At 72.1% G+C, this 54,204-nt stretch carries 49 protein-coding genes and 1 pseudogene (1 of these 50 cut by a window edge); 25 read left to right on the forward strand and 25 right to left on the reverse strand.

The features are described from left to right. Window positions 1–183, forward strand: partial view of a DUF3516 domain-containing protein gene (locus ACIHAR_RS26360; protein ID WP_365467020.1) — the final stretch only. Its footprint begins 2,331 nt before the window's first position; only the last 183 of its 2,514 coding nucleotides appear in the window; its start codon lies off the left edge, out of view; the stop codon is at window positions 181–183. Window positions 184–226: 43 nt separating this feature from the next. After that, on the forward strand, window positions 227–1,096 hold the full coding sequence (locus ACIHAR_RS26365; protein ID WP_400022251.1) for an acyl-CoA thioesterase: 870 nt from the start codon (window positions 227–229) through the stop codon (window positions 1,094–1,096). 10 nt (window positions 1,097–1,106) lie between these two features. Here ACIHAR_RS26365 and ACIHAR_RS26370 read toward each other — a convergent pair whose 3' ends face one another. Together ACIHAR_RS26370 and ACIHAR_RS26375 are read right to left on the reverse strand one after the other, a co-directional pair. Beyond that, the gene (locus ACIHAR_RS26370; RefSeq protein ID WP_400022252.1) at window positions 1,107–2,120 is read right to left on the reverse strand and encodes a DUF6397 family protein; all 1,014 of its coding nucleotides are present in this window, start codon (window positions 2,118–2,120) and stop codon (window positions 1,107–1,109) included. Window positions 2,121–2,246: 126 nt separating this feature from the next. Then, complete coding sequence (locus ACIHAR_RS26375; RefSeq protein WP_365467024.1) at window positions 2,247–2,660, reverse strand: roadblock/LC7 domain-containing protein; 414 nt, start codon at window positions 2,658–2,660, stop codon at window positions 2,247–2,249. Between the two features lie 108 nt (window positions 2,661–2,768). On the opposite strand from ACIHAR_RS26375, the gene ACIHAR_RS26380 reads away from it, so the two are divergent. Further along, entirely contained in the window at window positions 2,769–3,197 is a 429-nt protein-coding gene (locus ACIHAR_RS26380) for a PPOX class F420-dependent oxidoreductase (protein WP_365467026.1), read from the forward strand. Between the two features lie 14 nt (window positions 3,198–3,211). Here ACIHAR_RS26380 and ACIHAR_RS26385 read toward each other — a convergent pair whose 3' ends face one another. The 3 genes from ACIHAR_RS26385 to ACIHAR_RS26395 form a co-directional block, all read right to left on the reverse strand. Next, window positions 3,212–3,817, reverse strand: coding sequence for an ATP/GTP-binding protein (locus ACIHAR_RS26385; protein ID WP_365467028.1), 606 nt, complete (start codon window positions 3,815–3,817; stop codon window positions 3,212–3,214). An 83-nt stretch (window positions 3,818–3,900) separates the two neighbouring features. After that, window positions 3,901–4,311 carry a DUF742 domain-containing protein gene (locus ACIHAR_RS26390; RefSeq protein WP_365467030.1) on the reverse strand — a complete coding sequence of 137 codons (411 nt, stop codon included), beginning with the start codon at window positions 4,309–4,311 and terminating at the stop codon, window positions 3,901–3,903. A 22-nt stretch (window positions 4,312–4,333) separates the two neighbouring features. Beyond that, window positions 4,334–4,771 carry a roadblock/LC7 domain-containing protein gene (locus ACIHAR_RS26395; RefSeq protein WP_400022253.1) on the reverse strand — a complete coding sequence of 146 codons (438 nt, stop codon included), beginning with the start codon at window positions 4,769–4,771 and terminating at the stop codon, window positions 4,334–4,336. A 209-nt stretch (window positions 4,772–4,980) separates the two neighbouring features. Here ACIHAR_RS26395 and ACIHAR_RS26400 point away from each other — a divergent pair, with 209 nt between their 5' ends. Continuing rightward, window positions 4,981–6,183 (forward strand): IS110 family transposase, encoded by a 1,203-nt coding sequence (locus tag ACIHAR_RS26400; protein ID WP_400022254.1) that lies wholly within the window; start codon window positions 4,981–4,983, stop codon window positions 6,181–6,183. Between the two features lie 5 nt (window positions 6,184–6,188). Here ACIHAR_RS26400 and ACIHAR_RS26405 read toward each other — a convergent pair whose 3' ends face one another. Together ACIHAR_RS26405 and ACIHAR_RS26410 are read right to left on the reverse strand one after the other, a co-directional pair. Further along, the gene (locus tag ACIHAR_RS26405) at window positions 6,189–8,708 is read right to left on the reverse strand and encodes a nitrate- and nitrite sensing domain-containing protein (RefSeq protein ID WP_400022255.1); all 2,520 of its coding nucleotides are present in this window, start codon (window positions 8,706–8,708) and stop codon (window positions 6,189–6,191) included. A 47-nt stretch (window positions 8,709–8,755) separates the two neighbouring features. Continuing rightward, window positions 8,756–9,553 carry an MHYT domain-containing protein gene (locus ACIHAR_RS26410; protein WP_365467038.1) on the reverse strand — a complete coding sequence of 266 codons (798 nt, stop codon included), beginning with the start codon at window positions 9,551–9,553 and terminating at the stop codon, window positions 8,756–8,758. Window positions 9,554–9,705: 152 nt separating this feature from the next. Here ACIHAR_RS26410 and ACIHAR_RS26415 point away from each other — a divergent pair, with 152 nt between their 5' ends. Further along, complete coding sequence (locus ACIHAR_RS26415; protein WP_365467040.1) at window positions 9,706–10,305, forward strand: class I SAM-dependent methyltransferase; 600 nt, start codon at window positions 9,706–9,708, stop codon at window positions 10,303–10,305. 3 nt (window positions 10,306–10,308) lie between these two features. Here the strand turns inward: ACIHAR_RS26415 and ACIHAR_RS26420 are convergent, their stop codons facing one another. After that, complete coding sequence (locus ACIHAR_RS26420; RefSeq protein ID WP_400022256.1) at window positions 10,309–11,067, reverse strand: alpha/beta fold hydrolase; 759 nt, start codon at window positions 11,065–11,067, stop codon at window positions 10,309–10,311. Between the two features lie 121 nt (window positions 11,068–11,188). On the opposite strand from ACIHAR_RS26420, the gene ACIHAR_RS26425 reads away from it, so the two are divergent. Further along, on the forward strand, window positions 11,189–11,713 hold the full coding sequence (locus ACIHAR_RS26425; protein WP_400022257.1) for a PadR family transcriptional regulator: 525 nt from the start codon (window positions 11,189–11,191) through the stop codon (window positions 11,711–11,713). Here ACIHAR_RS26425 and ACIHAR_RS26430 read toward each other — a convergent pair. Beyond that, on the reverse strand, window positions 11,699–12,595 hold the full coding sequence (locus ACIHAR_RS26430) for an oxygenase MpaB family protein (protein ID WP_400022258.1): 897 nt from the start codon (window positions 12,593–12,595) through the stop codon (window positions 11,699–11,701). The two genes, ACIHAR_RS26425 and ACIHAR_RS26430, sit on opposite strands and share 15 nt — an antisense overlap. A 105-nt stretch (window positions 12,596–12,700) precedes the next feature. On the opposite strand from ACIHAR_RS26430, the gene ACIHAR_RS26435 reads away from it, so the two are divergent. Together ACIHAR_RS26435 and ACIHAR_RS26440 are read left to right on the forward strand one after the other, a co-directional pair. Next, window positions 12,701–13,066 carry a hypothetical protein gene (locus ACIHAR_RS26435; protein WP_400022259.1) on the forward strand — a complete coding sequence of 122 codons (366 nt, stop codon included), beginning with the start codon at window positions 12,701–12,703 and terminating at the stop codon, window positions 13,064–13,066. Between the two features lie 114 nt (window positions 13,067–13,180). Continuing rightward, window positions 13,181–14,017: a hypothetical protein gene (locus ACIHAR_RS26440; RefSeq protein ID WP_400022260.1), complete on the forward strand. Its 837-nt coding sequence runs from the start codon at window positions 13,181–13,183 to the stop codon at window positions 14,015–14,017. 66 nt (window positions 14,018–14,083) lie between these two features. Here the strand turns inward: ACIHAR_RS26440 and ACIHAR_RS26445 are convergent, their stop codons facing one another. After that, window positions 14,084–14,266: a hypothetical protein gene (locus ACIHAR_RS26445; RefSeq protein WP_365448708.1), complete on the reverse strand. Its 183-nt coding sequence runs from the start codon at window positions 14,264–14,266 to the stop codon at window positions 14,084–14,086. A gap of 425 nt (window positions 14,267–14,691) precedes the next feature. Between ACIHAR_RS26445 and ACIHAR_RS26450 the strand changes: the two genes are divergently transcribed. The 3 genes from ACIHAR_RS26450 to ACIHAR_RS26460 all read left to right on the forward strand — a co-directional run bounded on the left by ACIHAR_RS26450 (window position 14,692) and on the right by ACIHAR_RS26460 (window position 19,864). Continuing rightward, the gene (locus tag ACIHAR_RS26450) at window positions 14,692–17,556 is read left to right on the forward strand and encodes a DEAD/DEAH box helicase (RefSeq protein ID WP_400022289.1); all 2,865 of its coding nucleotides are present in this window, start codon (window positions 14,692–14,694) and stop codon (window positions 17,554–17,556) included. Further along, window positions 17,553–18,860: an SWF or SNF family helicase gene (locus tag ACIHAR_RS26455; protein WP_400022261.1), complete on the forward strand. Its 1,308-nt coding sequence runs from the start codon at window positions 17,553–17,555 to the stop codon at window positions 18,858–18,860. The genes ACIHAR_RS26450 and ACIHAR_RS26455 overlap by 4 nt, the downstream gene beginning before the upstream one ends. Window positions 18,861–18,979: 119 nt before the next feature. Continuing rightward, on the forward strand, window positions 18,980–19,864 hold the full coding sequence (locus ACIHAR_RS26460) for an aldo/keto reductase (RefSeq protein WP_400022262.1): 885 nt from the start codon (window positions 18,980–18,982) through the stop codon (window positions 19,862–19,864). An 86-nt stretch (window positions 19,865–19,950) separates the two neighbouring features. Here the strand turns inward: ACIHAR_RS26460 and ACIHAR_RS26465 are convergent, their stop codons facing one another. Both ACIHAR_RS26465 and xylA read right to left on the reverse strand, forming a co-directional pair. Beyond that, window positions 19,951–20,178, reverse strand: coding sequence for a hypothetical protein (locus ACIHAR_RS26465; protein ID WP_400022263.1), 228 nt, complete (start codon window positions 20,176–20,178; stop codon window positions 19,951–19,953). Window positions 20,179–20,801: 623 nt separating this feature from the next. Beyond that, complete coding sequence (gene xylA / locus ACIHAR_RS26470; protein WP_365467058.1) at window positions 20,802–21,968, reverse strand: xylose isomerase; 1,167 nt, start codon at window positions 21,966–21,968, stop codon at window positions 20,802–20,804. A 115-nt stretch (window positions 21,969–22,083) separates the two neighbouring features. On the opposite strand from xylA, the gene xylB reads away from it, so the two are divergent. The 6 genes and pseudogenes from xylB (at window position 22,084) to ACIHAR_RS26500 (ending at window position 30,023) form a co-directional block, all read left to right on the forward strand. After that, entirely contained in the window at window positions 22,084–23,529 is a 1,446-nt protein-coding gene (gene xylB, locus ACIHAR_RS26475) for a xylulokinase (RefSeq protein ID WP_400022264.1), read from the forward strand. A gap of 14 nt (window positions 23,530–23,543) precedes the next feature. Continuing rightward, on the forward strand, window positions 23,544–24,752 hold the full coding sequence (locus ACIHAR_RS26480; RefSeq protein WP_400022265.1) for an ROK family protein: 1,209 nt from the start codon (window positions 23,544–23,546) through the stop codon (window positions 24,750–24,752). 464 nt (window positions 24,753–25,216) lie between these two features. Then, window positions 25,217–26,229: pseudogene (locus ACIHAR_RS26485) on the forward strand (acetamidase/formamidase family protein). Window positions 26,230–26,341: 112 nt separating this feature from the next. After that, window positions 26,342–26,941 (forward strand): N-acetylmuramoyl-L-alanine amidase, encoded by a 600-nt coding sequence (locus ACIHAR_RS26490; RefSeq protein ID WP_400022266.1) that lies wholly within the window; start codon window positions 26,342–26,344, stop codon window positions 26,939–26,941. 164 nt (window positions 26,942–27,105) lie between these two features. Then, window positions 27,106–28,374, forward strand: coding sequence for a GAF domain-containing protein (locus tag ACIHAR_RS26495; RefSeq protein ID WP_400022267.1), 1,269 nt, complete (start codon window positions 27,106–27,108; stop codon window positions 28,372–28,374). Between the two features lie 125 nt (window positions 28,375–28,499). Beyond that, a complete protein-coding gene (locus ACIHAR_RS26500) occupies window positions 28,500–30,023 on the forward strand; it encodes an aldehyde dehydrogenase family protein (protein WP_388754021.1) in 1,524 nt (507 codons plus the stop codon). A gap of 420 nt (window positions 30,024–30,443) precedes the next feature. Here the strand turns inward: ACIHAR_RS26500 and ACIHAR_RS26505 are convergent, their stop codons facing one another. Further along, window positions 30,444–30,713, reverse strand: coding sequence for a hypothetical protein (locus tag ACIHAR_RS26505; protein WP_400022268.1), 270 nt, complete (start codon window positions 30,711–30,713; stop codon window positions 30,444–30,446). A 160-nt stretch (window positions 30,714–30,873) separates the two neighbouring features. On the opposite strand from ACIHAR_RS26505, the gene ACIHAR_RS26510 reads away from it, so the two are divergent. Next, the gene (locus ACIHAR_RS26510) at window positions 30,874–31,221 is read left to right on the forward strand and encodes a hypothetical protein (protein ID WP_400022269.1); all 348 of its coding nucleotides are present in this window, start codon (window positions 30,874–30,876) and stop codon (window positions 31,219–31,221) included. 58 nt (window positions 31,222–31,279) lie between these two features. Here the strand turns inward: ACIHAR_RS26510 and ACIHAR_RS26515 are convergent, their stop codons facing one another. The 4 genes from ACIHAR_RS26515 to ACIHAR_RS26530 all read right to left on the reverse strand — a co-directional run bounded on the left by ACIHAR_RS26515 (window position 31,280) and on the right by ACIHAR_RS26530 (window position 36,480). Further along, window positions 31,280–33,700, reverse strand: a complete 2,421-nt coding sequence (locus ACIHAR_RS26515) for a SpoIIE family protein phosphatase (protein WP_400022270.1) — start codon at window positions 33,698–33,700, stop codon at window positions 31,280–31,282. A gap of 421 nt (window positions 33,701–34,121) precedes the next feature. Next, window positions 34,122–35,111 (reverse strand): acyl-CoA dehydrogenase family protein, encoded by a 990-nt coding sequence (locus ACIHAR_RS26520; RefSeq protein WP_400022271.1) that lies wholly within the window; start codon window positions 35,109–35,111, stop codon window positions 34,122–34,124. Further along, window positions 35,111–36,280, reverse strand: a complete 1,170-nt coding sequence (locus ACIHAR_RS26525) for an acyl-CoA dehydrogenase family protein (RefSeq protein WP_400022272.1) — start codon at window positions 36,278–36,280, stop codon at window positions 35,111–35,113. Before ACIHAR_RS26525 ends, ACIHAR_RS26520 begins: the two co-directional genes overlap by 1 nt. Then, window positions 36,280–36,480 (reverse strand): hypothetical protein, encoded by a 201-nt coding sequence (locus ACIHAR_RS26530; protein WP_400022273.1) that lies wholly within the window; start codon window positions 36,478–36,480, stop codon window positions 36,280–36,282. Before ACIHAR_RS26530 ends, ACIHAR_RS26525 begins: the two co-directional genes overlap by 1 nt. A 144-nt stretch (window positions 36,481–36,624) precedes the next feature. Here ACIHAR_RS26530 and ACIHAR_RS26535 point away from each other — a divergent pair, with 144 nt between their 5' ends. Together ACIHAR_RS26535 and ACIHAR_RS26540 are read left to right on the forward strand one after the other, a co-directional pair. Continuing rightward, window positions 36,625–37,407 carry an SDR family oxidoreductase gene (locus ACIHAR_RS26535; RefSeq protein WP_400022290.1) on the forward strand — a complete coding sequence of 261 codons (783 nt, stop codon included), beginning with the start codon at window positions 36,625–36,627 and terminating at the stop codon, window positions 37,405–37,407. Window positions 37,408–37,614: 207 nt separating this feature from the next. Then, a complete protein-coding gene (locus ACIHAR_RS26540) occupies window positions 37,615–38,772 on the forward strand; it encodes an acetyl-CoA C-acetyltransferase (protein ID WP_400022274.1) in 1,158 nt (385 codons plus the stop codon). A 67-nt stretch (window positions 38,773–38,839) separates the two neighbouring features. Here ACIHAR_RS26540 and ACIHAR_RS26545 read toward each other — a convergent pair whose 3' ends face one another. Genes ACIHAR_RS26545 through ACIHAR_RS26560 form a run of 4 tightly spaced genes read right to left on the reverse strand, consistent with a single transcriptional unit; the run spans window position 38,840 to window position 42,304 of the window. Further along, complete coding sequence (locus ACIHAR_RS26545; RefSeq protein ID WP_400022291.1) at window positions 38,840–39,889, reverse strand: NAD(P)H-dependent flavin oxidoreductase; 1,050 nt, start codon at window positions 39,887–39,889, stop codon at window positions 38,840–38,842. Window positions 39,890–39,900: 11 nt separating this feature from the next. Next, a complete protein-coding gene (locus ACIHAR_RS26550) occupies window positions 39,901–40,656 on the reverse strand; it encodes a CoA-transferase subunit beta (RefSeq protein WP_400022275.1) in 756 nt (251 codons plus the stop codon). Continuing rightward, complete coding sequence (locus ACIHAR_RS26555) at window positions 40,653–41,504, reverse strand: CoA-transferase (protein ID WP_365467117.1); 852 nt, start codon at window positions 41,502–41,504, stop codon at window positions 40,653–40,655. The genes ACIHAR_RS26550 and ACIHAR_RS26555 overlap by 4 nt, the downstream gene beginning before the upstream one ends. A gap of 14 nt (window positions 41,505–41,518) precedes the next feature. Further along, on the reverse strand, window positions 41,519–42,304 hold the full coding sequence (locus ACIHAR_RS26560) for an enoyl-CoA hydratase family protein (protein WP_365467094.1): 786 nt from the start codon (window positions 42,302–42,304) through the stop codon (window positions 41,519–41,521). A 77-nt stretch (window positions 42,305–42,381) separates the two neighbouring features. On the opposite strand from ACIHAR_RS26560, the gene ACIHAR_RS26565 reads away from it, so the two are divergent. Further along, window positions 42,382–43,188 carry an SDR family oxidoreductase gene (locus tag ACIHAR_RS26565; protein WP_400022276.1) on the forward strand — a complete coding sequence of 269 codons (807 nt, stop codon included), beginning with the start codon at window positions 42,382–42,384 and terminating at the stop codon, window positions 43,186–43,188. Beyond that, window positions 43,185–44,096 (forward strand): SDR family oxidoreductase, encoded by a 912-nt coding sequence (locus ACIHAR_RS26570; RefSeq protein ID WP_400022277.1) that lies wholly within the window; start codon window positions 43,185–43,187, stop codon window positions 44,094–44,096. Before ACIHAR_RS26565 ends, ACIHAR_RS26570 begins: the two co-directional genes overlap by 4 nt. A 175-nt stretch (window positions 44,097–44,271) precedes the next feature. Here ACIHAR_RS26570 and ACIHAR_RS26575 read toward each other — a convergent pair whose 3' ends face one another. Further along, window positions 44,272–45,225: a GNAT family N-acetyltransferase gene (locus ACIHAR_RS26575; RefSeq protein WP_400022278.1), complete on the reverse strand. Its 954-nt coding sequence runs from the start codon at window positions 45,223–45,225 to the stop codon at window positions 44,272–44,274. Window positions 45,226–45,582: 357 nt separating this feature from the next. After that, the gene (locus ACIHAR_RS26580; RefSeq protein ID WP_400022279.1) at window positions 45,583–46,902 is read right to left on the reverse strand and encodes an AMP-binding protein; all 1,320 of its coding nucleotides are present in this window, start codon (window positions 46,900–46,902) and stop codon (window positions 45,583–45,585) included. A gap of 498 nt (window positions 46,903–47,400) precedes the next feature. Between ACIHAR_RS26580 and ACIHAR_RS26585 the strand changes: the two genes are divergently transcribed. Together ACIHAR_RS26585 and ACIHAR_RS26590 are read left to right on the forward strand one after the other, a co-directional pair. Then, on the forward strand, window positions 47,401–48,438 hold the full coding sequence (locus tag ACIHAR_RS26585) for a glycoside hydrolase family 5 protein (RefSeq protein ID WP_400022280.1): 1,038 nt from the start codon (window positions 47,401–47,403) through the stop codon (window positions 48,436–48,438). Between the two features lie 59 nt (window positions 48,439–48,497). Next, window positions 48,498–49,577 carry a PQQ-dependent sugar dehydrogenase gene (locus tag ACIHAR_RS26590; protein WP_400022281.1) on the forward strand — a complete coding sequence of 360 codons (1,080 nt, stop codon included), beginning with the start codon at window positions 48,498–48,500 and terminating at the stop codon, window positions 49,575–49,577. Window positions 49,578–49,658: 81 nt separating this feature from the next. Here the strand turns inward: ACIHAR_RS26590 and ACIHAR_RS26595 are convergent, their stop codons facing one another. Next, window positions 49,659–51,326, reverse strand: a complete 1,668-nt coding sequence (locus ACIHAR_RS26595; protein ID WP_400022282.1) for a glycosyltransferase family 2 protein — start codon at window positions 51,324–51,326, stop codon at window positions 49,659–49,661. A 341-nt stretch (window positions 51,327–51,667) separates the two neighbouring features. Here ACIHAR_RS26595 and ACIHAR_RS26600 point away from each other — a divergent pair, with 341 nt between their 5' ends. Then, entirely contained in the window at window positions 51,668–53,887 is a 2,220-nt protein-coding gene (locus tag ACIHAR_RS26600; RefSeq protein WP_400022283.1) for an endonuclease, read from the forward strand. 26 nt (window positions 53,888–53,913) lie between these two features. Here ACIHAR_RS26600 and ACIHAR_RS26605 read toward each other — a convergent pair. Beyond that, window positions 53,914–54,204, reverse strand: a 291-nt coding sequence (locus tag ACIHAR_RS26605) for a methylmalonyl-CoA mutase family protein (protein ID WP_400022284.1), incomplete at its 5' end; no start/stop codon positions are given.

The following is a 54,204-nucleotide window of genomic DNA, read 5'->3' on the forward strand; positions in this document are numbered from 1 at the left end:
GCCCGCGGTCCCAAGCTGCTCGTCATCCAGGAGGAGCCGCAGAACGGGCTGTGGCGCGTCCGGCAGATCTTCGACGACCCCAACGACGATCACGACTGGGGCATCAGTGCGGAGGTCGACCTGGCGGCCTCGGACGCGGAGGGCCGCGCGGTCGTCCGTGTGACCGACGTGGGGCAGCTGTGAGCGCAGGACAAGGCACCGAAGCAGGCACAGGAGAAGCACACCGATGACGACGAATCCGGCGGAGAGGCTCGTCGATCTGCTCGACCTCGAGCAGATCGAGGTCAACATCTTCCGTGGCCGCAGCCCGCACGAGTCACTCCAGCGGGTCTTCGGCGGCCAGGTGGCGGGCCAGGCGCTCGTCGCGGCCGGCCGGACCACGGACGGCGACCGGCCCGTGCACTCTCTGCACGCGTACTTCCTGCGCCCGGGCCGCCCCGGCGTGCCGATCGTGTACCAGGTCGAGCGGGTGCGGGACGGCCGGTCGTTCACCACGCGCCGGGTCACCGCGGTGCAGCAGGGCCGCACGATCTTCAATCTCACCGCCTCCTTTCACAAGCCTGAGGAAGGTCCCTTCGAGCACCAGCTGCCGTCGGCCCGCGAGATCCCGGACCCGGAGTCTCTGCCGACCGTGACGGACGAGGTCCGGGCGCATCTGGGCGGGTTGCCGGAGCAGTTGGAGCGGATGGCGCGCCGTCAGCCCTTCGACATCCGTTACGCGGACGGGCTGCGCTGGAGCCCCGAGGAGATCGAGGACGCCGAGCCGCGCAGCGCGGTGTGGATGCGCGCGGTGGGTCCGCTCGGCGACGATCCGCTCGTGCACACCTGCGCGCTGACGTACGCCAGCGACATGACCCTCCTGGACGCCGTCCGTCTCCCCGTCGAGCCCTTGTGGGGTCCGCGGAACTTCGACATGGCGTCGCTGGATCACGCCATGTGGTTCCACCGGCCGTTCCGTGCGGACGAGTGGTTCCTGTACGACCAGGAGTCGCCCATCGCGACGGGCGGTCGGGGTCTGGCCCGCGGGCGGATCTACGACCTGCAGGGCCGCCTGCTGGTGTCTGTCGTCCAGGAGGGCCTGTTCCGGAAGCTGTAGGCCCGGCGTGTCATGCGCTTCTGCGGCGCAGCCATCCCAGCAGGCCGCTCCTGGCCCGCTGGGGTCGGTCGGCGGGCTGCCCTGCCACCGCCGAGCGCGGCGTGACCGGATCCGGCTTCGACTTCGACTTCGGCCTCGTCTTCGGGTTCGGCCTCGGTGAGGGACGGGGCGCCGGCTCATGAGCGTGCGCCACGACCGGGGCTGGACGGGGCGCCGGCTCATGGGCGCGGGCCTCGACCGGGGCTGGACGGGGCACCGGCTCATGGGCGCGGGCCTCGTCCAGGGTTTGTGTCAGGTCGCAGCGCAGCCAGTCGATCTCGTCGGAACCGTCCGCCGTCATGATCTTCTCGATGACATGCGCTGCGGGTGAGCCGGGGGCTGCGTGGGCCGGCGGTGCGGGGCGGAACCGGTTCAGGTGGGACCGTTCATGGGGATCCCTGACGATTTCCGCCACCTGGGCGGGAGCGAGGAGTGAGGCCAGGGCTGCCGCGCGCTGCCAGGGGCCGTCGGCCTGGCGCAACAGGAAACCAAGATGGCGGCCCCGCCAGTTGCGGGGACGCAGGTCCAGGCCCGCGGCCACCTGCTCCCGCATCGCCTCGGGTGCCCGGCCCGTCAGCACGGGCGCGTTGTCCTTGTCGTCGGCGAACCGGCGGAGTTCGTCGGTGAGATAGAGCCACACCACAGCCCTGTAGCGGTTGAGGTAGAACGTCACCGGCACGACGAGTCCGAGGCGCGCCAGGCGTGTGAACCGCGAGGGGGCAACGCCCATGACGGCCGCGGCCTCGCCGGTGCCGACGGCCTCGACGCTCGCGCGCAGTGTTCGGGGGTAGCCGGGTGCCGCGCGCAACCGGTCGAGCTCGGTGCGGGACACCCGGCGTCCCCCGCCTCCCTCGTCGGGCACGGTCTTGATCTGCCCGAGGTGCACGGCGAGGTCGAACTCGCTCCGCCGTAGGCCCAGTTCCTTCGCGGCACTGCTGAAGGTGCAGGAGCGGGCGTGCGGTTGAGTGGCGGTGTTGCCTGACATGATCGGTCTCCCCCGTGGAGTGACATGGCCCCCGTCGTCCGCGGTGGCCTCGGAAAAACCGTAGCCGGATCCGCGCATCTCATGGCGAGCCTGTGGATAACTCCACGGGGAGGAGGAAAGCCCAGGTCAGAGGTCTGACAGGAAGGTGCGTTCGGGGTGGCGGGGGTCGACCGCGAGGTGCTCGCCGACCCGGTTGACGAGCAGCGCCATCTCGTAGGCGATCTGGCCCATGTCGGCCTCCGCGCCGCTGAGCACGCACAGACAGCTGCCGGTGCCGGCCGCGGTGACGAACAGCACCGCGTCGTCGAACTCGACCATCGTCTGGCGCACCTGCCCCGCGCCGAAGTGGCGTCCGGATCCCTTGGCCAGGCTGTGCAGTCCGGACGAGACGGCGGCCAGGTGCTCGGCGTCCTCCCTGCGCAGTCCCGTGCTCGCGCCCGCGACCAGCCCGTCGTTGGACAGGACCAGGGCGTGCCGCACGTGGTCGACGCGCTCGGTCAGGTCGTCCAGCAGCCACCCCAGTCCCCGCTTCTGCGCCATGTCGCTTCTCTCCCCGTGTGTTGTTCCCCGTTGGTGTCCCCGCTTGGCGGGCGGGTCTGCACGCCAGCCTTCCCCACCACCGGTCGCCGGGCAAGGAGAATGGGGGGCATGGCGCAGAAGATGACCGACGAGGAGTGGCGGGCGTTCGTCTCGAACGGCACCCGCACCGGCAAGCTGTCGACGGTGCGTGCGGACGGACGTCCGCACGTGGCACCGGTCTGGTTCCTGCTCGACGGGGACGAGGTGGTCTTCAACACGGGCAAGAACACCGTGAAGGGGCGCAATATCGCCCGGGACGGCCGGGTCGCGCTCTGCGTGGACGACGACCGGCCGCCGTTCGACTACGTGGTGCTGCAGGGTGTCGCCCGCATCTCGGAGGACCTCGACGAGGTACGGCACTGGGCGGCCCGGATCGGCGCTCGGTACATGGGCGAGGAGCGCGCCGAGGAGTTCGGCGCGCGTAACGGCGTTCCGGGCGAACTTCTGGTCCGCGTCAAGATCGAGAAGGTTCTCGCGGAGAAGGCCGTCGCGGACTGACGCGGGCGGTGCCCTCAGCTCACGGAGTCGAGCAGCCGGGCGGTGTGCATCCGCCCGGCGTACTCGACGAGCCGGATCAGCACCTCCTTCCCCGAATCGCGGTCGCGGGCGTCGCACAGGACGACCGGTGTGCCCTGGTCGAGGTCGAGGGCGCGCGAGACCTCGGGAGCTGCGTAGGTGCGTGCGCCCGTGAAGCAGTTGACGGCCACCACGAACGGGATGTGCCGGTGCTCGAAGTAGTCGACGGCCGGGAAGCAGTCCTCCAGGCGCCGGGTGTCGGCCAGAACGACGGCGCCCAGGGCTCCTTGGGACAACTCGTCCCAGAGGAACCAGAAGCGGTCCTGGCCCGGGGTGCCGAACAGGTACAGGGAGAGACCGGAGCGGATGGTGATCCGGCCGAAGTCCATGGCGACGGTCGTGGTGACCTTCTGGTCCACGCCGTCGGTGTCGTCCACCAACTGACCTGCCTCGCTGAGCAGTTCCTCGGTGCGCAGCGGTTTGATCTCGCTGACCGCACCCACCAGGGTCGTCTTGCCCACGCCGAAACCGCCGGCGACCAGTATCTTCAACGCCAGGGGGGCCGTGTCGCCGTCCGTGGCGTCGGAGTGCTCGGAGACCATGGATCACCTATCTCGGGAGTGCGGGCTTCGGTCGACGGGGTCGGGGTGGGTTCGTGTGCTTCCGGTGGGGACCGAGGGTTCGGCTAAAGTGCCCGCAGCCCTTCGATGACCTCTCGCAAAATCCGTTCGTCGGGCAGCTGCGCGGGCGGGACCGGGCGGCTGACGGTGACGCAGCCGAGTTCCAGCAGATCGCCGAGGAGGACCCGGATCACGCCCACGGGCAGGTCGGAGCCCGCGGCGAGTTCCGCCACGGACTGGGTCTCCGTGCGGCACAGATCGATGAGGGTGCGGTGTTCCGGACCGAGTCCCACACCGTCGGCGCCCGGCGCGCCGGGGTCCAGGGTGACCAGGGCGATCAGATCGAAGCGCACCCCGGTCGGGCCGGGTCTCGTACGTCCGCCCGTCATGGCGTAGGGGCGGACGAGAGGTCCGGCCTCGTTGTCGTACCACTGGCTCCCCTGTTCGTGTGGGGCGCCGATCATGTCCTCGGACATCTGTACGCGTCACCCTTTCGCCTCAGCCGGCGGCGGGCGGCCGCGCGGAGACGCGCGGCGGCGTGTAGAGGTGTTCTCCGACACGCTTCACCAGCCGTGCCATCTCGTAGGCTACGAGGCCGATGTCGGCGGTCACGACGGTGAGGACGGCGAGGCAGGAGCCGTCGCCCGCGGCGGCCACGAACAGGAAGCCGTCGTCCATCTCCACCATGGTCTGGCGTACACCGCCGGCGCCGAAGTGCCGGCCCGCGCCCTTGGCGAGGCTGTGGAAGCCGGAGGCGACGGCGGCGAGGTGTTCGGCGTCCTCTCGGCTGAGGCCGCTGGAGGCGCCGACGGCGAGGCCGTCGTTGGACAGCACGACGGCGTGCCGAACCTCGCTCACACGCATCACCAAGTCGTCCAGCAGCCAGTCGAGCTCGCCGGAGCGCTGGGCCGACCTCGGGCTCGGGTCGTGGATCATGCGGAGTCCCTAAGAATGTCGGCGGTCCGGGAGGACCGGGTGTGGCTGATGCGGAGTTGCCGTTGATGGCTCAAGGAGAGTGGCCGCCCGGTCCTCCGGGACGCTCCGGCTGCTGATTGAGAGCTGCGGTCATCGCTGGTTAGGGACTTGTCGGCGGAGTGTTCCTCGGGCTGCGAAGTGCTGGTCACGAGGGATACGGAGGGACGGGATTGAGCACGGCTCACGCGCGAATATGGGTCGGTGTCGATGCCGGCAAGGGACATCACTGGGCAGTTGCGGTCGACGCCGACGGCAAGACGTTGTTCTCGACGAAGGTGATCAACGACGAGGCGCAGATCCTGACGCTGATCGAGGCTGCTCGGGAGCGCGCCGAAGAGGTGCGGTGGGCGGTGGACATCTCCGGCCGTTCCTCGACCTTGTTGCTGGCCCTGCTCGTCGCGCACGGCCAGAACGTGGTCTACGTGCCCGGTCGCCCGGTCAACCGCATGTCCGGCGCCTACCGCGGCGAGGCCAGAACGGATGCCAAGGACGCCCTGGTCATCGCCGACACCGCCCGCATGCGCCGGGACTTCACGCCACTCACCGTGCCGGACGAGACCGTGGCCACCCTGCAACTCCTGACCGCCTACCGAGCCGACCTGATCGCCGACCGGGTGAGGCTGATCAACCGGCTGCGGGATGCCCTGGTGGGCATCTGCCCCGCCCTGGAGCGGGCCTTCGACTACTCCGCCGCCAAGGGCCCGCTGGTCATGCTCACCGAGTACCAGACCCCGGCCGCGCTGCGCCGGATCGGCGTCAAACGGCTCACCGCCTTGCTGGAACGCCGCAAGGTCCGCGGCGCCGACACCATCGCGGCCAAAGCCGTCGAGGCAGCCCGGAGCCAGATCACCGCGCTGCCCGCAGAAAAACGGGCCGCCCAGTTGGTGCGCGATCTGGCCCACCAGCTTCTGGGCCTCGACGAGCGGATCAAGGACACCGACCGCGAGATCCGCGACACCTTCCGCCTCGGCGAGCGCGCCGAAATCATCGAATCCGTGCCCGGCATGGGCCCGGTCCTCGGGGCCGAGTTCGTCGCGATCGTCGGCGACCTGTCCGCGTACGAGAACGCCGGCCGCCTCGCCTCGCACGCGGGCCTGGCCCCCGTACCCCGCGACTCCGGCCGTCGGACAGGCAACTACCACCGGCCCAAGCGCTACAACCGGCGCCTGCGGCACGTCCTCTACCTGTCCGCCCAAACCGCCATGATGCGGCCGGGACCATCGCGCGACTACTACCTCAAGAAGCGCGCCGAAGGCCTGATCCACACCCAGGCCCTGCTGGCACTCGCCCGGCGCCGGACCGACGTGCTGTGGGCGATGCTGCGCGACAAACGGCTCTTCACCCCCGTCCCGCCGGTCACGCAAGCGGCTTGACACGATCATTGAGACTCTCCTTCGCTGCTGTCGCTGCCCGGCGTTCGTTCCGGGGTGGCACCGCGGCCGGGTTGCCTGCCGCCACCGCGCGCCCAGCCGTCCCGGTAGGCGGCCATCCGGTCCCGGACGAGTTCGGGGGTGCGGGTGTCGTCGCCGCGCGGCCCGGGTGCCTGGGCCGGCTCATCGGCAAGCGGCCGGCGCAGTTGGGGTGCGAGGTGCGCCTGCCGTACCCGGCGCGGCAGGTCGTCCGATCCGTCGGCGTCGTCGGGTGGGCGGTGCAGGCGCAAGGCGGTGACTCCGGGGGGTGGGGTGTCGGCTGCCGTCGGCTCGGCGGCGGCCCGGACGGGAGCGACCAGTGCCGGCCGGTCCGCGGTCGCGGGGACGGCCTCCTGGAGGCGGTCGGCGGCGGGTACGCGCGCGTGATCCCGTTCGGCCGGCTGTTGCGCCTCTGCCGCCTCTCGGGCGGATCGTTCCGGGGTGCCGCTGTGCAGCAGGGCGGTGGGCAGCAGGACGACTGCCGTGGTGCCGCCGTAGGGCGAGGTGCGCAGATGGACTTTGACCCCGTGACGTGCGGCGAGCCTGCTGACGACGAACAGGCCGAGCCGGTCGCTGTCGAACAGGTCGAGTGCCTCGGACTGGGCGATGCGGCGGTTGGCCTCGGCGAGTGTCTCCTTGCCCATGCCGAGGCCCCGGTCCTCGACCTCGACGGCGTAGCCGTTCCCGACGGGTTCGCCGGTGATGCGCACGCGCGTGTGCGGGGGCGAGAACTGAGCGGCGTTTTCGACGAGTTCGGCGAGCAGGTGGGTGAGGTCGGCGACGGCGGAGCCGATGACGGAGGCCTCCGGGAGCTGCCTGACCTCCACGCGCGCGTAGTCCTCGACTTCGGACACGGCGGCGCGGACGACGTCGGTGAGCGGGACCGGCATGCGCCAGGCCCGGCCGGGGGCGGCTCCGGAGAGGATGATCAAACTCTCCGCGTGGCGCCGCATGCGGGTGGTGAGGTGGTCGAGCCGGAACAGGTCGCTCAGCTCGTTCGGGTCGTCCGAACGGCGCTCCATGCTGTCCAGGAGGCTGAGCTGGCGGTGGACGAGGACCTGGCTGCGGCGGGCGAGGTTGACGAACACCCCGGAGATGCCGCTGGCGAGCTCGGCTCGCTCCACCGCGGCCCGCAGGGCGGCGCGGTGCACGGTGCCCAGGGCCTCGGCGACTTGGCCGGTCTCGTCCTCGGCGGGAGGCCCGGGCGGCGCCTCGGCGCGGATGTCGATCTCCTCGCCGGCGCGCAGTTTCCGCATGGCGTCCGGCAGTTTGCGGCGGGCGATCTCCAGGGCGCTGTTGCGCAGGCTGACGAGTTCCACGACGAGTCCGCGGCCGATGCGCACGGAGATGACGAGGGAGGCGGCGACCGCCGCGAGGCCGAGCAGGACGGCTGCTCCCGCCGGGGTCAGCAGTCCGCGGGTGAACGGGTCGGCGCGGTCGGCGACGTCGCGCGCCGCGTCAGCCTCGATGGTCCGCATACCGTTCCGCACGCGCGCGTGGGCCGCGCTCCAGGCCGCTTCCGGTGCGACGGCGATGGCCTTCGTTCCCGGGCCACGGGCGAGCACCTTGTCCTCCACGGCGTCCAGGGCGGCGTAGGCGCTGCTCGCGGCCAGGTCGCGCCAGGCGGTGTGTCCGGGGCCGCGCAGGTCCGCCACGGCCGACTCGGTGAGGGCGTGTCGCGTGTGGACGGCACCGGTGAACAGCCGCATGCGCTCTGCGTCGAGGCGCCCGGCCAGACGCGCGCTGCCGAGGACGACGTCCTCCTGGGCCATCGCCTCGCCGGCGCGGGAGAACTCGAGCAGGACGCGCGCGTCGGAGCCGAGTTCGGCGTCCTGGATGCCGGAGAGTGCCCCGCCCACGGAGAAGGCGGACGCGATCGTCCTCGTGTACCGGCCGTAGGTCTCCTCCCAGCCCGCTGTGCCGTCCAGCACCGCGGTCCGCAGCGAGCGCAGTTCCTCGGCCCCGGAGACGAAGGCCTGGAGGCGCTGGGCGACTCCGGCGGGCAGTTCCTGGCCGTCGGCGACGGTGCGGTCGTCTCCCAGCCGCAGCTCGGCCACGGCGCGGTCGGTGCGTTCGCCGAGCTTCGTCAGGTCGTCGCCCTGTCCGGCGGCCGGGTCGGTGGCATGGCGCACGGCGGCTGCCCGCTCGGTCTGGAGCGCGGTCACCGCGGTGGCGACGGGGGTGCGTATCTCCGCGTCGACGCGCTGCAACTGGCGCAGCCGGGAGACGTCCTGTGCGGTGCTGACGGTGGCGTACGCCCACAGGGCCAGCAGGGAGACGACCGGCACCATCAGCAGACAGACGATCTTTGCACGCACGGTGCGCGGCCGGATCCGCCAGCGTCCCGCGCGCGTGGGCGGCCTGTCCGCCGGCGCGCCCGGGAACTCGTCCGGTCCCTCGTCGGCGGGTGGTCCGGCGTGGGCGCGACGCCCGCGCACGGGGGGCGTCGTCCCTGCTCCGTCCGTCGGGGTCCTCCGGGGTGTACGCATGGCCTCCTCGCTCGGATGTGTTTCGGGGGGCGTGCCGTCCGGTTCCGTCACGTGGTGCGGGCCTGTTGCCGGCCGGCGAGGCTCTCCACCGGCTGCCGCTGCGCGGAGGCGGAGGCCTCGCGTTCCCCCGTGGTGGGCGACAGCGCGACGAAGGCCGAGGTCAGGAAGAGATAGGACCCGAGGCCGACGGCGAGGGGGAAGATGAACTGCATCGCCGTGGCCCCGGGCAGGGCCTCACCCGAGGGCGTGACGCGCACGTCCACCGCGAACATCGCGGTGTAGTGCATGCTGCTCACCGCAGCGCCCATGACGAGCGAGGCGAGGGTGACCGCGACCGGCGACTTGATGTTGAGTGCCGCCCAGAGGGCCGCGGTCGCCGCGACGACGGCGATCAGGACGGAGACTCCGACCAGCATCGGGTCGTAGCTCACGTCGCCGTGCAGCCGGACGGCGGCCATGCCGAGGTAGTGCATGCTCGCCACGCCCACGCCGGTGGTGAGACCGCCGATCAGCAACGCGCGCGTGCGGTCGCGGCTGTAGCCGACGGCGAAGACGCCGGCGCAGACGACGACCATGGCGACGAGGAGGCTGAGCACGGTCAGGGGGACGTCGTAGCGGACGTCGGTGCCGCTGACGCCGAAACCGAGCATGGCCACGAAGTGCATGGTCCAGATGCCGGTGCCGATGGCGGAGGCCGCAGTGAACAGCCAGTTGCGGCGCGAGCGCCCGGTGGCGCCCAGCGCCCGGACGGTACAGCGCAGTCCGAGGGCGGCGCCGATGCAGGCCATCACGTATGACAGCAGAGGGGTCAGCCAGCCGAAGGTGGCGTGGTCCAGGTGTCCCATGGCCCCGGGACGCTAGTGGGGGCACGGGAGCACAAAGGGGGCGCATTTCGAAAGGTGCCGCAATATGACGCGGAAATGCGCTGGACCGATCGCCTCAGGTTCGAACGTGTGCGCCGCGGCGTCCTCCGTACCAGTGAGGGATCATGCGGCACATGAGCGACCATCAGACACACGTCCAGGAGTTCTTCACCGCGCGTGCGGCCGACTGGGACAGCCGGTTCCCCGACGACGGCCCCGCCTACGCGGCCGCGGTCGCCGAACTCCGACTGCGCGAGGGGCACCGCGTGCTGGACGCCGGCTGCGGCACCGGTCGGGCCCTGACGCCGCTGCGTGCGGCCGTGGGGCCGTCGGGAGTGGTTCTCGGGGCCGACCTGACCCCGGCCATGCTGGCGGCGGCCGTACGGGCGGGGCGGGACCGCCACGGGCGGCTGGTGCTCGCCGACGTCGCCGCGCTGCCCCTGCGCCCCGGATCCCTCGACGCGGTGTTCGGGGCGGGGCTCATCTCCCACCTGCCCCGCCCGGCGGAAAACCTGCGGGAGTTGGCCCGCGTCGTGCGCCCGGGCGGCACCCTGGCGCTGTTCCATCCGATCGGCAGGGCGGCGCTCGCGGCGCGCCAGGGCCGGCAGATCACACCGGAGGACCTGCGTGCGGAGCCCAACCTCCGTCCGCTGCTGGCCGCTTCCGGGTGGCGCCTGACGTCGTACGTCGACGAGGACGTCCGGTTCCTCGCGCTGGCCGTCCGGGACAGCTGACCCTCATGGCGCTGCGGCGACCGCCGTCACGAAGGCGTCGGGGTTGTCGAACATGACGTTGTGGCCGGCGGCGGGCACCGTCACCACGCGTACGCCCGCCGCCTCCAGGGTGTCCGCTCCAGCGAGCTCACCGCTGAGCTCGCCCTGGAGGTAGACACGCTCGACCGTGTCGAGCCCCGTCAGGATCTCGCGCATGAGCGGAACTGAGCCGCGCCGCAGCCCGACGGCACTGCGGTGCAGGGCCCGCGGGTCGGCCAGCCTCATGGTCGCCGCCCACAGGGGACCGACCCGGTCCAGTACGCGCGCGTGGCCGCCGTGGACGAAGTCGTCCTCCGTGTACGAGGCGATGCCGCTGCTGCCCGCGGTCTGCGGCGGGAAGGCGTCGAGGTTGGCCTCGGTGAGAACGAGCCGGGACACCAGGTCGGGCCGGCGATGGCCGAGAACGATGGCCACGGAGCCGCCCATGCTGTGGGCGATCAGCTCGGCACCGCTTACGCCCGCCGTGTCCAACGCTGCCGCCAGCGCGTCCGCGTGCTCCTCCAGCGTGTAGCCGAAGTCCTCGGGCCGGTCGCTGATGCCGTGCCCGGGCAGGTCGACGAAGAGACTGCGCCGGCCGGAGAGTTCGGGACGGGCCGCCACGTGCGCGTGGTAGGCGGCCGAAGTGGCTCCCAGTCCGTGCACGTACACGCGCGCGGGTTCCGCGCCCGGCGTCTCCGTCCAGCGGATCCGGCTTCCCCCACCGCCGAACTCGGCCTGTCGCATCGCTGCCTCCTCGGAACATCACGGTCGACCGGAGCGCCCCGAGCATACCTCGGCACCGAGGTACAGCGGGATCGAAATATGATGAGCACGCTGTACAGCGCATGTGCGGCAGAATGCATACATGCTGGAACTCGCCATCCTCGGCTTCCTGTACGACACCCCGCTGCACGGCTACGAGCTGCGCAAACGCATCGCGGCGCTGACGGGGCACGTACGGCCCGTGGCCGAGAGCACGCTGTACCCGGCGATCAAGCGCCTGGAGAAAGCGGGTCTCCTGGTACGCACGACCGAGCCCGGCGCCGCCGCCGCGCCGCGACACGTCCTCAGCCTCACCGATGAAGGCCGGAGCGAGCTGCGGCGCCGCCTCGCCGCACCCGGGGAAAGGGACATCACCGACGAGAACCGCTGGTTCACGGTGCTCGCCTTCCTGCGGCACCTGGACGACGCCGCGGCCCAGGCAGCCGTGCTGCGCCGTCGTCTTGCCTTCCTGGAGGAGCCGGCGAGCTTCTTCTACGACGGCGACCGGCCGTTGCACGCCGAGGAGGTGGACGACCCGTTCCGGCGCGGCGTGCTCACCATCGCCCGGGCGACATCGCGGGCCGAACTCGGCTGGCTCCGCGACACGCTGGACTCACTGGGTGGGTGACCCGCCGGTGTGCCGCACGGGGCAGCCCCGGACGCCGGGCACCGGACGGGTGCCCAGGTCCTGGAGCCGATAGCCGTCCGGGTAGCTCTTGATCTCCCAGTTCTGCCGAGCGAAGTGCGGTGCGCGGCGCGGTGGCAGCAGCCGGACGGCGCGTCCACGCGCGCGTACCGCTCGGCGGACGAGTGCCCGGGTGACGGGGTCCGGCGGGGTGTAACGGAAGGCCTTCAGAAGCGGCTCGTCGAGCAGGGCGAGGGTGGCGGTGCGCAGCAGGGGGGCGAGCGGCCTCGGGTACCAGGAGGCCATCAGGGCGAGCGTGGCGTCCGATACCCGCCGCGCGCCTTCGTCCCACGCGAAGTGGGCTTTCTCGTAGGCGTCGAGGCAGGCTTCGAACTCCTCGTAGGACTCGGGGATGTCCTTGATGCCCATGCGCTGCCCGAGGGTGCGGTAGTGGACGGTGGAGGCGACGATCTCGTGGCGGGAGAGCCTGCGCCATCCGTAGGAGTCGATCCAGCGCCTGGGCATGACCACGAACGTGCAGAGGACGTACCTCATGTCGTCGTCGCTGATGTCGTAACCGCGGTGCATCTGGTTGATGCGGCGGACGGCCGTCCGGCCCTGTTCGCTGTCGAAGCCGTGCTCGACGACGGCGTCGAGGAGCAGCGAGGTGTCGTCGTAGCGCTTCTGCGTGCGGTCCGTCAGCTCCGCCGTGCGGGACAGCAGCCTGCCGATGCTCGGCACCGCGTAGGTGCGATACAGGGCCAGCTCCAGGGCGCGGGTGAAGTCCCAGGGGAACTCGTACGCCACGCTGAGGCGGTAGATCTCGGAAGCATCCTCATACGGGTCCATTCGCCTGATCTGTTCGAGCCGCTCGAAGCGCTTCACCGCGCCGTCCCCCTTCTGCCGCCGAAATTCCAACTCTACGTGGAGCAGAAGGAGATGAACGCTCGGCACGGGGGGAATCACGCAGGGGAAAGGGTGGTGGTCGCCATGGTCGACGGGATCCGCAAGGTTTGGGGAAGACTGCTCGACGCCATACGCGCGCGTCCGGGCGGGGAGCAGTCCGCGGACGGCAGGCAGCGCGCCCGCGGGAAACAGCACACGGGCGCCAAGCGCACGCACAACCTGTTCGAGGCGGCCGCCGCGTATGTCTCGGCCTGCGCGGAGGACGACCAGGACGGCGTCGAGGAGGCGGCGGGCTGGGTGTCGCCGGAGGCGCTGTCCTTCGGGGTCAACGAGCTGGCCTGCCGCGCGGTCATCGCGCTCGCGCGCGAGCGCGACGAGTCGCCGCGCACGGTGGCCCGGGCCCTGCTCGGCCGGCCCGCCGCGGGAGCTCAGCCGGCGAACCCGGGGTGATTCGCCCCCGTCCGGTCGGAAAACTGCAGCTCCGGGTGTGTCGGGGAGTCGTGACAAGCGCCTTCCCGCCGCACTAGGGTGCGCGCCGATGGACGAACCGATGGGGAGGCTGGGATGGCCGGGACGGACGAGGACGCCGTCGCCGCCGCGGACGATGCGCTCTATGTGCTCACGGCGGTGCTGCTGACGCCGGCGAAGTTCCCGAGTGTGCTGGGCGACGACTACCCGGAGGCCTGCGCGGCGCTCGGCCTCGCGCCGCTCGCCGACGGATACGGCCTGGTACTCGGCCAGGACGGCGAGGGCGCGCGGTGGACGGTGGTGATCGACGACGTGTCGCTGGTGGCTGTCGCCATCGCGTCGTGGGACTGCGGCATGGAGTACGACCTATCACCGGACGAGCGCACCGTGGTCGCAGCGCTGCCCGGCTGGCCCCTGGAGGTGGCCGTCGCAGCTCCCGGCGTGCCGGCCCCGCACGATCCCGGCCCCGACGTCGCGGACGGCCCCGCCCTGTGCCCGCCGGACACGAGCACCTGGGGTCCCGCCCAGCGGCGTCTGGGGGCCGACGAGATCGCGCTGCAGTGGGCCCTGTGGCGCGAGCAGATCGACGACACCGAGTTCACGTCGCCGCGGGAGGGCTCGGGGGCCGACGGCACGAATGGGGCCGCACAGGACGCCCCGAAGGGACATCACGGCATCCGGCGCGTCCTCGCGGAGGCGCGCGCCTATGTGGACTCACCGCCTCCCCTGGGCCGCGTGCGCTCGTCGTTCGCGTCGGGCGACGCGCGCACGCTGCGGGCGGACGGCCCCGGCTGGTCGCTGGTGGCCAGGACCGACGACATCGCGTTCGTCCTGCTCGACGACGAACCCGGCGAGGTGCTGCCGGTCGGCCGGGGACCCGAACTGCCGGGGCTTCTGGAAGCACTCGACAAGATGGCGGTCCGGCCGAGCTGACCACCGGGCGGGTGCGGATCGGGGTGCGTCCCGGAAGGCGGGGGCCGGGTGGCGGCCCCCGCCCCCTCAGCGACCGAGCTCCTTGCGGGTGACGCGGCGCAGCCTGCGCCGCTGCGAGGGGTCCAGCGTGAGGTACGCGGCCGCCGGAACCCCCAGCACGATCAGCAGAGCCGCCCACCAGGGCAGCCAGATCAGCAGAAGGAGTCCGACCGCGACTCCTCCTACGGCGATCTTCGCGTTCTTCGACATGTGCGTCGCCTCCTTCGCGGCCACTGCCGCTCTCTGCTCTGAGAACGGGTCCACGCGGCGCGCGGTTCCACCCGCGCCCCTGAGAGGTCCCCGACATACACCCCCTAGGTGCCCCTGAGACGCCCGCACCCCACACCCCGGGGGGCCTCCACTCAGGGCGGCCCCGCCCCTCTGGGTGGTCCCCTCCGTTCGGGGTAGCCGCCTCCGTTCGGGGTGGCCACCTCCGTTCGGGTGGTCCCCTCCGTTCCGGGTGGCCGCCTCCGTTCGGGGTGGTCCCCTCCGTTCCGGGTGGGCCCCGCTTCTCTGGGTGACCCCGCCCCTCGGCGCCCGTCATTCCGGCGGCCCGCCGAAATGGGTGCGCGTTCGACTCGGAAGTGCTGTACGCTCTGCGGCCGACGTCAGTAGTCAAATTTGAGGAGCAGCTCATCTCTGCGCAGAGCGTTTCCGCGGAACGGCAGCACGAGATCTCCGAACTGGCCCGCCACCCCGCCGTGTTCGTACCCGGCACGCCCGCGCGTACCGGCCGTTTCGCCTTCTGGCGACTCGACGGTGACGCCCCTCCCGGCCTCCCCGTCGAGGATGTGTCGTTCGTCCGGCCGGCCGGGACCGGCGTGGAGGTCGTGCGCCTGCCCGCCGTGCTGATCCCGGTGGGCGAGGCCCTGCCGGTGCTCACGCGCGCGCGTGCCGTCCCCGACGGACACCGGGCAGCCGCGTTCTGGGGCGCGGCGGCCCTGACCGCGTGGCAGTTCGTCGCGCGGGGCCTGCTGCTGCCGGGTCTGTCCCCGGACTACCACGACGCCTGGCGCGTGGGCCCGCTGGGCCCGGACGACGCCGACCAGGTGCGCCGACTGGCCGCGGCGATGCCTCCGGAAGCGCACGCCGTACCCCTGGACGACAGTCCGCCGCTGCGGCTGCCCGATCCGGAGCGGCTGCTGCGTGCCTTCCTGGACGCGGTGGCGGACGCGCTGCCCCGCTCCCCCGCCGCGCCGCTCCTGACGGGTGGCTCCGCATACGCGGCCCGGCAGCCTCAGCACGTACCGGAGCTGCGCGGATGGGCCGCCGACGTCGCCGCCGGGCACGACGCGGGCGTACGGATCTCGCTGCGTATCGAGGTCTCGGGGCTCTCCGACTCGGGGCCCGAGGAGGCGGTGGCGACCTTCCGGGCCGTGCCACAGGTGCACGCTGTGAGCGATCCCGCGCTGGTCGTGGACGCCGCCGACGTCTGGCAGGAGGCGGGGCCGGCGACGCAGGCGTTCGGGCCGCGCGCGCGGATGGACGCGTTGCTCGCGCTGCGCCGTGCGGCCCGCGCCTGGCCCCCGCTCGCGCCCTTGCTGTCGGCGGCCGTCCCCGACGCCGTCGACCTGCTCGCCGAGGAGGTCACGGAGCTCCTCGGCGAGGGTGGGCGGGCGCTGACGGGCGCGGGCGTCGAGGTGCACTGGCCGAGAGAGCTGGCCCGTACGCTGACCGCCCGGGCGGTGGTGGGACCGCCGGACGACGGAACGGGACGAGACCGGTCCGGCTCGGACACACCCTCTTTCCTGTCCGCGGACGCGCTGCTGACCTTCACGTGGCGGTTCGCGCTGGGAGACGCGCAGCTCACACGCGAGGAGCTGGACCGCCTCGCCGAGGCCAACCGTCCCCTGGTGCGGTTGCGCGACCAGTGGGTCCTGATCGACCCGCGGGAGCTACGCCGCGCCCGTGCGCAGCAGGACCGCAAGGTGACGCCGATCGACGCCCTGAGCGCGGCCCTGACGGGCTCGACCGAAGTCGACGGCCGGCGGGTCGAGGTGAGGCCCGCCGGGTGGCTGGCGCATCTGCGGGATCGTCTGACGTGCCCCGAGGAGGAGCGGGAGCCGGTGGCGCAGCCCGCCGCTCTCCGGGCGACACTGCGCGACTACCAACGGCGCGGCCTGGACTGGCTGGCCCGCACCACGGCGGTGGGGCTCGGTTGCTGCCTGGCGGACGACATGGGGCTCGGCAAGACCGTCACGCTGATCGCCCTGCACCTGCACCGCCAGACGGATCCCTCGGCCGCCGGCCCGACCCTCGTGGTCTGTCCGACGTCGCTGATGGGCAACTGGCAGCGTGAGATCGAGAAGTTCGCGCCGGGCACGCCCGTGCGCCGCTTCCACGGACCGCGCCGCGACCTGGGCGCGTTGGCCGACGGTGAGTTCGTGCTCACCACCTACGGCACCCTGAGGCTGGACGCGAGCCGCCTCGGCGAGGTGCCATGGGGTCTGGTCGTGGCGGACGAGGCGCAACACGTGAAGAACCCCTACTCGGAGACCGCGCGGGCCCTGCGCACGATCGGCGCACGCGCGCGCGTGGCGCTCACCGGCACCCCGGTGGAGAACAACCTGTCGGAGCTCTGGGCGATCCTGGACTGGACGACACCCGGTCTGCTGGGCCGGCTGGGGACCTTCCGCACGCGGTACGCCCGAGCCGTCGAGGGCGCCGGTGACCCCGCCGCCGCGGAGCGCCTCGCCCGGCTCGTGGGACCGTTCCTGCTGCGCCGGCGCAAGTCGGACCCCGGAATCGCCCCCGAGCTGCCGCCCAAGACCGAGACCGACCGCCCGGTGTCCCTCACCAAGGAGCAGGCAGGTCTGTACGAGGCCGTGGTGCGGGAGACGCTCGCCGCGATCGCCGACGCCGACGACATGGCCAGGCGCGGGCTGGTGGTGAAGCTCCTCACCGGGCTCAAGCAGATCTGCAACCATCCGGCCCAGTACCTCAAGGAGGATCGGCCGAGGACCGCCGGGCGCTCCGGGAAGCTGGAGCTGCTGGACGAGCTGCTCGACACACTGCTGGCCGAAGGAGCGAGCGTCCTGGTGTTCACGCAGTACGTGCGGATGGCGCGGGTCCTCGAACGGCACCTTGCCGCACGAGGCGTGCCGACCCTCTTACTGCACGGCGGGACGTCCGTTCCCGAGCGGGAGTCCATGGTCCGGCGGTTCCAGGACGGCGAGGTTCCCGTCTTCCTGCTGTCGTTGAAGGCGGCCGGCACCGGACTCAACCTCACGCGCGCGGAGCACGTCGTGCACTACGACCGCTGGTGGAACCCCGCCGTCGAGGCGCAGGCCACCGACCGGGCGTACCGCATCGGCCAGACCCGGCCGGTGCAGGTGCACCGGTTGATCGCCGAGGGCACGATCGAGGACCGTATCGCCGACCTGCTGCGCCGCAAGCGCGACCTCGCGGACGCCGTCCTCGGATCCGGCGAGGCAGGGTTCACCGAACTGACGGACGCCGAACTGGCCGAACTGGTCGAGCTGCGAGGGGGCACGCGATGAACCGGTACGACAGCGACCAGGAACGCACCTTCGCCGCGTTGCCTCCCGCGCGCGGAAGAGGGTTCGCGCAGACCTGGTGGGGCAGGGCGTGGCTGACGGCCCTGGAGGGCGGGGCGCTGGACGGCGAGCAGGTGCGGACGGGCCGCAGGCTCGCGCGCGCGGGAGGGGTGGGGGCGGTCTCGGTGCGTCCGGGGCGGCTCACAGCCGTCGTCCATGACCGCGACCGCACCCCGCACCGGGCCGACGTGCTCGTCGACGTCCTGACGGACGCGCAGTGGGACCGGTTCCTCGATATGACCGTGGAACGGGCCGGGCATGTCGCCGCGTTGCTCGACCGCGAGATGCCGCCGCACCTGGTCGAGGACGCGGAGACGGCCGGGATCGACCTGCTGCCGGGACTGGGCGACCTGGAGGCGCAGTGCGACTGCGGCGCCTGGGATCACTGCGGGCACACGGCGGCGTTGTGCTACCAGGTGGCGCGGCTGCTCGACCAGGACCCGTTCGTGCTGCTCCTCCTGCGGGGACGCGCCGAGCAGTCCCTGCTCGACGACCTCCAGGCGCGCAGCGGAGCCGAACCGGCCGGAACGGAGCCGCCGCCGGAGGGCGTGGACGCGGTGGAGGCGTACCTGACCGGGCACGTCCTGCCTGCGCTGCCTCCCGCACCGGAACTCCCGGAGGCACCGGGCGTGCCGCCGTCGTGGGACACGGACGCCCCGCCTCCCGCGGGCGTGGACCTGGCAGCCCTGCGGTGCCTGGCCGCCCGGACGGCCGCCGAGGCCCACACCCTGCTCGCGGAGGCGCTGCGCCCCGGGACGGAACGCGGGGCGCGCCCTGAGCCGTTGACGGTCGCCCAGGACGCGGTGCGGCTGGCCGCGGGCCTGCCGGAGGACTCCGACGTGGCACGGCCCCTGGCCGATCGGCTGGCCGTCGGATCGGGGCGCAGCAAGGAACAACTGGCGCTGGCCGCAGTGGCCTGGCGGTTCGGAGGCGCGGCCGCAGTGTCCGTGCTCGAGGAGGAGTGGACCGTCGAAGGAGAGGCCCTCGCACGCGCGCGTGCCGCCCTGCAGTCGTCCTGGGAGGAGGACGAGCGGCCGGCGCTGCGGGCCAGGGGCAACCGGTGGACGGTCGTCGGGGCGCCCGGTCAACTACGGCTGGGACGGGACGGGCGCTGGTGGCCGTACCGCAAGGAACGCGGCCGTTGGGTGCCGGCAGGGGGCGCGGCGCAGGACCCGGCGACGGCCCTGGCCTCGGTCCGCACCGATGACGAGACAGCGCCTGCCCCTGGCGGGACGGGTCTTCGCTAGGGCCGGTCCCGTCGACACGCAGTCGTCGTCCTGGTCGCCGGCCGATCCTCACGGTGGACCACTCTCCGTCCAACTCGGCTGTTAGCGTGGCACATTGAGCGACGACGGGGAGACAGCACGTGACATCGACTGCGTTTTCCGACGACGGAGGCCTGAGGGTACGGCGGCTCGGCTTCGGGGCCATGCACCTGCCGACCGAGCCGGGGCCGGCCCGTGAGGCCTCCGTCGCTGTCGTCCGGCGGGCCGTCGAGCTGGGCGTCACGCTGATCGACACCGCGTACATGTACGGCTGGGGAGCCAACGAGGAACTCCTGGCCGAAGCCCTGTACCCCTATCCGGACGAGCTGCTCGTCACCACCAAGGTCGGCGTCGCCGGCTCGGGTGCCCTGGACGAGGCGAAGCTCGACGGGCGGCCGGCTGTACTGCGCGCTCAGGTCGAGCAGGCACTGCGCAGGCTGCGGGTCGAGCGGATCGAGCTGCTGCAGTTGCACCGTATCGATCCGCTGACGCCGCTCGCCGACCAGCTCGGCGCGCTGGGAGAGTTGCAGGCCGAGGGCAAGATCGGGCGGATCGGGCTGTCCGAGGTCGATGTCGACGAACTCGACGAGGCGCGGGGCATGGTCGACGTCGCCAGCGTGCAGAACCGCTACAACCTGCTCGACCGCGAGCACGAGCCCGTACTCGCGGCCTGCGAAGCGGCGGGGATCGCCTTCCTGCCGTGGCGCCCGGTGGCCTGGGGTGAGTCGGGAGCAAGAGCCGAGGTCGCCGCCGTGGCAGCGGAACTCGACGCCACCCCCACCCAGGTGGCGCTCGCCTGGCTCCTCGGTCACTCGCCGGTCATCCACCCCATCCCCGGCACCGCCCGGATCGACCACCTCGAGGAGAACCTGGCCGCGGAAGGTCTTCACCTGACCGGGGCCCACCGGGATCGCCTCGACCGCCTGTCCGAGGTGGCCGGGAGCGCTGTCTCGCCGGTCGTGACCGGGGAGCCGGACGGGGAGTGAGGCGGCGGAGGCACGATCGTCGCCCCCACCCGGCGGAGTTACGGCAGTAGTCCCCCGGATCGGTGGGCAGCAGTCCGGTTGACCGGTTACGGCAGCAGTTCGTCCAAGGACGGCAGGAGTGACTCGAGGTCGCTCGGCACCTCGGTCGGAAGCGTGGTCGGAAGCGCCGTCGGGAACTCGGAGGGGAACTGTGAGGGCAGCTCGCTCGGCAGGCCGCTGGGCAGCTCGATCGGCAGGCTGACGGAGGGGGCGGGAGAGGAGCTGGTGCCCGCCGACGGTCGCTCGTCCGGCGAGTCGTCGCTTCCCGAAGCCATCAACACCACGGCGACGACGGCTGCGGCGGCGACCAGCAGCACGAGTACGGCGAACAGGGGGTTGCGCCTCCCCGGGCCGCCCGGCGGATCCGGCGGGAGAGACGGGGGCCGACCGCCCCCTCCCCCGTCGTGGTCGGGGCCGAAGCCTGAGGGAGGCGGTCCGAAACCGCCTGGGGGCGGCGTGTCACCCGGCGGGCCGGGCGGTCGGGGCGGTACGGGCGGCGTGGCCATACGGTCCAGAGTCGCCGCGGACCGGCCGGGGCGCGACCCCCGCACGGAAGTTGGTACGGCCTCATGGCACGGACCGCATGATTCCGGCGTATGCGATGCGGCGAAGACCGGAAACGCGACGTGCGTGCGGCTCGGCACGCGCGCGTGGGTTGGTGCCCGACCCCGCGGCCCTCGGACACCATGGGCGACGTGCGACCCGCGAGGGTGATCGCGCCGCGTCGGCCGCCTGCACCGCACGTGTGCCCGTCGCCTGCAACGCGCCTGCGGGCACAGCGTTCCGTGTGAGCGCACGGCACGGCCACGCGCGCGGGTGTGGCCACGCGCGCGGGTGCATGCGGCGGCAGGCTCCAGGGCCGTGCCGGGCCGCACCCACGCGCGCGTGCGTGCCGCGGTCAGCCTCGGGCGCCGAGCAGGTGGTCCATGGCCAGCTGGTCGAGGCGCTCGAAGGCCATGCCACGGGCGGCGGCCGCCTCGACGTCGAAGTCCTCGAAGGCGGAGCGGTCGGCCAGCAGGGCCTCCAGGCCGTCGGCGGCGGTGGGCTGGGCCAGCTGGTCCAGGCGGGCGTCGCGCAGGGCCTGCTGGACCTCGGGGTCGTTGCGGAAGGCGGCGGCACGCTCCTTCAGGATCAGATAGTTGCGCATGCAGCCCGCGGCCGACGCCCACACGCCGTCCAGGTCCTCGGTGCGCGGCGGCTTGAAGTCGAAGTGGCGCGGGCCGGTGTAGCCGGCGCTCTCCAGGAGGTCGACCAGCCAGAACGCGGAGCGCAGGTCGCCGGCGCCGAAGCGCAGGTCCTGGTCGTACTTGATGCCGGACTGGCCGTTGAGGTCGATGTGGAAGAGCTTGCCCGCCCACAGCGCCTGGGCGATGCCGTGCGGGAAGTTCAGGCCCGCCATCTGCTCGTGGCCGACCTCCGGGTTGACGCCGTACAGCTCCGGGCGCTCCAGGCGCTCGATGAACGCCAGCGCGTGGCCGACGGTGGGCAGGAGGATGTCGCCGCGCGGCTCGTTCGGCTTGGGCTCGATGGCGAAGCGCAGGTCGTAGCCCTGCGAGGTGACGTACTCGCCGAGGAGGTCGAAGGCCTCCTTCATGCGGTCGAGGGCCACGCGCACGTCCTTGGCGGCACCGGACTCCGCGCCCTCACGGCCGCCCCAGGCGACGTAGGTCTTCGCGCCGAGCTCGACGGCCAGGTCGACGTTGCGGATCGTCTTGCGCAGGGCGTAACGGCGCACGTCGCGGTCGTTGGCGGTGAACGCGCCGTCCTTGAAGACCGGGTGCGTGAAGAGGTTGGTGGTGGCCATCGGCACGGTCATGCCGGTGGCGTCCAGAGCCTGCCGGAAGCGCTTGACGTGCGCCTCGCGCTCGGTGTCGGAGGATCCGAAGGGGATGAGGTCGTCGTCGTGGAAGGTCACGCCGTACGCGCCCAGCTCGCTCAGACGCTGCACCGTCTCGACCGGGTCCAGGGCGCGCCGCGTGGCGTCCCCGAACGGGTCCCGTCCCTGCCAGCCGACGGTCCACAGACCGAAGGTGAACCTGTCGTCGGGGGTGGGCTGGTAGCTCATGCCGCGGCTCCTTGCTTGCAGACTATTTCGTCATGGCCGTTTACAAATTAGTATGCGGACGCATCTCTGGGAAGACAGATCCCGCAGAGCCGCGGAAAAACTTAGGGAGAGCCCGATGTCAGCAGCCGAGGGTCCGCTCGTCGTCGGCGTGGACACATCCACCCAGTCCACCAAGGTGCTGGTCGTCGACGCGGCCACCGGTCAGGTCGTCGCGAGCGGCCAGGCGCCGCACACGGTGTCGTCCGGCGCCGGCCGGGAAAGCGACCCGTGCCAGTGGTGGGACGCCCTGTGTGAGGCGCTGCGCCAGTGCGGTGACGCGGCCCACGAGGCCGCCGCGGTGTCGATCGGCGGGCAGCAGCACGGGCTCGTGACGCTGGACGAGCACGGCGAACCGGTACGGCCGGCGCTGCTGTGGAACGACGTCCGCTCGGCCCCGCAGGCGCGCCGGCTGACCGAGGAACTCGGCGGCGCGAAGTTCTGGGCGGAACGCACCGGGTCCGTCCCGGCCGCCTCCTTCACCGTCACCAAGTGGGCCTGGCTGGCCGAGAACGAGCCGGAGGCCCTGCGCGCCACGAAGGCCGTCCGGCTCCCCCACGACTACCTCACCGAGCGGCTGACGGGCGAGGGCACGACCGACCGGGGCGACGCCTCCGGCACCGGCTGGTGGGCGTCCGGCCCCGAGGCGTACGACGACGACATCCTCGCCCACGTGGGGCTCGACCCGGCGCTGCTGCCGCGCGTGGTGCGGCCCGGCGAGGTCGCGGGCACCGTGCGTGACAGCCACGACCTGCCGTTCTCCAGGGGCACCCTGGTCGCTCCGGGCACCGGCGACAACGCCGCGGCCGCTCTGGGGCTCGGCCTGCGCCCCGGCACTCCGGTGCTGAGTCTGGGCACCTCGGGCACGGTGTACGCGGTGTCGAGGCGGCGCCCCACCGACCCGACCGGCACGGTGGCCGGCTTCGCCGACGCCCACGGCGACTGGCTGCCGCTGGCCTGCACCCTGAACTGCACGCTCGCCGTCGACCGTGTCGCGGCCCTGCTGGGCGTCGACCGCGAGGCCGTCGAACCCACCGCGGACCTCACCCTCCTGCCCTACCTGGACGGCGAACGCACCCCGAACCTGCCGCGGGCCTCCGGCCTGCTGCACGGCCTGCGCCACGACACCACCGCCGGCCAGCTCCTGCAGGCCGCCTACGACGGTGCCGTGCACTCCCTGCTCGGCGCGCTCGACCTGGTCCTCGACGAGGACGCGGACCGCTCGGCCCCGCTGCTGCTGATCGGCGGCGGCGCGCGCGGCACGGCCTGGCAGCAGACCGTACGCCGGCTGTCCGGCCGACCGGTGCAGATCCCCGAGGCCAGGGAGCTGGTCGCGCTGGGGGCCGCGGCACAGGCGGCCGGGCTGCTGACCGGCGAGGACCCGGCGGCCGTGGCCCGGCGCTGGAACACCACGCGCGGCCCGGTCCTCGACGCCGTGGAACGGGACGAGGCGGCCCTGTCCAGGATTGCCGGGGTACTCTCCGACGCGGCCCCGCTGCTGGAGCGGGGCACGCACGCGCACTAGGAATCGACGGAGGCATGACCGCACCGCCGCACGAGGCTCGCCCGACCGGCCCCGGGCGCGCGCTCCCCGACACGCAACAGGGCATGCGCCGCCGCAACCTGTCCCGGGTGATGCACGCCGTCAGCTCCGAGGGACCGCTCTCCCGGGCAGCGGTCGCCTCGCGCATCGGCCTGACCCGAGCGGCGGTGTCCACCCTCGTCGACGAACTCATACGCACCGGCCTGCTGGAGGAGCTGGGCCCCGAGCGCCCCGGCCGGGTGGGCCGGCCCGGGTCGGCGCTCGCCGTCAGCGGGCGCGGTCCGGCCGGGATAGGCGCCGAGATCGGTGTCGACCACCTCGCGGTCTGCGCCGTGGACCTGCGCGGCGAGGTGCGGGCGCGCGCCGAACGGCACGGCACGAACCGGGGCCGCTCCCCCGAACCCGTGATCGAAGAACTCTCCCGGCTGGTGCGCGAGGTCGTCACGGAGGCGCAGGGCGAAGGCCTGTGGCCGGCCGGTCTTGCCGTCGCCGTCCCCGGTCTGGTGGCCCGCGACGCCCGCACCGTCGTCCGCGCCCCCAACCTCGACTGGCACGACGTCGACCTGGGCGTGCTGCTGCCCGCGGAGTTCCCGCTGCTCGTGGACAACGAGGCCAACTTCGGCGGACTCGCCGAACTGTGGCTCGGGGCGGACACCCCGCGGGACTTCCTGCACGTGTCGGCCGAGATCGGCATCGGCGCCGCGCTGGTCGTGGACGGCAGCCTGCTCCGCGGCACCCGCGGCTTCGCGGGCGAGCTGGGCCACGTGCCGGTCCATCCCGACGGGCCGCAGTGCGTGTGTGGCGGGCGCGGCTGCCTGGAGCAGTACGCCGGCGAGGAGGCGGTGCTGCGCGCGGCCGGCCTCGAGCCGGGCGAGGACCGCGTCGGACTGCTCGCGGGCCGCGCGGCGGACGGCGACGAGGACGTACGACTGGCCCTGCGCGAGGCGGGAACCGCGCTCGGCGTCGCCCTGACCGGGGCGCTCAATCTGCTGGACCCCGAGGGCGTCGTACTCGGCGGCGCCCTGGCCGGCCTCGCGCCCTGGCTGCTGCCGTCGCTCGAGGCCGAACTCGCCCGGCGCACGGCGGGGCCGCCCTGCCCGGTGTCCGTGTCGCGCCTGGGCCCGGAGGGGCCCTTGCTCGGGGCGGCGCACTCCGTGGTGCGGAGCGTGCTGGACGATCCGGCGGTGGTGGCGGAGCGCGGCTGATGCCGGTGCTTCCCGGACCTCGGCGGCGGGGCAGGGACGTCGCGCGCGGTCAGATGGGCGGACCGGCCATTGTGGTGGGCCTGGCGAGCGGGCGGACGGCCCCGGTCGTCCGACGAGCGGACGAGCGGACGAGCGGACGAGCGGACGAGCCGATGCACGAAGGTCCCGGTGAGGCGGCCGGGTGGGCAGGTCTGCCACCGGACGGCGGTCAGGGTGCCGGGAATCCGTACGACTCGGGCTCGACCGTCGCTGAGGTCCGGAACTCCCCCTTCGGGTGAGCGAGTTGTCCACAGTCGCCGGCTCGTCCACCGGACCCGACGGTTGCTTCTGCCGCTCCGGCAAGCGCCGTAACGTGATCCACGCGGACGCCTCCTGCACTCTCGTGCCGGACGCATTCCCGCAACCGGTCACGCCGGCCTCGGCGTCCCCGGCTCCAACGGCCTTCCAGAACGGAGCTGTGCAGCATGAGCGATCCGCGCATCCTGACCGTGCGGCCCGAGCGGGCGACTACGCCTGGACGTTCGGCGGCGCGCCGCCCGTCGCGCGCATCGCGCCCGGGACGGTCCTCGACCTGTACACGGAGGACTGCTTCGCGGGGCGGGTGCGCTCCGAGAAGGATCTGGTGTCGGAGGTCTGCGAGTTCCCCTTCCTCAATCCGCAGACCGGGCCCTTCCACATCGAGGGAGCGGAGCCGGGCGACACGGTGGCGGTGCACTTCGTGTCGATCGAACCCGCGCGTGACTGGGCCGCGTCGACCACGGTCCCCCTCTTCGGCGCGCTGACGTCGACCCACACCACGGCCGGGTTGCAGCCCCCTCTCCCGGAGAAAGTGTGGATCTGGCAGTTGGACCGTGCCCGACGTACGGCGCTGTTCCGGGCCCACGACAGCGACATCGAAGCCGAGCTGCCCCTCGACCCGATGCACGGCACGGTCGGCGTGGCACCGGCCAACCTGGAAGTGCGGTCGGCCCTGGTGCCCGACGCGCACGGCGGCAACATGGACACGCCCGAGATGCGGGCCGGAGTCACCTGCTATCTCGGGGTGAACGTCCAGGGTGCGCTGCTGAGTCTCGGCGACGGGCACGCCCGTCAGGGTGAGGGCGAGACCTGCGGGGTCGCCGTGGAGTGCGCGATGGACACGGTGGTGATCGTCGAACTGCTCAAAGGCCTGGCCACGCCCTGGCCGCGCATCGAGTCGGACACGCACATCGTCTCGACCGGTTCGGCCCGGCCGTTGGAGGACGCGTTCCGCATATCCCAGCTCGACCTGGTGCAGTGGCTGGTGCGCGACTACGGGTTCAGCGAGCTGGACGCGTACCAGTTCGCAACGCAAGCCGTCGAGTCGCCACTGGCCAACGTGTGCGACACCAACTACACGTGCGTGGCCAAGATCCGAAAGGAGTGGCTCCCGGCTCGCGAGACACACCGCGGACTGCACGCGCGGCTGCGGGAGACCGCGGCGCTGCTGCGGGGCTGAGCCCCCGGTAGCGGAAGCGGTAACCAGTGGACGAAGCAGGTTCGTCGGCGCTCCGTCGTACGGCCGCCTGGGTCGGCGAACCCCGCAGGCCTCATTCCGAAAGGCAGCACCCGTGGAACGAGCAAGCCCCCTGCCGGGCAGGCGGCGGATCCTGAAGGGCGCGGCCCTCGCCGCTGTGCCCTACGCGTTCCTCTCCGACGCCCGGGCCGGCGCGCGGACCGCGGCCGTCGACCACCCCCTCGCCGAATGGCAGCCTGCGACGCCCTCCACCTGCACGACGTCGAACCGGCCCCGGCTCCACCCCATCGACCGCGTCGTCATCCACGTCTCGCAGACCGCTTACGCCCAGGCCCTGGCCGTCTTCCAGAACCCGCGGAAGAAGGTGTCCGCGCACTACGTCGTGCGTTCCGCCGACGGTCATGTGGCGCAGTGCGTGCGGGAGTCCGACGTCGCCTGGCACGCGGGGAACTGGAGGTACACCACGCGCAGCATCGGCATCGAACACGAAGGGTGGGTGGACCGGCCGGACTGTTTCACCGAAGCCCTCTACGAGCGGTCGGCCCGGCTGACGGCATCCGTCTGCGACCGGTACGGCATCCCCAGGGACCGCGCCCACATCATCGGCCACCACGAGGTGCCGGGCACGGACCCCACCGATCCCGGCGACAACTGGGACCGGACCCGCTACATGAGACTGGTCGAGGCCGCCTGAGGGCTGATCGCCCTGAGACTCGTCGAGTCCGCCTGCCGGGCAATCGACCGGAGGGGGGCGCGCAGAACCGGACCCCCTTTCGGGTGAGGCCCGTCCAAACGGTTGTCGGCGTCCACACCCGGAGTGACGATGTCCCCAGCCGCATCGCCTTCCGGGAGGCCGAGTTGACCGATCCCTGGGTGGCCCTGGAGCCGGGGGCCGACCCTGCCGAGCGTGTACGGATACTGCGGCGGGCGCACGAGACGTTCACCGTCGCGGGCACGGTCCCGCGGCCGGTGCGGGCCGTGGTGGCCGACTCGTGGCGGCGATCGGCGCGGGCCGGCGTCGGCCCCGACGGCACGGCGAGTGTGGAGCTGACGGACGGTGACCTCGGCGCCTACCGGGCGGAGCATCCGCTGGCGCGGGTGATGCCGCTGTTCCGTGAGCTCATGGGCACGTTCGCCGCCGACGGGGAACACCTCCTGGCGGTGTGCGACGCGCACGGCAGGCTGCTGTGGGTCGAGGGCCATCCCGCGACGCGGCGGAAGGCGGGGCGGATGAACTTCGTGCCGGGCGCGCGGTGGGCGGAGAGCGCGGTCGGGACGAACGCACCGGGTACGGCGGTCGCCGTGGACCGGCCGGTACAGGTGTTCGCGGCCGAGCACTTCATCCGGCGGGTGCAGCCGTGGACGTGCGCGGCGGCTCCGGTGCACGATCCGCGGACCGGGCGGGTGCTGGGCGCGGTCGACATCACCGGCGGGGACGGGCTGGCCCATCCCCACAGTCTCGGCTTCGTCCAAGCGGTCGCCCGGGCCGCCGAGTCCCACCTCGCGCTGCTCGCCCCCGAACGGCCGGGCACCGCCGTGCCGGAGCTGACCGTGCTGGGCCGGGACGAGGCGCACTTCACCACCGGTGGCCGCGGGCTGCGCCTCAGCCGCCGGCACAGCGAGATCCTGGTCCTGCTGGCCCGTCACCCGGAGGGCATGACCGGTGACGAGCTGATGTGCGCGCTGTACGAGGACGAGTCGGTGACGCCGGTGACCCTGAGGGCCGAACTCGCCCGGTTGCGCGGGATCCTCGGGCCGGGGCTGCTGGCCTCGCGTCCCTACCGGCTCACCGTTCCCGTCGAGTCGGACGTCGCCGTCGTGGAACGGCGGCTGGCGGCCGGGGCGGTCACGGCCGCCGTGACGGCGTACGCCGGACCGCTGCTGCCGGCGTCGCAGGCGCCGGCTGTGGCGCGGCTTCGGGGTCGCCTGGCCGACGGCCTGCGCGCCGCGCTGATCGCCCGCGGTGACCCCGACCTGCTGGCGGACTGGGTGCACGCGCCGTGGGGTGAGGACGACCTCGACGTCTGGCGGGCGCTGGCGGCGGCGCGCCCGACGGCGGCGGTCCGGGCCCGGCTGAGAGCACTGGAGTCGGAGCTGGCGGTGCCGGACGGATGGTCCCGCCGGTAGACCGGCCGCCACCACACCACCGCGGCCACCACCCCCACCGCAACGTCCCTGCAACGTCCGCTTCCCTAGCCTCCGGCGGAGAGCTGCCCAACGGCGGGCAGCGCTGCTGAAGGAGGCAGGCCACCATGACCCGTTACGCGGCGCCCGGAACCGAGGGCGCGATCGTCTCCTACCAGGCGCGCTACGACCACTTCATCGGCGGCGAGTACGTGCCCCCGGCGCGGGGGCAGTACTTCGAGAACCCGTCTCCGGTGAACGGGCAGCCGTTCACGGAGGTGGCACGCGGGACGGCGGAGGACGTGGAGCGGGCGCTGGACGCGGCGCACGCCGCCGCGCCCGCCTGGGGCCGGACGTCGGCGACCGAGCGCTCCGACATCCTGCTGAAGATCGCCGACCGCATGGAGGCGTACCTGGAGCCGCTGGCGGTGGCCGAGAGCTGGGAGAACGGCAAGCCGGTCCGTGAGACGCTGGCGGCGGACATTCCGCTGGCCATCGACCACTTCCGCTACTTCGCCGGTGCGGTCCGCGCGCAGGAGGGGGCGCTCAGCGAGGTCGACGACGACACCGTGGCCTACCACTTCCACGAGCCGCTCGGTGTGGTCGCGCAGATCATCCCGTGGAACTTCCCGATCCTGATGGCGGCGTGGAAGCTCGCGCCGGCCCTCGCGGCGGGCAACGCCGTCGTCATCAAGCCCGCCGAGCAGACCCCGGTGTCGCTGCACTACTGGATGAGCCTGGTCGCGGACCTGCTGCCGCCGGGCGTGCTGAACATCGTCAACGGTTTTGGCGAGGAGGCGGGCAAGCCGCTCGCGTCCAGCCCGCGGGTGGCGAAGGTCGCGTTCACGGGCGAGACGTCGACCGGCCGGCTGATCATGCGGTACGCCGCGGAGAATCTGAAGCCGGTCACGCTGGAACTGGGCGGCAAGTCGCCGAACATCTTCTTCGACGACGTGTGGGAGAAGGACGACGACCTGCGCGACAAGGCCCTCGAAGGCTTCACGATGTTCGCGCTGAACCAGGGCGAGGTGTGCACCTGTCCGTCCCGCGGCCTGATCCAGCGCGGCAACTACGGCGACTTCCTCCAGGCCGCCGTCGCCCGCACCGAGCTGATCAAGCCCGGTCACCCCCTCGACACCGACACGATGATCGGCGCCCAGGCGTCCGGCGAGCAGCTCGCGAAGATCCTCTCCTACATCGACATCGGCCGGCAGGAGGGCGCCAAGGTCCTCACGGGCGGTGAACGCGCCGAATACGACGGCGAGTTGAAGGGCGGCTACTACGTTCAGCCGACCGTCTTCGAGGGCGACAACCGTATGCGGATCTTCCAGGAGGAGATCTTCGGACCGGTCGTCTCGGTGGCCTCCTTCGACGACTTCGACGACGCCATCAAGATCGCGAACGACACGTCGTACGGCCTCGGGGCCGGAGTGTGGACCCGGGACATCAACACGGCGTACCGCGCGGGCCGGGCGATCCAGGCCGGCCGCGTCTGGACGAACTGCTACCACGCCTACCCGGCACACGCCGCGTTCGGCGGATACAAGCAGTCCGGGATCGGACGCGAGACGCACAAGATGATGCTGGAGCACTACCAGCAGACGAAGAACCTGCTGGTGAGCTACTCGCCGAAGAAGCTGGGCTTCTTCTAGACACAGAAGGAGGGCGCCTGACCAGGCAGGATGCCGGTCAGGCGCCCTCCACAGCGGATGGGTGTCTCCCACTGGTACCCCAGCTCTCCTTCGACACGTCGCGCAGGTGCGATGTCAGTGTGATGCCCCGGAGCCATCCACGCCGGTGTTCGGCAGCCGGGTCTCGTATCGGGCCCAGGGCGCCGTAACACGCAGCAAGGAGATCACTGGGCAGCTCTTTTGGCCGTTCCCGAGCAGGAGTAGGACGGGCTCCGGCCTGCTTCCCCCTCCTTCTGGTCGACCCGGGCCGACGGGGACCTCACCCGCGAGGTCCCCCACACTCGCAGCACCTCCCCCGCCCGTGCCAGGGCCCGCAGCGGCCGACGAGGGCCGAGGCGGCCTGTTCCTGTTGGCCCAGCCGTCCGGGCGGTGGGTCACCCGTCACGCCCGCGACGGGAGGACCGTCCGGACCGAGCGACCACTGCCCAGCCAGCCGTCGGGATCGGTGAGCGCACCCCGGCGGGTGAGGAACTCCGCCATCCAGGTCTTCCGGCGGGCGGGGTCTGCCAGGTTCTTGGGCAGTTCCGCGGACAACTCCTCGATGACCATGTAGTCGTAGGCGGTATTCGCGAAGAAGACCTCGTTGTTGATCAGGTTGAGGTCGAAGGTACCGCTGTCCGGTTCGCACGAGGCCAACCACGTCAGGGACACCGCCCCTCACAGGGCCGACGCGCGCGAGGCCCGGCGGTCAGTGACACCCACCCTCTCGTGGCGCCTGCAGCGGGGAGAGGCCAGGACCCGGCCCGTCGGGGCGAAGGGGTCATCATGACCGGCTTTCAGTGGCACGGTCCCTGGACTTCGATGCGCAGACGTGACCCACGGCGGGCTTACCGACATCCCAACCAGTCGGTATGGTGCCCTGTTCTGGCGAGGATTCACGCGCACCGGCCTGCTCGCCACCCTCTACGGCGGCGCGGCCGGCGCCCTGCTGCTCATGGTCTTCTCGAAGGCCGTTTCGGGCACGCCGTCCGCCGTCTTCCCGAATGCCGACTTCGACCTGTTCCCCATGCAGACCACCGGACTGGTCTCCATTCCGTTCGGCTACCTCGCAGGCTGGCTGGGCAGCCGCCTCGACCACCGGCGTCGCGCCGCCGACAGCCGTGAGCACCGGCGCCTGTACGAGGAGAGCGAGGCACGGCTGCTCGCCACGGCCGAGTGACCACGGCGGCGTGGGCGGGCCGGCTCCGGGCGGCCTCCCGCGCTGGCCGCGAAGACGGTCAGACGGGCGTGCCGGTCAGCGGTTGTTCGGTCCACACGGTCTTGCCCTCCCGGGTGTAGCGGGTACCCCAGCGTTCGGTCATCTGGGCCACCAGGAACAGGCCCCGCCCGCCCTCGTCGGTCGTGCGGGCTTGGCGCAGGTGTGGTGAGGTGTGGCTGGTGTCGCTGACCTCGCACATCAGACACCGCTCGCGGATCAACCGCAGGGTCGCAGGACCGTCGGCGGAGCGGTAGACGTTGGTGACCAGTTCGCTGGCGATCAACTCGGTGGTGAACGCCAGGTGCTCCAGACCCCACTCGGTCAGCTTGGCCGTGGTCAGCGCCCTGGCCCGGGCGGCGCTGGTGGGCCCCGGCGGCAGTAGCCAGGAGGCGACATCGTCCGACGGCAGCATGCGCGTGCGGGCGATCAGCAGTACGACATCGTCGCTGGGGCGCGAGGGCACAAGGGCGTCGACCACCGCTTGGCACGTGCGTTCCAGCGCGCCCGCGGGGTGGGTGAGCGCTGCACACAGCTTCGTCAGGCCGACGTCGGCATCGAGGTGGCGTTCGCCGATGATTCCGTTGGTGTACAGGCACAGCAGACTTCCCTCGGCCAGTTCGATGTCCCGGGCCTCGAACGGCAGGCCGCCCAGGCCGAGCGGTGGGCATGCGGGCAGGTCGAGGAGAGACACCTGACCATCCGGAGCGGTCACCACGAGCGGCGGATGCCCGGCGCGGGCCACGGAACAGCGTCCGGAGACCGGGTCGTACACGGCGTACAGGCAGGTGGCGCCGACGACCTGCTCCCCCACGGGCCGTTCGCCGACTGCCTCCTGTTCGGCCGCCAGCAGATCGACCAGGTCGTCAAGGCGGGAGAGGACCTCGTCCGGTTCCAGGTCGAGACTGGCGAGGGTGTGGACGGCGGTGCGCAGCCGGCCCATGGTCGCCGCGGCGTGGATGCCGCGACCCACCACGTCGCCGACGACGAGCGCGACCCGGGCCCCGGACAGGGGAATGACGTCGAACCAGTCGCCGCCCAGACCCGGGCCGGCGCTGGCCGGCAGGTACCGCAGGGCCACCTCGACGGCCGACTGGGCCGGAACCGCCCGGGGCAGGAGGCTGCTCTGCAAGGCGAACGCGGTCTGCTGCTGCTGGGTGAAGCGCCGGGCGTTGTCGATGGCGACGGCGGCGCGCGAGGCGAGTTCCTGGGCGAGGGTGAGATCGTCCGCCTCGAAGGCATCGGGGCGATGGGAGCGCCACAGGGTCATCACACCGAGCACCAGGCCACGCGCGGCAAGAGGCACCACGATCAGGGAGTGAGAGCCCGGATCCGGAGCGTGGGCACCCCGACGGTCTTCCGCCGAGAACCAGCCGGGCGGGACAACCGGCTCCAGGACGGGCCGTCCCTCGGCCAGGCATGCGGCCTGCGGCGTGTCGGGCCCGAACTCCACGGGGTCACCGTGGGGGTGGGGCGGGCTGGGGTGCTGGGCACCGACGCCGCAGGTCCCCAGTCGGACCACGGGCCCCGCAAGGGCGCGCGTCGGTTCCTCACCGCGCGTGACCGGCTGAAGCAGGTCCACGGACGCGTGGTCGGCGAGGTGAGGCACCATCATCTCGGCGAGTTCCCGGGCGGTCTCGGCCACGTCGAGAGTGGTTCCGATACGGCTGCCGGCCTGGTCGAGAAGGGCGAGCCGACGCTGGGCCCGATGGCGTTCGGTGATGTCCTCGATCATCTCGGCCACACCCAGGACGCGGCCCGAGGGGTCTTCCATCCGGAAGGACGACACCAACGCGACCCGCTCGCGTGCCGGATCCTGCTCCAGGCGAGCGAACTGCTCGGAGTAGACCAGGGGCCTTCCGGTGTCCATCACCTGGCGCACCCGGTCCACAGCCTTGCGCGCGTCGTCGGGGAGGAGCATCCGCCCGGTGGGCAGCCCCCGAAAATCCGCTGCCGGGACGCCGCTGAACCGTTCGACGGCGCGGTTGACCCGGAGAATCCTCAGGTCGGGGCCGTGGACGACCAAGCCGATCGGGCACTGGCGGTACAACCCGGCGAGAACCGCGCGGTCCCTTTGCCATTCGAGGACGTCATCCGCGCGTGCCCCGGCAAGGAACCACTCACGGACCCGGCCATCGCGGGACAGCTCATGAGCCCTGAGCCCGAGCTCCACGAGCCGCCCGTCACAGTGGCGCAGTCTGAGCACGCCGACCCAGCAACCGGCACTGCGGCAGTTCGCGGCGGCCTCGGTGACAGCCGGCCGGTCACGAGGATCGACAAGGACCTCGAACGCCGGACGACCGATCACGGCGGTGTCCGGGTAGCCGAGCAGGTCCTGAGCCCGCCGGTTCCATCCGACCACTGCTCCCCGGTCGTCGAGCACCGCCGAGGCAGCGAGGTGCGGGGCGAACGGATCGTCGTGGCTTGCGCTGAGCTCCTTCATCCGCTTCTCCACCACTGGACACCACCGTGTACTCGGTCGCCGATGTCCTGCCGCGGGTCCTGACCGTGGCCGGTGACCGGCATGACGGCGTTCGTGGCGGTGGCTCGGCGTTCCCGGAGGCACGCGACCTGCTGACCATGCAAGCCTATTGAAATCCCGCGGAGGCCGCGGCCTGGCCTGCGGCGTGGCGTGCCGGGCAAGAGGGATGACGTCAGGCGCGGCGGCCCCCTCAGAAGGAACCACTACGGGGCTTCGCCCTGCGCGCAGCCCTGCCAGGCCAGCGGAGGTGCTGTTGCTCCGCGTGCCGCCAGGGCCCGGCTGAGCTCCCCGGCGCCGTCCCGTCCGTGGATGCTGGTGCCGGTCGGCCCTCCGAGTCGGCGCAGCAGGTTGAGGACGATGCAGACATGGACGCCGCCGCCCGTCAGTCCTGGAGCACGCGCGCGCGGCAGTCCGCCGGCGTTCCCCAGGCGGTGCGCAGGGCGCGGGCCTTGCGGATCCACAGGGACAGGTCCAGATCCCCTGTGTAGCCGAGGGCACCGTGGCATTGCAGGGCCGCGCGGGCGGCACCGTAGGCAGCCTCGCCCGCCGCCAGCTTCGCCGCCGCGACGGCGCGATGGGTGTCCGGCCCGCCCTCTGTCAGGGAAAGGGCCGCGGCGTACACCAGCGGCTGCGCGAATTCCAGCGCGATCAGTACGTCGGCCAGGCGGTGCTTCACCGCCTGGAATGCCCCGATCGGGCGGCCGAACTGGGTGCGCTGCTTCACGTGGTCGACCGTGCGGTCGAGCAGGGCCCGGCCGAGGCCCAGGGCCTGGGCGGCGACGGCCAGGGACGCGATGTCGGCGGCGTGGGCGGCGGCCATCCGCACCGACGGGCCCCGGGCCAGGACGGTTCCGCCGAGCGGGCGGGCCAGTCGGCGCGCCGGGTCGGCCGACGGCTGGACGGGCCCCGCCGACTCCGCCACGCGCAGGGTGTCCTCGGTCACGACGAAGACGGCGTCGGCGGCGTCCGCGTCCAGGGCGTACGGGCTGTCGGGCGTCAGCAGGCACAGCGAGGCGGCGGTCTCGCCGGAGGCGATGCCAGGCAGCCAGGCCTTGGCCAGAGCCGTGTCGTCCAGGCGGCCGAGGAGCGCGGCCACGGCCACCGTCTCCACCAGGGGGCCGGGAACCGCGTGTCGCCCCAACTCGGTGAAGGCGACGGCGAGTTCCACGGGGCGCGCGCTCAGCCCGTCGTGCTCCTCCGGGACGGCCAGGGCGAAGACTCCGGCGTTCGCCACGCGGGCCCACAGTGCCCGCCCGGGACCGTGGTCTCCGGTCGACCAGGCGCGGACGACAGCCGGGGTCCCTGCCACCGTCAGCATGCCGTCCAGCGAGCGAGCGAACTCCCGCTGCTCCTCGTCGAGGAGGAACCGCATCACCGGCGTCCCTTCGGCAGGCCGAGCAGCCGCTCGGCGATGATGTCGCGCTGGATCTCGTTGGTGCCGGCGTAGATCGGCCCGGCCAGAGAGAAGGTGTAACCCTCGGCCCAGCCGCCGTGCGCCGGCGCGTCCGCCGCGACGTCGGCGAGTTCGCCGTACGGGCCGAGGAGGTCCAAGGCGGTCTCGTGCAGGGCGATGTCCAGTTCCGACCAGAACACCTTGTTCAGACTCGACTCCGCGCCGATCGATCCGCCCGCCGCCAGGCGGGAGGCGCTCGCGTACGTGAACAGCCGGTAGGCGCGGGCCCCGACGACCGCGTCGGCGACCCGGTCGCGCAGTGCCGTGTCGGACGGGTCGGCCGTGGTGCGCCACAGCGCGGTGAGACGGTCGGCGGCGGCCGTGAAACGGCCCGGACTGCGCAGGGTGAGGCCGCGCTCGTTGCCGGCCGTGCTCATCGCCACCCGCCAGCCCTGCCCGGGCTCGCCGATGACGTCCTCGTCGGGCACGAAGACCTCGTCGAGGAAGAGTTCGGCGAAGGCCGGCTTGCCGTCCAGGCGCCCGATGGGGCGTACGGTCACGCCGTCCGCGTCCAGCGGGAACATCAGGTGGGTCAGGCCCTGGTGGGGCTTGTCCGTGTGCGGGTCGCTGCGGAACAGGCCGAAGGCGCGGTCGGCGAACGCGGCCCGCGATGACCAGGTCTTCTGGCCGGACAGCAGCCAGCCGCCGTGGGTCCGCCGAGCCGTCGAACGCAGTGCGGCGAGATCGGATCCGGCCTCCGGCTCGGACCAGGCCTGGGCCCAGACGACCTCGCCGCTCGCCATCGGCGGCAGGACGCGGGCGCGCTGCTCCGGTGTGCCGTGCTCGTAGAGGGTCGGGGCCAGCAGGTTGATGCCGTTCTGGCCGACCCGCCCGGGGGCCCCGGCCGCGTAGTACTCCTCCTCGAAGATCAGCCACTCGAAGAGGGAGGCGGCCCGGCCGCCGTACTCCTCGGGCCAGGAGACCACCGACCAGCGGTCCGTGAACAGCGTGCGCTCCCAGTCCCGGTGCGCCGCGAAGCCCTCCTCCGTCTCCAGGGAGGGCAGCGGCGCGTCGGGCACATGGGCGGCGAGCCAGGCGCGGGCCTCGGCGCGGAAGGCGTCATCCGAGGGCGAGAAGGAGAGGTCCATCAGGCTGCCGCCTTCGTCATCACGCGGACGCCCGTGCCGAAGAGGGAGTCGGCGGCGGTCTCGGCTTCGCGCGTGCGGGCGGGGTGGTGCGGGCCGGAGACGGAGTCCATCCGCTGCGGGCGGTGCGTCGTGACCACGGCGAAGCGGCCGCCGCGTTCGCAGGGGACTCGCCGCCCACGTGCCGTCCGGGCAGTCGACATCGCCGACCCCCTCCTTCCCTAACAAGTGTTTGGTAGGTTAACGTGCGGGACGTCAGCCGTCGAGACCGTCCGGAGCCGCCACGAGCAGCGTCGAGCGCGCCCTCGGCAACGCGTCCTCGGCCCGCCGAAGGAGGCCCGCCCGTGATCCCACCGCCGCCGTATGTGCCCGGCCACGCGTTGCTGAACGGCCGTAGTGCCGTCGTCACCGCCGCCGCGGGGGCCGGGATCGGTGGCGCGACCGCGCGACGGTTGCTGGAGGAGGGCGCGCGGGTCGTCGTCTCCGACGCCCACGCGCGCCGGCTGAAGGAGTCCGCGGAGGAGCTGGCCGACGCCTTCGGCGCGGACCGCGTCGCGGCGCTCCCTTGTGACGTCACCGACGAGGCGCAGGTCGCCGCGTTGTTCGACCTCGCCGAGGAACGGCACGGGCGGCTGGACGTCGTCGTCAACAACGCCGGTCTCGGCGGCACCGCCGACCTCGTCGACATGACGTACGAGCAGTGGGAGAAGGTCCTCGACGTCACTCTGAACGGCACGTTCCGCTGCACCCGTGCCGCACTGCGCCGGATGAAGGCCGAGGGCGGAGGAGGGGTGATCGTGAACAACTCCTCGGTGATCGGCTGGCGAGCGCAGAGGGGGCAGGCGCACTACGCCGCCGCCAAGGCGGGCGTGATGGCGCTGACCCGGTGTGCGGCGCTGGAGGCCGCCGCGTTCGGTGTCCGCGTCAACGCCGTCGCGCCGAGCCTCGCCATGCACCCGCACCTGGTCAAGGTGACCACCCCCGAGTTGCTTCAGGAGCTCACCGCGCGCGAGGCGTTCGGGCGGTACGCCGAGCCGTGGGAGGTGGCCAACGTGATCGTCTTCCTGGCCTCCGGCTACTCCTCCTACATGACCGGCGAGATCGTCTCCGTCAGCAGCCAGCACGCGTGAGGCCCGCATGACCTCGACGTCCGGCCCACGTACCGCTTCCGGGGCGACACCGTCCGGGTCGCCGCCTCATGGCACCGGCCGGGCGGACGGCACGGCCCGGAGGAGATCGCCCGCCCGTCACCCGTCGATGGTGCGGGAGGGCATCCCGCCGCGGGATCGACCCGCAGGCTCCGGCAATCGTCCCCTGAAGCCTCAGAAGGAGTGGCCATGGCCGAGGCGTACATCGTCGAAGCGGTCCGGACCCCCGTCGGCAGGCGGGGCGGCGGACTGTCCGCCGTGCACCCCGCCGATCTCGGCGCGCACGTGCTGAAGGCGCTGATGGAGCGCTCAGGCGCCGACCCGGCGGCCGTCGAGGACGTCGTCCTCGGCTGCCTGGACACCGTCGGCCCGCAGGCCGGCGACATCGCCCGGACCTGCTGGCTGGCCGCCGGCCTGCCCGAGGAGGTGCCGGGCGTGACGGTGGACCGGCAATGCGGCTCCTCGCAGCAGGCCGTGCACTTCGCTGCCCAGGCGGTGCTGTCGGGCACGCAGGACCTGGTGGTCGCGGGCGGCGTGCAGAACATGTCGATGGTCCCGATCGCCTTCGCCACCCGCCAGGCCGCCGAGCCGCTCGGCCTGACCCAGGGCCCCTTCGCCGGCTCCGAGGGCTGGCGCGCCCGGTACGGTGACCGGCCGGTCAACCAGTTCGCCGGCGCCGAGATGATCGCCCGGAAGTGGGGCATCTCCCGCCGGGCCATGGAGGAGTTCGCGCTGCGCTCCCACCGGCGGGCGATCCGCGCCGTCGACGAGGGCCGCTTCGACCGTGAGCTCGTCCCGTACGGTGAGGTGACGACCGACGAGGGCCCGCGCCGCGACACCGGCCTGGAGAAGATGGCCGGGCTGAAGCCGGTCATCGACGGCGGCAGCATCACCGCCGCCTGCTCCTCCCAGGTCTCCGACGGCGCCTCCGCCATCCTCCTGGCGAGCGAACGGGCCGTGCGGGAACACGGCCTGACCCCGCGCGCCCGCGTCCACCACCTCTCGGTGCGCGGCGAGGACCCGATCCGGATGCTGTCCGCGCCGATCCCGGCCACGGCTTACGCACTGAAGAAGTCCGGGATGACGCTCGACGACATCGATCTGGTCGAGATCAACGAGGCGTTCGCGCCCGTGGTGCTGGCCTGGCTGAAGGAGACCGGCGCCGACCCGGACAAGGTCAACGTCAACGGCGGCGCCATCGCGCTCGGCCACCCGCTGGGCGCCACCGGCACCAAGCTCATGACGACGCTTCTGCACGAACTGGAGCGCACGGGCGGCCGATACGGCCTGCAGACGATGTGCGAGGGCGGCGGCCAGGCCAACGTCACCATCATCGAGCGGCTCTGAGAGCCGGCGACAACGGGAGCGGCGGCTATCGACGACACGAGAGCCGCCGCCCACCGCCCCGCTCGGCTCACTCCCGGTGGGTCAGCCGGTGCAGCGCGGCATGCGCCTCGGCCATGATGCGGTCGACGAGTTCGGCGCAGGACGGCAGGTCGTCGATCACCCCGGCGACCTGCCCGGAGGCCATCACGCCGAGGTCGGTGCGGCCGTCGACCATCGCGGCCTTGAGCAGCATGGGCGTGTTGGCGGCGAGCAGGACCTGGCTCCAGGTCAGTTCCCTGCCGTGCTTCATCGCCAGGCCGTCGCGGACCATCGCCGCCCAGCCCATACCGGTGTCGCGCCGGAAGGCGGCAGCGTGGCGGACCGCTCGCCACAGGGACGCGGCCCGGCCGGAGCGCTCCAGCGTGTCGACGAGTTCGCTGCGCAGCATCCGGTGCGGCAGACCGTCGACCTTGGTGGTGACGGTGACGTCCTGGACGGCGGCGGCCAGGTAGCGGGCCTTGACCGGGTCGGGGACGGTGCTGTCGGAGGTGAGCAGGAAGCGGGTGCCCATGGCGATCCCGGCGGCGCCGTAGGCGAGTGCGGCGACCAGACCGCGCCCGTCGTGGAAGCCACCCGCCGCGATCACCGGGATGCCGACGGCGTCCACGACCTGCGGGAGCAGCACGGTGGTGGCGACGCTGCCGGTGTGCCCGCCGCCCTCCCCGCCCTGCACGACCACCGCGTCCGCCCCCCAGGCGGCGACCTTCTCCGCGTGCCGCCGGGCGCCGACGGACGGGATGACGACGACACCGGCGTCCTTGAGACGCGCGATCGACTCCCGCGAGGGCGCGAGCGCGAAGGACGCCACCTTCACTCCCTCGCCGATGATGATCCGGACCCGCTCGGCCGCGTCGCCGGCGTCCGCCCGCAGGTTGACCCCGAACGGCGCGTCCGTACGGGACTTGACCTGGCGGACCGCCGAGCGGAGCTGCTCCACCGTCATGGTGGCGGAGGCGAGGATGCCGAGGGCTCCGGCGTCGGCGGTGGCGGACACCAGGCGGGGGCCCGCCACCCAGCCCATGCCCGTCTGGACGAGGGGGTGCCGGACACCGACCAGCTTCGTCAGCGGAGTGCCGATGGTCGCCTCGGTCACGCCGCCGGCACCTCGTGCTCGCGCAGGCCCACCGGGTCGATGACGTCACGGATCAACCGCAGGTCTCCGGCCGTGGGTTCGCGGGTGTAGGGCACGTCGTCAGGGATCGTGAGCGTGAAGCCCGTGGCCTCGGCGACCTGCTCGGCGGTGACGCCGGGATGGAGGGAACGCAGCCGCATCGTGCGGTCGGGCGTGTTGAAGTCGAACACACCCAGGTCGCTGACGACGCGCGCGAGGTGGTGGTAGCGGGTCGCGGAGGGGCCGGCCTCGGCGGCTCGGTCGTGGCCGACACCGCACACCATGTCGACGCGCTCGACGAAGACCCGCCTGGAGTGCCGCGGGACCCAGTAACTGGTCGGGTTGTTGAGGGTGTTGACCGGGGCGCCGCGCACGCCCAGCAGCTGCCGCTTCGGCCGGGCCCAGTCTCCGATGCAGGAGATGTTCTGGTTGCCGTACCGGTCGATCTGCGCTGCGCCCATCATCACGTGGCGCCGCCCGGTGGCCACCAGGGCCAGGTGCCGGCGGTACGGCAGCCAGCCCTCGACCACCCCGGCCTCGGCGCCCACCGCCGGGGCGCCCGCCGTCAGCAGCGCCTCGCCGTCGGTCAGGAGCAGGTCGGGCGCGAAGGTCAGCTTCGCGAGGCGGGCCCCGATCGCGGGGACGGTGCCCATCGGGGCGGCCAGGACCTCGCCCGCGTCCCGCCAGGCCTCGGCGCAGGCCACCACGCAGTACTCGGCGCGGGTCACCGTCATCGGGCTTCCTCCTCGTGGAAGGCCGCGACCGCGGCCTGGTAGGCGTCCTCGTCACCGGCGAGGAAGCGCTCGGTGAACGCCCGCCAGGTCTCCGGGTCGCGGGCGGCCCGCGCGTAGGCACGCTGGAAGGACTCGTCGCGGTCGTGGTCGGGGACGCAGGAGGTGAAGTGCGCGCCGTTCGGGGTCTCCACCACGCCGGTCACGAACGGCCGTGTGATCAGCAGGGTCTGCGGGACGGCGTCCTTGAGCAGGTCCGCGGTGTCCACGATCCGCTCGCAGGAGACGTAGGCGGCGTCGGCGGCCTGGCAGAACAGGTCGTCGAAGTACGGGTCGGGGCCCAGGTACTGGGCGTTGCCGTGCGGGTCCGCTCGGTTGAGGTGCACCAGGGCCGCGTCCAGCCGCAGGGCCGGGACCGCGACGAGTTCCTCGGCGTCCTCGTAGGGCGAAGTGACCGTGCGCAGGTGGGTGTTGACCCGCATCACGTCCGAGCCGAGACCGGCCCGGATCGGCAGGAAGGGCAGCCGGTGCGCCGCGGCGGTCAGGCCCCCCATGAACATGGCCTCGTCCAGCTCCACCAGCTCCACGGCGCCCCGCTGCCGGGCAGCCGTGAAGTGCGGCTCCAGGGGGATGGAGTCCAGGGTCGCGAACGCGGCGACCAGGGTGCGGATCTTGCCGGCCGCGGCGAGGAGGCCGACGTCCGGGCCGCCGTAGGAGACGACGGTGAGGTCCGTGATGTCGGAACGCAGCAGTGCGCGTACCAGCGCCATGGGCTTGCGCCGCGATCCCCAGCCGCCGATGCCGATCGTCATGCCGCTGGCGAGACGGCCGACGACCTGCTCGGCGGTCATCGTCTTGTCCCTGGTCACGCCTGCCGCTCCTTCCCTGAGGTGCCTGAGGTACCCGAGGCGCCGGTGGTGCCGAAGGCGTCGCGTACGCGGTCGGCGACGCCGCTGAGGTTCGCCTCGAAGGTGAAGCCCTGCTCGAAGCGGTAGCTGCGGCGGACGTCGACCGGGTCGATGCCGTTGATCGCCGCCTTGGCCAGACGGATGAGCCGACCGTCCTTGGCGGCGATCTCACGAGCCAACTCAAGAGCCGCCGAGTCGAGTTGCTCACGCGGGACCACCCGCCACACCGATCCGTGCCGGTGCAGCTCGGCGGCGGTGACGGTGCGCGAGGTGTAGTACAGGGTCCGCATCAGGTGCTGCGGGACCAGGCGGGCCAGGTGGGTGGCCGCGCCGAGCGCGCCCCGGTCCAGCTCGGGCAGGCCGAAGGTCGCGTCGTCACTGGCCACGACGGCGTCCGCGTTGCCGACCAGGCCGACGCCGCCGCCCACGCAGAAGCCGTGCACGGCCGCGACCACCGGTACCTCGCAGTCGTAGACGGCGGCGAACGCCTCGAAGCAGCCGCGGTTGGCGCCGATGAGGGCCGCCTTGTCCGTGCTGCGCTGCAGTTCCTTGATGTCGACGCCGGCGTTGAAGCCGCGTCCGGCGGCGGTGAGCACCACGCACCGCACCTCGGGTTCGGCCCCGGCGGCGCGGACCGCGGCGGCCAGGTCGTACCAGCCCCGCACCGGGAGGGCGTTGACGGGCGGGAAGTCCACGGTGACGACGGCGACGCCCTCTTCCGGGGCGGAGGTGGAGACACCCATGGGCGGATCAGCTACCTTTCCACCAAACGTTTGTTAGGTGAAGATAGCAGCGGTCCACGCGCCGCGGGAGGTGTCCATTGGCATCGGTCATCGAGCTGTCGGGGGCCGTCGCCGTCGTCACCGGCGGCACCCGGGGCGTCGGCGCGGGCATCGCCCGCGCCCTGCTGGAGGCGGGGGCCGAGGTCGTCACCTGCGCCCGCCGCGCCCCGAAGGAGCCGGTCGAGGCGGGCGGGCGCACGGCCCGGTTCCTGCCGGTCGACCTGCGCGACCGGGAGGCGACCGTCGCCTTCTTCGACCGGATCCGGGAGGACCACGGCCGCCTGGACACGCTGGTCAACAACGCCGGCGGTACCCCGTACCGCATGCTCGAGGAGGGCGGGGCCGCCCGGCACGCGCGTGTCGTCGAGCTGAACCTGCTCGCCCCGCTGACCGCCTCACTCGCCGCGTACGACGTGATGCGGGACCAGTCCGGCGGCGGGTCGATCGTGATGATCGGCAGCGTCAGCGGCAGCCGCCCCTCCCCCGGCACGGCGGCGTACGGCGCCGCCAAGGCGGGTCTGGAGCACCTGGCGCGGACGATGGCCGTCGAATGGGCCCCGCGGATCCGGGTCAACACCCTCGTCCTCGGCATGGTCCGCACCGAACTGTCCCACCTGCACTACGGCGACGAGGACGGCGTCGCGGCCGTCGGACGCACCGTGCCGCTCGGCCGCCTCGCCGAACCGTCGGACATCGGCGACGCCTGCGTCTTCCTCGCCTCCGACCGCGCCTCCTACATCAGCGGAGCCAGCCTCCTGGTGCACGGCGGCGGGGAGCGTCCGGCCTTCCTGGACGCGGCCACCGCCGACAACCGACCCACGATCCCAAGGACTTCGACACCATGACCGGACTGTGCACCGAACGCGTCGTCGCCGTCACCGGAGCGGGCCGCGGGCTCGGCCGCGCGCACGCCCTCGCCTTCGCCGCCGAGGGCGCCAAGGTCGTCGTCAACGACCTCGGCGTCGGACTGGACGGCACCGGAGGAACCGCCGGGCCCGCCCAGCGGGTCGCCGACGAGATCCGGGCACGGGGCGGGGAAGCGGTCGCCCACACCGGCGACATCACGACGACCGAGGGCGCCGCCTCGCTCGTGGGCACCGCCCTGGACACGTACGGCCGCCTCGACACGCTCGTCAACAACGCGGGGTTCCTGCGCGACCGCATGCTCGTGAACCTCGACGAGGACGACTGGGACGCCGTCCTGCGCGTCCATCTCAAGGGCCACTTCCTGCCGTTGAGGCACGCCGCCGCACACTGGCGGGCCGAGGCGAGGGCAGGCCGCATCCCGGAGGCGCGGGTGATCAACACCAGCTCCGGCGCCGGGCTTCTCGGCAGCGTCGGGCAGGGCAACTACTCGGCGGCCAAGGCCGGCATCGTCGGCCTGACCCTGGTCGCCGCCGCCGAGATGCGCCGCTACGGCGTGCAGGTCAACGCCATCGCCCCCGCGGCCCGCACCCGCATGACCGAGCGGACCTTCGCCGACACCATGGCAGCCCCTACGGTCGGCGGTTTCGACGCCATGGCACCCGAGAACGTCTCTCCCCTCGTGGTCTGGCTCGGCTCCGCCGCATCGGCCGGGGTGACCGGCCGCGTCTTCGAGGCCGAGGGCGGCCGCCTCACCGTCATGGAGGGCTGGCGCCCCGGCCCGACCGCTGACAAGGGCGCTCGCTGGAGCCCCGCCGAGGCGGGCGAGACGGCGCTGAAGCTGCTGGCGGAGGCGGAGCCGCCGCGGCCGGCGTACGGGGCGCGGTAGCCCTCGCGGGAGCGCTGCGTGGGTCCCGTTCCGTCACGGGGATCGGAACACCGCCACCCGCGACCGTACTCGGCGGCTTGTTGCGGCGAACCGTGGTCGAGCGGGCGCACGGCACCGCACACGGGCGCCGAGGCCGGCCGAGCGGGGCTCGCCCACACCGTGACCAGGTCCGTCCTCAGCCCGCGGTCCGCGCTTTGACGAGCGGCGCGTCCCGCGTGAACTTCCGGAATCCGACGCTGTAGTACAGCTCGCGCGCCTGGTGATGCCCCGGCGCACCCAGGCAGGCGACCGTCATGCGGGTGGCCCCGGCCGCCCGGGCGAGACGCATCCCGTGCAGCAGCATCGCCCTCGCCAGCCCTCGGCGCCGGTAGTCCGGATGCGTGCCGACCGGCTCGAACTCGGCAGTCCTGTTCGCTTCGTCGAGCCACATGATCGTGGAGGATGCCATCGTCCCGTCCGGCGCCTCCACCAGGATGTGCAGGTCGCCGCGGTACGGCGCCGTCCGGCGGACGCCCTGGTAGCCCTCAAGCCTGTAGGTCGAGGGAGCCCAGGCGTCCACATGGGCCTGGACCGCGGCCTTCGGCCCGGCTTCGTCGGCGGTGCGGAACCGGAATCCGTCCGGCAGTACCGGTTGTTCCACCTCGGTGAGGTCCCGCTCGTTGAGCTGGGTCCACGAGCCGGCGTCGCCGAGCGAGTCCGGGTCGGTCTCATAGCCGTGCGCCGCCCACCGCTTCAGGGCGAACCCGTCGGCGGCGCTCGGCACCACCGTGCGCTCGACTCCCGCCGCCGTACCGTCGTACCAGTGGATCACCTCGTCGACCAGCCCGGCGTGGTCGGGATGGACCTGGTACGCCAGGTAGGCACCGGTGACGTTCTTCACCGACCCGTCGCTCCGCCTCACCCGGTGCGGAAGCTGCGCCCAGCCCCACGCCACCAGTTCCCCGCCGGAGAACCACAGCCGACGCCGCCAGCTTCCGCCCTCTCCGGCATACCCCTTGCCCCAGTTCCAGGCCAGCTCGCCGAACGACGCGTCGCTGTTGACCAGTTCGGGGCGGGTGGCGGTGACACGCTGCGCCAGCCCCTGCATCAGCCGCACGTCCGCAGCGGTCACGAGCTCGACGTTCGTCATGCTGCGTCACTGTGGCAGGACTCCGCGCAGCCGTCGAACCGTTTTCCGGGTCGCCGATCACGGCGGTCAATCCGTCCCGGAGGGCTGCGCGAGCCCGCCCGGATCAGAATCCGCCCTGCGGTCTCTCGGGTCCTGTGCGCTCCTGGGGACCGGCGTCGGTGGTGAGGGCCGCGACGAGGAGGAAGTCGTCCCCGCGCAGGACGCGTCGTCGGCGTGCGGAACATGCGCTGACCGGTGTGACCACCGTGCCCGGGCATGCCCTCCGTCATGGCCTTCATGGCCTGCATGGCCCTTAAGGCCTTCATGGCTTGCTCGCCGGAGATCATGCCGTCGGCGGGCGGGAGCGATCACCGCCTGTCACCGGGGAGACGGACAGGGGTGAGTCACTCGCCCCGTGATCTCGAGAGCACCGGCCTTGTTCCAGCGGCCGAGGTAGTTCGACTCCGCGAGCGACCCCGTGGCGGGCACGTCCCCTCCCGGCCGACCGCGCGTGTGGAGGCGGTCGAAGGGCAGTGCGGTGCCGGACGCCCAGATCGCGCCGATGCGGCCGTCCTCGAGCGTGCGTCCCTTGGCGTCGCGGATCGTGATGCGCACGCGCGGCACCGCGTCACCGACGACGCAGGGCGAGGGCGAGGTGACGCCGTGGGCCGAGCAGTCGACGGCCGCCCACGGCATCGCGCCGTCGAGCGGGGCGAACTCGGCCAGCAGACGTGTCCGGGGCATCACCTCGAAGTGCCGCCGGACGAGGTCGTTCGGACAGGGCTCGCCGACGAGCAGGACCGTGCGAAGCCGGGTCGGGGCTCCGGGTACGGCTCCGCCGAGCGCGCTCGCGTAGTCCGCGGGCCGGAGGACGGCCGTGGTCGCGTGGTCCATGGGCCGGAAGGCGGCCGGGGTCGCCCCCGCCGCTGCCGGCGTCGCGGCGGCACCCGGGCCCAGGCGCCGGGAGCACAGGGTCGCGCCCGCGCTGAACGCCCACCACGCGCCGGACAACGCCTGAGCGGCGCCGGGTTCCTGGCAGACCACCACTCCGCGGTTCGGGCGGCCGGCCCGGCGGTTGCGGTCGGCCAGGGAGAACGTCCACGCCCGGTGATCGACCAGGTGGCCCGTCCCACCGGCATCCTCGACGAGAAGGTGCGCCGCGTCGGTGCGGCTGGAGTGGGGCAGTGACGCCTCCGGGCGCCGCGGCGAGATCCGCGACCACACCTGAGGGTCGTCCAGCACCAGCGCCGGCAGATCCCACCGCGCCCGCAGGGCGGTGCTGCACAGGACCAGGGAGGCGCCGCTCACCTCGGCACAGCGCTCCAGCGCCGCCCGGCGCGCGTCGCGCGGCACGGGCACGCACACCGCCCCGAGCTTCAGGACGGCCAGCTGGGCCACGAGGAACTGCACATGGTCGGTGCAGTGCACCAGCACCGGATCACCGAGCTGGACGTCGGCCCGCAGGAGGGCGGTGGCCAGTTGGGCGGCGCGCTTCTCAGCGGCTCCGTAGGTGACGCTGCGGCCCTCCTCCTGAACGGCGACCGTGTTCTCCCGGTGCCGGGCCATCATGGTGAACAGGCCGTCGAGGGTTCCTGCGTGGGCCTGCGCGGCCGGTGAGGAACCCCGGCGGGCCGTCGGCGTTCCGGCGCCCGTGACGCCCTCAGTCCCGTCCGTGGCCAAGGTTCCCGCTGCGCGCACTGTTCCCCCTCGTGATGCTGTCCGTCACGGTGATGGCCGCGCCTCGGGAGATGGCAACTCCACCCAGGCGCCCCGGCCGGAAGTCTGCCGTCCGTCTCTGGGCAACTTCTTGAGAGAACCTTGGGCCTGTCCGCAGCGGGCAACGGTCCCTGACCGACACCGCGCCGGAGAGGGCTCCCGTGCGAGGACCGCCACGCGCCTCATGGCCGCCCGGCGGGCACTTCAGGCTCGTCCACGAAGGCACAGGCAGCGCGGCCCGGACATGGACGCGCCGCGGGCGGACCGCGTCCGGACATGGCGGCGCGGAAAGAGCGACGGCGGTGCGCCGGCGGCGCGCACCGCGGATTTCGCCCGCTCGTCGGACCTCCGTCGGGTGATCGTGCCCCAAGGGGGTGAAATTCCCCGCCCCTCGGACGAAGCGCGTTGGCGCTGCCTCCGTTATGGCCTCCTTTTCGTCAAATGTGCTCTGCAGCACTATCTCGAGAACCGGAGGCAGAGGTGCGCTCACTGATTTCCCGCGGCCGCTGGGTCATGCGAAGTTCGCTGACTCTGGCGGCGACGCTCAGCCTGCTGTCCGCGACCGCGGCGCACGGAGAGGAGAACCGGCCGGCGGCCAAGGCCGTGACTCCGGTCCAGGCGTACGGCAAGGTCCGCGTCTGCGGCACCTACCTGTGCTCCGCGTCCGGCAAGCCGATCCAGTTGCGGGGCATGAGCACGCACGGCACGCAGTGGTACCCGCACTGCCTGACCGGGCCCGCGCTGGACGCCCTCGCCTACGACTGGAAGGCGGGCGTCCTGCGCGTCTCGACGTACGCGCGCGAGGGCGGCTACTCGTCGGATCCGAAGAAGTTCACCGACCTGACGAACCGTCTCGTCGACATGGCGACCGCCCGGGGCATGTACGTCATCGTCGACTGGCACACGATCCACCCGGGTGATCCGCACGAGGACCTCACCAACGCGCTGAAGTTCTTCAAGGACGTCGCCGAACGCCACAAGGGCAAGAGCAATGTGATCTACGAGATCGCCAACGAACCGCACCACGTGCCGTGGGCGACCATCAAGCGCTACGCGGAGAGGGTCATCCCGGTGATCCGCTCCCGCGATCCCGACAGCGTGATCCTCGTCCCCACGCCGGCCTGGGCCACGTTCGGTGTCGCTCTGCACACCGACGAGCGGGATGTCGTCGCGAACCCCGTACGCGCCACCAACATCATGTACACGTTCCACTTCTACGCGTCGGTGGCGGGGAAGCCGTTCAGGTCGGCCCTGGAGCGCGCCTCGGCCAAGCTCCCGGTGTTCGTCACGGAGTGGGGCACCGCGTCCTGGGCGGGCATGGGCAACGACTTCGCCAAGGCGCAGGAATGGGTCGATCTGATGGCGCGGAAGAAGATCAGCTGGACCAAGTGGAGCTACTCCGACAGCTACCGCGATCTCTCGGTCTTCAAGCAGGGCGCCTGCAAGGCCGGCAAGTTCGCCGGCACCAGGGTCCTCAAGCCCTCCGGTGTCTGGGTCCGGGAGCGGATCAGGGGTTGAGCACCCGACCGCTCCTGAAGCGTACGTCCCTCGTCAGTCGCCCCCAGGAGGATGCACCTGTGTTCACCGTCGAACCCCGCCGGAGGGTCGCGGTCCGTGCCGTGGCCGCCGTCGCCGTCGCAGCCGGACTGCTGTTCCCGCAGGCGGCGACCGGCAGCGCGGCGCCGGCCCCGTCCGGTTCTGCCGCCGGGGGCCCCTCAGGCGTCAGGACCGTCTCGTCGGGATGGAACATTCCCTGGGGGCTGAGCTGGTTGCCCGACGGTTCCGCGCTGATCAACGAACGCGACTCGTTCAAGATCTTCAGGCTCACCCGGTCCGGAGTCAGGACCGAGGTCGGGACCGTGCCGCACACCGTCAACAGCATGCCCGAGAGCGGTCTGCGCAGCATCGTCGTCTCGCCCGACTGGAGCCGCGACCACTTCGTCTACGTCTACCACGCGACCGCGGAGGGCAACCGGATCGCGCGGATGACCTACGACGGCTCCAAACTCAGCGGCTACAAGACGCTCGTCTCCGGCATCAAGAAGGGCGGGAAGAACGGCGGTCGTATCAAGTTCGGTCCGGACGGCTACCTGTACGCCACCACCGGTGACGCCTGGACTCCCAGCGACGCGCAGGACAGGAACTCCCTCAACGGCAAGATCCTGCGGATGACCCCGGACGGCAAGCCGGCACCGGGCAACCCGTTCGGCACTCTCGTCTATTCCATGGGTCACCGTAACCCCCAGGGCCTCGCCTGGGACGCACAGGGCCGCCTGTGGGAGACCGAGATCGGCGAGAAGGCGTGGGACGAGGTCAACCTCATCCGGCCGGGGAGGAACTACGGCTGGCCCACCTGCGAAGGCGCCTGCTCCGTCGCCGGCATGACCGACCCCGTGTACCAGTGGCGTCCCGAGGAGGGTGTGCCGAGCGGCCTCGCCTACGCCGACGGCGCCCTGTACATCGCCGCGCTGCGCGGCCAGCGGCTGTGGCGCATCCCGGTCACCCGCACCACCGCCGGCGCCCCCGTCGCCCACTTCGTCAACACCTACGGCAGGTTGCGCCTCGCCGAGAAGGTGCCGGGCGAGAACAAACTGTGGGTCACGACGGACAAGGCCGGCAGGAACGCGGACAAGGTGCTCGAGGTGGACCTCGGCTGACACGGTCGAGTGGCTGCCGAACGGCAGCGAGAGGTCCTCGGAGCCCTGTCTTCCACCGGGCTCCGAGGACCTCTCGCCGACTCACAGACTCCCGAGACTCTCCACGGGCTCCATCCGGGGCTTCCGCGCCAGGGCCGGAGTGGGCTCCTCGGCGGTGCTCCGGGGCGGGATGACGACCCGTCCGACGATCACGGAGTAGAACAGACCGGTGGCCAGCACCAGGGCGAAGTCCGGCGGGTACATGGTGAGCGCCCGCCAGATCGCGGCACCCACCCAGGTCAGAGCCGTACCGCCGCTCCAGAGCCAGATGCCGATCCAGAAGCGTCTGTTCCCCTTCCGTCGTGCCGTCGCCGAGCCGGTGGGGCGCCAGGACTGGCGTCTGCCGCGCACGATGTCCCAGATGGCGAACAGGTGGGCCCACCCGTACATCAGGCGCGCGGCCCATGCCTCCAGCCGATAGCGGCATCTGTGCCACCACGGGAAGATCAGCACCGTGTAGACGACGCTGGGCAGGACCAGCAGCATGTACTCGACCTTGAGCATGTGCGGCATGGCCACCAGCAGGGTGATCGGGATCAGCGGCGCCACGAAGGTGAAGAGTGCCGTGTGCAGGTAGTAGAAGAACCCGGAGATGTAGCAGAGCCGGGTGGTGAGCCGGAGCTTCGTCTCCCAGAACTTCTTGCTCCCCAGCAGGCTCATGGAACCCGAACACCAGCGATACTGCTGGTGGTAGAAGGCGGTCACGTTGTCGGGGCAGTTTCCGGTGGCGAGGGGGATCGGCACATAGCGCAGGGACCAGCCCAGACGCTTCAGGTCGAAGCCCGTGTGCACGTCCTCCGAGTGCTCGATCAGCGTGGTGCCGCCGTTGGCCTCGAGCGCCGTCCGCCGGTAGACGGCGCAGCTCCCCACGCAGATGGCGCCCCCGTGGAGCTGACGGGAGACCTGGACGGCCCGGTAGAACAGCTCCTGGACGGAACCCGCCCCGCGCTCGATCCACGTCTGCCGGTCCCGCACGCGGAAGTACTGCGGTGACTGGACGATGCCGAGGTCCGGGTCACGCTCCAGGTACGGCAGCAGTTCCTCCAGCAGGTCCGCCCGGGGGGCGAAGTCGGCGTCGAGGATGAGGATGTACTGCTCGTCGGAGATGCCCAAGCCGTAGTGGAGGTTGCCGGCCTTCTTGAACCAGCCCCGGTTGGGCCGGCTGCCGTAGACGAAGCCGAATCTGTCGGCCATGGCGGCGAGCTCCGGGTCGGCGGAGTCGTCGAGTACGTACGGGGTGGCCTTGCCGGGGTAGCGGTCGGCGAGCCGGCGCACGTGCGCCCAGGTGTTCTCGAGGACGTCGACGGGCTCACCGCAGACCGGCAGGAAGACGGCGACCGTCGGGTACGTCTGCGGACGCCAGTCCTCGACCAGTTGGCGGTGGGCTTTCACATCGAAGTCGGCGGTGAACGCGTTCACCCGCAGTGAGGTGACGTAGTAGAGGAGGGTGAAGCCCAGGCACGGCAGCAGGGCGAGCAGCCACGGCGAGGACTGGAGGAGTCTGAACTGGCTGCAGAGGAGGCAGGTCATGCTGATGATCGAGGCGGCCGTGAGTACCCAGAGGTGACGCCTGACGTAGGAGTACTTCTCCTGGTCGTCCGGAGGATCGGGGAGTACGCAGCTGCCGGTCCGCTCGGACCGGGGAGCTGTCTGTGGGGCGGCCGTCGGCCGGATCTCCGTCGCGATCGCGTCAGGGGAATCAAGGCTCATGCGGTGCTCCTGGAGGTGATGGTCACCTCCAAGCCCTAGCCAGCTGGGCCGTGGCCATCGCACTCGGCTGGGCCGATTGCTGGCTTGGGTCGCCCGAAGGAAGGATGCGGCAAAGCGGCGCGCGCCGAAGAGCCGGAGACCCTGCGCGGCCTGCCGCACGGACCGCTCCTCAGCGGGCCTTCTGCTTTCTCCTCGAAAGGGACCCGACCGTCAGGCCTGATTGACGACAGGACATTTGAATCGGCGACCATTGCCCGGAAAGGCAAGGTCACGAGGAGAAATCATGGAAGCGGTGCACACAATGGAACGGAGGGAAAAGCGCGACAACCACGGAGACGTCCATGATCACCACAGAACACGTTTCCGAAGCGGAAACAGACTATCTGACGCAACTGGAGAAAGCCGGGGCGCGCTTCGAGAGCCGCACCGCACAGCGCCAGGAGACCCGCCGCACCATCGAGAGCCGAGGCGTGCTGTACGCCGACGAGCCCGATCGGGTCAGGAAGCGGCTGGCGCGGCTGAACGCCGACTGGTCGCTCGCCCGGTCGATCGAACGCATACCGACGCAGCCCGCCGCGTCGGCGGGGAGCACTCTCCCGCTGCCTCCGGAAACGTTCGGCGCCGACGTGCTCGGCCTGGAACGCCTGATGGGACGCAACGACCTCACCGGCGTGGCGTTCCTGGAGGGGGGTCATCTGGCCGCGCGGTCGATCGGCCGGGTGACCGTCAGATCAGCGGCGGGCGGGCACCACGGCACCGGCTTCATGGTCTCCCCGTCCCTTCTCATGACCAACAACCACGTGCTGCGGAGCCCTGAGGAAGCGGGCCGCGCCGTCATCGAATTCAATTTCCAGGCTGGGCTCGACGGGCTGCCGCTCGTCCCGGTGATCTTCGCACTCGAGCCCCAGAGGTTCTTCGCGACCGACCGTGACCTGGATTTCAGCGTGGTCGCTGTCGCCGACCGCAGTCGGCAGGGCGCGCGGCTCACCGATTTCGACTGGCTCCCCTTGGACGGCGCGCAGGGGAAGGCCATTCTCGGGGAATTCGTCAACATCATCCAGCACCCCAACGGCGAACCCAAACAGCTCGCGCTGCGCGAGAACCAGATCGTGGACCTGCTGGACGAGTTCGTGCACTACGTGACCGACACCGCGCCCGGATCTTCGGGGTCACCGGTGTTCAACGACCAGTGGGAAGTCGTCGCCCTGCACCACTCGGCCGTGCCGAAGACCGACAGCGAGGGACGTCCCCTCGCCGTCGACGGCACCGTCTGGCGGCCGGGGATGGGCGAGCACCGGCTGGCGTGGAAGGCCAACGAGGGAGTGCGCATCAGCCGCGTGCTGCACAGACTGAGCCGGCTCACCCTGACCGGGACCGCGGCCCGGCTGCGGGACGAACTGTTCGCATCGGCGGGCACTCCACGACCGGGCGAGGGCGCACCGCGGACGGCATCGGCGGGGAGGCCGGCAGCCGACGGGATCGCTTCGAACGGTGCGGCACAGTCGGCCTCCGCCGGCGCCGTGGGCCTCACCGTGCCGCTGCGCATCACCATCGACTTCGATCTGCCGCCCCACCAGGAGCCGGCCCCCGGTCGCTCCGCGGTGGGCCTGCCCTCGATCGGAACGGTCGCCGCCCCTCCCCCACCGCTCACCGCAGCGGGGCAGATGGACGGCGGCTCCGTCACCGTCGGCGACGCCGCCGAACAGGATCTGCACGCGGCCCTGCGCAACGTTCAACTCGCCGAAGGGCGCGTCTACTACGACCGCGACGCGGACCGGGAGGCACGAGACGCCTACTACGCGCGCATCGACGACCGGGCGGACGGCGACTCCCTGCGCCGCGCACTGACCGACCTGCTGGAGGAGAGCCACGAGAGCCGCCCCTCCTACCAGCCCTCGCGGCTGGTCTACCCGTGGGTCGACCTTCACCCCGACCGTCTCCTGCGCAGCGTCTACTCCGGCAAGACCTTCACCGCCGAGGAACTCATCCGCGCCGACACCGCCGCCGAGGCGGCCCGGCTCAGGGGCATGCGGGAGTTCCTGACGCGCGAGGGCACGGCGGGCCCGGCCGAACTCGCCGCGGAACTGGACGTGCTGGAGGCGTCGCTCCCCTTCAACTGCGAGCACGTGGTCCCCCAGTCGTGGTTCGCCAAGCGGGAGCCCATGCGGGGTGACCTGCACCATCTGTTCGCGTGCGAAACGGGGTGCAACAGCTACCGCGGCAACATCCCGTACACGGACTTCCCCGGTTTCGACGAGGCCGTACGGGACGACTGCGGCATGCGCGAGAAGACGGGGTTCGAACCCGAGCACAGCAGGGGGGCCGTCGCCAGGGCCACCCTGTACTTCCTGCTGCGGTACCCCAAGGTCGTCGGCGACGAGGCGAGGGAGTTCCCCGAGGAACGGCTGCCCGTCCTCCTGGACTGGCACAGGAACGAGGCCGTGACCGAGTACGAGCTGCACCGCAACGCGGCCATCGCCGAGATACAGGGGAACCGCAACCCCCTGATAGACCACCCGGAGTGGGCTCAGCGCATCGACTTCTCGGGGGTCTGGCCCTGACGGACTCCCCACCGTCCGTCACCGACTCAGAAGGCGCTGTCCGGGACGTACGTGCCCCAGACCTCGCGCAACGCGCCGCAGACCTCTCCGACGGTGGCGTAGGCGGCCAAGGCCTCCTTCATCGGATACAGGACGTTGTCGGTTCCCTTGGCCGCCTCTCTGAGCCTGGCGATGGACCTGTCCACCCTTTCCTGGTCGCGCCATGCGCGGAGCTTGGCGATGCGCTCCGCCTGCTGGGTCTCGATGGCCGGGTCGACGCGCAGCGGCTGGTACGGCTCCTCCTCGTCGAGCTGGAAGCGGTTGACGCCGACCACGAC

This window comes from Streptomyces sp. NPDC052016 (genome assembly GCF_044548445.1).
In the GTDB taxonomy this organism is placed as follows: domain Bacteria; phylum Actinomycetota; class Actinomycetes; order Streptomycetales; family Streptomycetaceae; genus Streptomyces.

Excerpts from the sequence above, each read along its gene's own strand:
- ACIHAR_RS26575 (WP_400022278.1), bottom strand. The coding sequence starts at position 45,225 with ATGACGAACGTCGAGCTCGTGACCGCTGCGGACGTGCGGCTGATGCAG.
- ACIHAR_RS26465 (WP_400022263.1), bottom strand. The coding sequence starts at position 20,178 with ATGGCTTCGGGAAGCGACGACTCGCCGGACGAGCGACCGTCGGCGGGC.
- ACIHAR_RS26555 (WP_365467117.1), bottom strand. The coding sequence starts at position 41,504 with ATGACCGCCGAGCAGGTCGTCGGCCGTCTCGCCAGCGGCATGACGATC.
- ACIHAR_RS26530 (WP_400022273.1), bottom strand. The coding sequence starts at position 36,480 with ATGTCGACTGCCCGGACGGCACGTGGGCGGCGAGTCCCCTGCGAACGC.
- ACIHAR_RS26415 (WP_365467040.1), top strand. The coding sequence starts at position 9,706 with ATGAGCGACCATCAGACACACGTCCAGGAGTTCTTCACCGCGCGTGCG.
- ACIHAR_RS26370 (WP_400022252.1), bottom strand. The coding sequence starts at position 2,120 with ATGTCAGGCAACACCGCCACTCAACCGCACGCCCGCTCCTGCACCTTC.
- ACIHAR_RS26435 (WP_400022259.1), top strand. The coding sequence starts at position 12,701 with ATGGTCGACGGGATCCGCAAGGTTTGGGGAAGACTGCTCGACGCCATA.
- ACIHAR_RS26600 (WP_400022283.1), top strand. The coding sequence starts at position 51,668 with ATGATCACCACAGAACACGTTTCCGAAGCGGAAACAGACTATCTGACG.
- xylA (WP_365467058.1), bottom strand. The coding sequence starts at position 21,968 with ATGAGCTACCAGCCCACCCCCGACGACAGGTTCACCTTCGGTCTGTGG.
- ACIHAR_RS26375 (WP_365467024.1), bottom strand. The coding sequence starts at position 2,660 with ATGGCGCAGAAGCGGGGACTGGGGTGGCTGCTGGACGACCTGACCGAG.
- ACIHAR_RS26390 (WP_365467030.1), bottom strand. The coding sequence starts at position 4,311 with ATGTCCGAGGACATGATCGGCGCCCCACACGAACAGGGGAGCCAGTGG.
- ACIHAR_RS26385 (WP_365467028.1), bottom strand. The coding sequence starts at position 3,817 with ATGGTCTCCGAGCACTCCGACGCCACGGACGGCGACACGGCCCCCCTG.
- ACIHAR_RS26560 (WP_365467094.1), bottom strand. The coding sequence starts at position 42,304 with ATGGGTGTCTCCACCTCCGCCCCGGAAGAGGGCGTCGCCGTCGTCACC.
- xylB (WP_400022264.1), top strand. The coding sequence starts at position 22,084 with ATGTCAGCAGCCGAGGGTCCGCTCGTCGTCGGCGTGGACACATCCACC.
- ACIHAR_RS26405 (WP_400022255.1), bottom strand. The coding sequence starts at position 8,708 with ATGCGTACACCCCGGAGGACCCCGACGGACGGAGCAGGGACGACGCCC.
- ACIHAR_RS26480 (WP_400022265.1), top strand. The coding sequence starts at position 23,544 with ATGACCGCACCGCCGCACGAGGCTCGCCCGACCGGCCCCGGGCGCGCG.
- ACIHAR_RS26365 (WP_400022251.1), top strand. The coding sequence starts at position 227 with ATGACGACGAATCCGGCGGAGAGGCTCGTCGATCTGCTCGACCTCGAG.
- ACIHAR_RS26410 (WP_365467038.1), bottom strand. The coding sequence starts at position 9,553 with ATGGGACACCTGGACCACGCCACCTTCGGCTGGCTGACCCCTCTGCTG.
- ACIHAR_RS26500 (WP_388754021.1), top strand. The coding sequence starts at position 28,500 with ATGACCCGTTACGCGGCGCCCGGAACCGAGGGCGCGATCGTCTCCTAC.
- ACIHAR_RS26425 (WP_400022257.1), top strand. The coding sequence starts at position 11,189 with ATGCTGGAACTCGCCATCCTCGGCTTCCTGTACGACACCCCGCTGCAC.
- ACIHAR_RS26550 (WP_400022275.1), bottom strand. The coding sequence starts at position 40,656 with ATGACGGTGACCCGCGCCGAGTACTGCGTGGTGGCCTGCGCCGAGGCC.
- ACIHAR_RS26455 (WP_400022261.1), top strand. The coding sequence starts at position 17,553 with ATGAACCGGTACGACAGCGACCAGGAACGCACCTTCGCCGCGTTGCCT.
- ACIHAR_RS26420 (WP_400022256.1), bottom strand. The coding sequence starts at position 11,067 with ATGCGACAGGCCGAGTTCGGCGGTGGGGGAAGCCGGATCCGCTGGACG.
- ACIHAR_RS26395 (WP_400022253.1), bottom strand. The coding sequence starts at position 4,771 with ATGATCCACGACCCGAGCCCGAGGTCGGCCCAGCGCTCCGGCGAGCTC.
- ACIHAR_RS26540 (WP_400022274.1), top strand. The coding sequence starts at position 37,615 with ATGGCCGAGGCGTACATCGTCGAAGCGGTCCGGACCCCCGTCGGCAGG.
- ACIHAR_RS26520 (WP_400022271.1), bottom strand. The coding sequence starts at position 35,111 with ATGCGGTTCCTCCTCGACGAGGAGCAGCGGGAGTTCGCTCGCTCGCTG.
- ACIHAR_RS26380 (WP_365467026.1), top strand. The coding sequence starts at position 2,769 with ATGGCGCAGAAGATGACCGACGAGGAGTGGCGGGCGTTCGTCTCGAAC.
- ACIHAR_RS26570 (WP_400022277.1), top strand. The coding sequence starts at position 43,185 with ATGACCGGACTGTGCACCGAACGCGTCGTCGCCGTCACCGGAGCGGGC.
- ACIHAR_RS26515 (WP_400022270.1), bottom strand. The coding sequence starts at position 33,700 with ATGAAGGAGCTCAGCGCAAGCCACGACGATCCGTTCGCCCCGCACCTC.
- ACIHAR_RS26595 (WP_400022282.1), bottom strand. The coding sequence starts at position 51,326 with ATGAGCCTTGATTCCCCTGACGCGATCGCGACGGAGATCCGGCCGACG.
- ACIHAR_RS26440 (WP_400022260.1), top strand. The coding sequence starts at position 13,181 with ATGGCCGGGACGGACGAGGACGCCGTCGCCGCCGCGGACGATGCGCTC.
- ACIHAR_RS26445 (WP_365448708.1), bottom strand. The coding sequence starts at position 14,266 with ATGTCGAAGAACGCGAAGATCGCCGTAGGAGGAGTCGCGGTCGGACTC.
- ACIHAR_RS26525 (WP_400022272.1), bottom strand. The coding sequence starts at position 36,280 with ATGGACCTCTCCTTCTCGCCCTCGGATGACGCCTTCCGCGCCGAGGCC.